This window comes from Clostridium tertium (assembly GCF_017873245.1).
GTDB classification, from domain to species: domain Bacteria; phylum Bacillota; class Clostridia; order Clostridiales; family Clostridiaceae; genus Clostridium; species Clostridium tertium.
This window is the reverse complement of sequence record NZ_JAGGJY010000001.1, coordinates 576714-634384: the sequence shown is the minus strand read 5'-3', so window position 1 is coordinate 634384 and position 57671 is coordinate 576714. Positions and strand designations below refer to the sequence as shown.

50 protein-coding genes, 3 pseudogenes and 1 riboswitch (2 of these 54 cut by a window edge) are annotated in these 57671 nt (G+C 27.5%); of the genes and pseudogenes, 7 read left to right on the top strand and 46 right to left on the bottom strand.

All coding sequences use genetic code 11. From position 1 onward, the window contains the following. The 6 genes in view from cbiQ to hypB are tightly spaced (at most 41 nt apart) and all read right to left on the bottom strand, a layout consistent with a single transcriptional unit that may run on beyond the window. On the bottom strand, positions 1-462 hold the 5' portion of the coding sequence (gene cbiQ, locus J2Z25_RS02970; protein WP_209738218.1) for a cobalt ECF transporter T component CbiQ. It extends 339 nt beyond the left edge of the window; only the first 462 of its 801 coding nucleotides appear in the window; the start codon lies at positions 460-462; its stop codon lies off the left edge, out of view. Then, the gene (locus J2Z25_RS02965; protein WP_209738216.1) at positions 459-1460 is read right to left on the bottom strand and encodes an energy-coupling factor ABC transporter permease; all 1002 of its coding nucleotides are present in this window, start codon (positions 1458-1460) and stop codon (positions 459-461) included. The genes cbiQ and J2Z25_RS02965 overlap by 4 nt, the downstream gene beginning before the upstream one ends. A 29-nt stretch (positions 1461-1489) precedes the next feature. Continuing rightward, complete coding sequence (locus tag J2Z25_RS02960; protein WP_209738214.1) at positions 1490-2470, bottom strand: DUF5692 family protein; 981 nt, start codon at positions 2468-2470, stop codon at positions 1490-1492. 30 nt (positions 2471-2500) lie between these two features. Next, positions 2501-2842, bottom strand: a complete 342-nt coding sequence (locus tag J2Z25_RS02955; protein WP_209738213.1) for a hydrogenase maturation nickel metallochaperone HypA/HybF — start codon at positions 2840-2842, stop codon at positions 2501-2503. A 41-nt stretch (positions 2843-2883) separates the two neighbouring features. Beyond that, entirely contained in the window at positions 2884-5562 is a 2679-nt protein-coding gene (locus tag J2Z25_RS02950; RefSeq protein ID WP_209738211.1) for an FAD-dependent oxidoreductase, read from the bottom strand. A gap of 24 nt (positions 5563-5586) precedes the next feature. Next, positions 5587-6258 carry a hydrogenase nickel incorporation protein HypB gene (gene hypB, locus J2Z25_RS02945; RefSeq protein ID WP_209738209.1) on the bottom strand — a complete coding sequence of 224 codons (672 nt, stop codon included), beginning with the start codon at positions 6256-6258 and terminating at the stop codon, positions 5587-5589. A 325-nt stretch (positions 6259-6583) separates the two neighbouring features. On the opposite strand from hypB, the gene J2Z25_RS02940 reads away from it, so the two are divergent. Continuing rightward, the gene (locus tag J2Z25_RS02940) at positions 6584-7291 is read left to right on the top strand and encodes a FadR/GntR family transcriptional regulator (RefSeq protein ID WP_245173033.1); all 708 of its coding nucleotides are present in this window, start codon (positions 6584-6586) and stop codon (positions 7289-7291) included. A gap of 97 nt (positions 7292-7388) precedes the next feature. Here the strand turns inward: J2Z25_RS02940 and recA are convergent, their stop codons facing one another. The 6 genes from recA to J2Z25_RS02910 form a co-directional block, all read right to left on the bottom strand. Further along, a complete protein-coding gene (recA, locus tag J2Z25_RS02935; protein ID WP_209738207.1) occupies positions 7389-8552 on the bottom strand; it encodes a recombinase RecA in 1164 nt (387 codons plus the stop codon). A gap of 29 nt (positions 8553-8581) precedes the next feature. Further along, positions 8582-9073: a CarD family transcriptional regulator gene (locus J2Z25_RS02930; protein WP_209738205.1), complete on the bottom strand. Its 492-nt coding sequence runs from the start codon at positions 9071-9073 to the stop codon at positions 8582-8584. 339 nt (positions 9074-9412) lie between these two features. After that, positions 9413-9685 (bottom strand): hypothetical protein, encoded by a 273-nt coding sequence (locus J2Z25_RS02925; protein WP_209738203.1) that lies wholly within the window; start codon positions 9683-9685, stop codon positions 9413-9415. Positions 9686-9709: 24 nt separating this feature from the next. Beyond that, a complete protein-coding gene (locus J2Z25_RS02920; protein WP_209738201.1) occupies positions 9710-10933 on the bottom strand; it encodes a radical SAM/SPASM domain-containing protein in 1224 nt (407 codons plus the stop codon). Continuing rightward, the gene (locus tag J2Z25_RS02915) at positions 10923-11795 is read right to left on the bottom strand and encodes a class I SAM-dependent methyltransferase (RefSeq protein ID WP_209738199.1); all 873 of its coding nucleotides are present in this window, start codon (positions 11793-11795) and stop codon (positions 10923-10925) included. The genes J2Z25_RS02920 and J2Z25_RS02915 overlap by 11 nt, the downstream gene beginning before the upstream one ends. A 12-nt stretch (positions 11796-11807) precedes the next feature. Beyond that, on the bottom strand, positions 11808-12386 hold the full coding sequence (locus tag J2Z25_RS02910; RefSeq protein WP_008678709.1) for a class I SAM-dependent methyltransferase: 579 nt from the start codon (positions 12384-12386) through the stop codon (positions 11808-11810). A 386-nt stretch (positions 12387-12772) separates the two neighbouring features. Here J2Z25_RS02910 and J2Z25_RS02905 point away from each other — a divergent pair, with 386 nt between their 5' ends. After that, complete coding sequence (locus J2Z25_RS02905) at positions 12773-13003, top strand: hypothetical protein (protein ID WP_008678708.1); 231 nt, start codon at positions 12773-12775, stop codon at positions 13001-13003. Beyond that, positions 12996-13343: a DUF2085 domain-containing protein gene (locus J2Z25_RS02900; RefSeq protein WP_008678706.1), complete on the top strand. Its 348-nt coding sequence runs from the start codon at positions 12996-12998 to the stop codon at positions 13341-13343. The genes J2Z25_RS02905 and J2Z25_RS02900 overlap by 8 nt, the downstream gene beginning before the upstream one ends. A gap of 370 nt (positions 13344-13713) precedes the next feature. Here the strand turns inward: J2Z25_RS02900 and J2Z25_RS02895 are convergent, their stop codons facing one another. From J2Z25_RS02895 to J2Z25_RS02820, 16 genes and pseudogenes are all read right to left on the bottom strand, one after another. Beyond that, the gene (locus J2Z25_RS02895; RefSeq protein WP_209738197.1) at positions 13714-14283 is read right to left on the bottom strand and encodes a dihydrofolate reductase family protein; all 570 of its coding nucleotides are present in this window, start codon (positions 14281-14283) and stop codon (positions 13714-13716) included. 51 nt (positions 14284-14334) lie between these two features. After that, positions 14335-14928: a hypothetical protein gene (locus J2Z25_RS02890; protein WP_209738196.1), complete on the bottom strand. Its 594-nt coding sequence runs from the start codon at positions 14926-14928 to the stop codon at positions 14335-14337. 191 nt (positions 14929-15119) lie between these two features. Beyond that, a complete protein-coding gene (locus J2Z25_RS02885; protein ID WP_097033432.1) occupies positions 15120-15314 on the bottom strand; it encodes a hypothetical protein in 195 nt (64 codons plus the stop codon). Positions 15315-15375: 61 nt separating this feature from the next. After that, positions 15376-16446, bottom strand: coding sequence for an ABC transporter permease (locus tag J2Z25_RS02880; protein WP_209738194.1), 1071 nt, complete (start codon positions 16444-16446; stop codon positions 15376-15378). Continuing rightward, positions 16437-17531: an ABC transporter permease gene (locus tag J2Z25_RS02875; protein WP_209738192.1), complete on the bottom strand. Its 1095-nt coding sequence runs from the start codon at positions 17529-17531 to the stop codon at positions 16437-16439. The genes J2Z25_RS02880 and J2Z25_RS02875 overlap by 10 nt, the downstream gene beginning before the upstream one ends. Positions 17532-17542: 11 nt before the next feature. Continuing rightward, entirely contained in the window at positions 17543-18478 is a 936-nt protein-coding gene (locus J2Z25_RS02870; RefSeq protein ID WP_209738190.1) for an ABC transporter ATP-binding protein, read from the bottom strand. A gap of 86 nt (positions 18479-18564) precedes the next feature. After that, complete coding sequence (locus J2Z25_RS02865; protein WP_209738188.1) at positions 18565-19209, bottom strand: response regulator transcription factor; 645 nt, start codon at positions 19207-19209, stop codon at positions 18565-18567. Position 19210: 1 nt separating this feature from the next. Beyond that, positions 19211-20362, bottom strand: coding sequence for a sensor histidine kinase (locus tag J2Z25_RS02860; RefSeq protein ID WP_209738186.1), 1152 nt, complete (start codon positions 20360-20362; stop codon positions 19211-19213). 335 nt (positions 20363-20697) lie between these two features. Further along, a complete protein-coding gene (locus J2Z25_RS02855) occupies positions 20698-21630 on the bottom strand; it encodes a DMT family transporter (RefSeq protein ID WP_209738184.1) in 933 nt (310 codons plus the stop codon). Between the two features lie 431 nt (positions 21631-22061). Then, the gene (locus tag J2Z25_RS02850) at positions 22062-22259 is read right to left on the bottom strand and encodes a DUF4177 domain-containing protein (protein WP_209738182.1); all 198 of its coding nucleotides are present in this window, start codon (positions 22257-22259) and stop codon (positions 22062-22064) included. A 44-nt stretch (positions 22260-22303) separates the two neighbouring features. Beyond that, entirely contained in the window at positions 22304-23359 is a 1056-nt protein-coding gene (gene arsB / locus J2Z25_RS02845; protein ID WP_209738180.1) for an ACR3 family arsenite efflux transporter, read from the bottom strand. 9 nt (positions 23360-23368) lie between these two features. Beyond that, positions 23369-23773, bottom strand: coding sequence for an arsenate reductase ArsC (locus tag J2Z25_RS02840; RefSeq protein WP_209738262.1), 405 nt, complete (start codon positions 23771-23773; stop codon positions 23369-23371). Positions 23774-23884: 111 nt separating this feature from the next. Then, positions 23885-24118 (bottom strand): annotated as a pseudogene (locus J2Z25_RS18535) (ArsR/SmtB family transcription factor); the annotation flags it as partial. Positions 24119-25065: 947 nt separating this feature from the next. Next, positions 25066-26127 (bottom strand): annotated as a pseudogene (locus J2Z25_RS02830) (anaerobic sulfatase maturase); the annotation flags it as partial. A 240-nt stretch (positions 26128-26367) separates the two neighbouring features. Then, positions 26368-27738 carry an MFS transporter gene (locus J2Z25_RS02825; RefSeq protein ID WP_209738176.1) on the bottom strand — a complete coding sequence of 457 codons (1371 nt, stop codon included), beginning with the start codon at positions 27736-27738 and terminating at the stop codon, positions 26368-26370. A gap of 12 nt (positions 27739-27750) precedes the next feature. Further along, complete coding sequence (locus J2Z25_RS02820) at positions 27751-29238, bottom strand: sulfatase-like hydrolase/transferase (RefSeq protein ID WP_209738174.1); 1488 nt, start codon at positions 29236-29238, stop codon at positions 27751-27753. A 157-nt stretch (positions 29239-29395) separates the two neighbouring features. Between J2Z25_RS02820 and J2Z25_RS02815 the strand changes: the two genes are divergently transcribed. Together J2Z25_RS02815 and J2Z25_RS02810 are read left to right on the top strand one after the other, a co-directional pair. After that, a complete protein-coding gene (locus J2Z25_RS02815) occupies positions 29396-30265 on the top strand; it encodes an AraC family transcriptional regulator (RefSeq protein ID WP_209738172.1) in 870 nt (289 codons plus the stop codon). Positions 30266-30414: 149 nt separating this feature from the next. After that, on the top strand, positions 30415-31173 hold the full coding sequence (locus J2Z25_RS02810) for a sulfite exporter TauE/SafE family protein (RefSeq protein ID WP_245173032.1): 759 nt from the start codon (positions 30415-30417) through the stop codon (positions 31171-31173). Positions 31174-31530: 357 nt separating this feature from the next. On the opposite strand, the gene J2Z25_RS02805 is transcribed toward J2Z25_RS02810, so the two are convergent. After that, positions 31531-34548, bottom strand: a complete 3018-nt coding sequence (locus J2Z25_RS02805) for a glycoside hydrolase family 2 TIM barrel-domain containing protein (RefSeq protein WP_342451332.1) — start codon at positions 34546-34548, stop codon at positions 31531-31533. A 180-nt stretch (positions 34549-34728) separates the two neighbouring features. On the opposite strand from J2Z25_RS02805, the gene J2Z25_RS02800 reads away from it, so the two are divergent. Further along, on the top strand, positions 34729-35568 hold the full coding sequence (locus J2Z25_RS02800) for an AraC family transcriptional regulator (RefSeq protein ID WP_209738168.1): 840 nt from the start codon (positions 34729-34731) through the stop codon (positions 35566-35568). 413 nt (positions 35569-35981) lie between these two features. Here J2Z25_RS02800 and J2Z25_RS02795 read toward each other — a convergent pair whose 3' ends face one another. The 15 genes from J2Z25_RS02795 to J2Z25_RS18525 all read right to left on the bottom strand — a co-directional run bounded on the left by J2Z25_RS02795 (position 35982) and on the right by J2Z25_RS18525 (position 53394). Continuing rightward, entirely contained in the window at positions 35982-37454 is a 1473-nt protein-coding gene (locus J2Z25_RS02795; RefSeq protein WP_209738166.1) for a glycoside hydrolase family 1 protein, read from the bottom strand. Between the two features lie 12 nt (positions 37455-37466). Then, complete coding sequence (locus tag J2Z25_RS02790; RefSeq protein ID WP_209738165.1) at positions 37467-39296, bottom strand: glucose PTS transporter subunit IIA; 1830 nt, start codon at positions 39294-39296, stop codon at positions 37467-37469. A 168-nt stretch (positions 39297-39464) separates the two neighbouring features. After that, positions 39465-40310 (bottom strand): BglG family transcription antiterminator LicT, encoded by an 846-nt coding sequence (licT, locus tag J2Z25_RS02785; protein WP_209738163.1) that lies wholly within the window; start codon positions 40308-40310, stop codon positions 39465-39467. Between the two features lie 165 nt (positions 40311-40475). After that, positions 40476-40601 (bottom strand): hypothetical protein, encoded by a 126-nt coding sequence (locus tag J2Z25_RS18735; protein ID WP_280915460.1) that lies wholly within the window; start codon positions 40599-40601, stop codon positions 40476-40478. A 154-nt stretch (positions 40602-40755) separates the two neighbouring features. Continuing rightward, entirely contained in the window at positions 40756-42303 is a 1548-nt protein-coding gene (locus tag J2Z25_RS02780; protein WP_209738161.1) for a carbohydrate-binding protein, read from the bottom strand. A gap of 289 nt (positions 42304-42592) precedes the next feature. Further along, a complete protein-coding gene (locus tag J2Z25_RS02775; protein WP_242825271.1) occupies positions 42593-44251 on the bottom strand; it encodes a SulP family inorganic anion transporter in 1659 nt (552 codons plus the stop codon). A 219-nt stretch (positions 44252-44470) separates the two neighbouring features. After that, positions 44471-46237 carry a methyl-accepting chemotaxis protein gene (locus tag J2Z25_RS02770; protein WP_209738159.1) on the bottom strand — a complete coding sequence of 589 codons (1767 nt, stop codon included), beginning with the start codon at positions 46235-46237 and terminating at the stop codon, positions 44471-44473. A 540-nt stretch (positions 46238-46777) separates the two neighbouring features. Beyond that, positions 46778-47752: a UV DNA damage repair endonuclease UvsE gene (gene uvsE, locus J2Z25_RS02765; protein WP_209738157.1), complete on the bottom strand. Its 975-nt coding sequence runs from the start codon at positions 47750-47752 to the stop codon at positions 46778-46780. Between the two features lie 141 nt (positions 47753-47893). Next, complete coding sequence (locus tag J2Z25_RS02760) at positions 47894-48517, bottom strand: plasmid pRiA4b ORF-3 family protein (protein WP_209738155.1); 624 nt, start codon at positions 48515-48517, stop codon at positions 47894-47896. 211 nt (positions 48518-48728) lie between these two features. After that, entirely contained in the window at positions 48729-49718 is a 990-nt protein-coding gene (gene add / locus J2Z25_RS02755; protein ID WP_209738154.1) for an adenosine deaminase, read from the bottom strand. A gap of 302 nt (positions 49719-50020) precedes the next feature. Then, a riboswitch (purine riboswitch) is annotated at positions 50021-50120 on the bottom strand. Between the two features lie 122 nt (positions 50121-50242). Then, the gene (locus tag J2Z25_RS02750; protein ID WP_209738152.1) at positions 50243-51373 is read right to left on the bottom strand and encodes a DEAD/DEAH box helicase; all 1131 of its coding nucleotides are present in this window, start codon (positions 51371-51373) and stop codon (positions 50243-50245) included. A 272-nt stretch (positions 51374-51645) separates the two neighbouring features. Next, the gene (locus tag J2Z25_RS02745) at positions 51646-51822 is read right to left on the bottom strand and encodes an aldo/keto reductase (RefSeq protein WP_342451335.1); all 177 of its coding nucleotides are present in this window, start codon (positions 51820-51822) and stop codon (positions 51646-51648) included. 178 nt (positions 51823-52000) lie between these two features. Then, a complete protein-coding gene (locus J2Z25_RS02735) occupies positions 52001-52765 on the bottom strand; it encodes a MerR family transcriptional regulator (RefSeq protein WP_097033449.1) in 765 nt (254 codons plus the stop codon). 96 nt (positions 52766-52861) lie between these two features. Then, a complete protein-coding gene (locus J2Z25_RS18530) occupies positions 52862-53215 on the bottom strand; it encodes a GIY-YIG nuclease family protein (protein ID WP_235840825.1) in 354 nt (117 codons plus the stop codon). A 50-nt stretch (positions 53216-53265) separates the two neighbouring features. Next, positions 53266-53394 carry a DUF2087 domain-containing protein gene (locus J2Z25_RS18525; RefSeq protein ID WP_235840830.1) on the bottom strand — a complete coding sequence of 43 codons (129 nt, stop codon included), beginning with the start codon at positions 53392-53394 and terminating at the stop codon, positions 53266-53268. Positions 53395-54206: 812 nt separating this feature from the next. Here J2Z25_RS18525 and J2Z25_RS02725 point away from each other — a divergent pair. Beyond that, positions 54207-55058, top strand: coding sequence for a Cof-type HAD-IIB family hydrolase (locus J2Z25_RS02725; protein WP_097033450.1), 852 nt, complete (start codon positions 54207-54209; stop codon positions 55056-55058). A 244-nt stretch (positions 55059-55302) separates the two neighbouring features. On the opposite strand, the pseudogene J2Z25_RS18875 reads toward J2Z25_RS02725, so the two are convergent. Both J2Z25_RS18875 and helD read right to left on the bottom strand, forming a co-directional pair. Next, positions 55303-55413: pseudogene (locus J2Z25_RS18875) on the bottom strand (CatA-like O-acetyltransferase); the annotation flags it as partial. 120 nt (positions 55414-55533) lie between these two features. Continuing rightward, positions 55534-57671 carry the 3' portion of an RNA polymerase recycling motor HelD gene (gene helD / locus J2Z25_RS02720; RefSeq protein WP_209738150.1) on the bottom strand. 106 nt of this gene lie beyond the right edge of the window, so only the last 2138 of its 2244 coding nucleotides appear in the window; its start codon lies off the right edge, out of view; the stop codon is at positions 55534-55536.

Below are 57671 nucleotides of genomic sequence, written 5' to 3'. Positions count from 1 at the left end.
TATCTTTGGTATATGAATTTTATCCATTGCATAGCAGATTTTTTCAATATTTGTTGTAGCAATTAATAAATAAGATGATAAAATAGTTAATATTCCCTTTAATATCAAGGTAATCATGGAGATTATCCCTCCTGAAATGTTAATACCATTTATACTAATTAGTATTTCATTATCATAAAGTGGATTGAATATCCCCATAAGTAATACAAATGATAATACTATCTTCAATTTCTTTAAGCTATCTTTTAAAGAAATATCACAAGTTATTAAAAGAAATATTGGATAAATGATCATTCCTATAACTCCACCTAGGTTATATTTATCCATAGATACAACTAAAGAAATATAAATAACTGTTAAAATAAATTTAATTAATGGATTAATCTTATTTATAAAGTAATCTCTATTTGCTAAGTCCTCTACATCTTGGATTTCATAAAATGCTTTATTTAACTTATTCAACTTATAAAATCTTTTCTAAAAAATTTAAATAGATAACATCCACCTACAGAGATAAATGCAACTACTACTCCACCAAAAATTCCTGATAAAGATGTACCTATAGCTATTTCTGAATCCTTAAAATTGTAATCAGGTAACACTGAAGTAGTTTCCTGTACTTTTTCAAACTTATTGTATACCTCACCTGATACTTCTAATTCAGTAGAATTTGTAATCTTTTCAATAGACCATTCTAATCCATCTGGATATTCAGAGGCTACAAGTGAAACTCCTCCAGCTATTAAAAGTGTAAGCAATGAGAATATAATCATTACCTTTCTAAATGAAATTCTTCCTATTTTTTTGTTTAAGGATTTATCTATGCTCCATAGTAATTCAGGTCTTGATTCATATATAAAACATAGTACAGCTGCAGTAATAAGACCTTCTATAAGTCCGATTGCTAAGTGTATTGGTTGCAAAACTGAAATAAAAGTTAAGAATGGTAAATCACTAATTCCTGATCCTAATGTTTCAATTGCAACAGAGAAAGCACCTATTTGTAATGTAAGTATAGACCCAATTATTGATGCTACAATAATTTTACTTTTGGAAGCTCCGTTCTTCATAATAGGCTTCCATATTAACAAAAATCCAATGAAACATCCATAAAATGCTATATTCCATATATTACAACCTAATGCCAATATCCCACCATCAGCAAACATTAAGCATTGTATAGCTAAAATCCCAATCATTGTAATAAATCCTGCAAATGGTCCTAATATGGCAGATAATAAAATACCTCCACATAGATGTCCAGAAGAGCCTGTTCCTGGAATCGTAAAATTAATCATTTGGGCTGCAAATACAAATGCTCCCATAACTCCCATTACAGGAATTTTTTTAGGCTCATTTTCCATTCGTATCTTTTTTATTGAATAACCTGCTGCTATTGCAGAACATCCGTACATTAATCCAGCTACAGTAGGATTAACAAGTGCATCAGCCATATGCATAAATAAACTTCCTCCTTTAAAATTAATAATTATTCTGCTAGTACATTTACTTCCTTATATTTCTTTAAGTCTATATAAAGCTCATTCTTATATGGATTACGTTTTGTTTTTTTAGATTTATAAATCATATATATAGCAACACCAATATTAGAAAGGAGTGCTAATAAACTGAAAATAAATAAATAGTTTTCATTATAGGTAGATGAAACAGCAAATTTACCTTTATCAATAAAGGCTGGAAATGTCTGTGCAAACATACACCATAATGCTAATGTTTGCGCACGGTGTTGAAGCCATGCACCTTTTCCTATAGTAAAAGCACATACTGTTGGTGCAAGTAATAGTGCAAAACCACAATACCATGAATGTCCTGGTAAAGCATTATAAGTATAAGCAAAATTCCATAAATCATAAGCTATTATCCAAAACCAAAGCATATCAGGCCATAACATATCCTGACTTTTATCTTTATTAGTTTTTTTACGGATGCATATACCTAGCCATCCTGTAATTGTAATAATATTTAAAATTCCTGCAATTGCATTCATATAATTCCAAGGGCCACCTAATACATACATACTTCCATCTTCAAGAATTCCTCCTCCAGCATATTGAAGTCCAACTTGAATATCACGTGTAACTGCTTCTAAAATATTAATTGCAAGAATTAGTGGCGGAAAACATAATGCTATTTTATTATCTGCCAATCTCCATTCTTTCCCTGTTCTTTTATTTTTCCCATGTAAATGTCTTATACACCAAAATCCAATACATCCTGCTACTGCTGAATACACCTTAGCCAAATGAAACCAATCTGTATAAGTAGTGTCTTTCAATACTGTAAACCATAGCATAGAAAGTCCAATTGGTAATACTACAAAACATAAAAAACCGCCAAATTTAGAACGCCTTGAAAATTCATTTAATAAAAATAAAATTAAAAATACTGCAACCCAAACACCCCATACTGAAAAGAAGGATGCTCCTCCTTCATAGTTAAAACTAAACATATTCTTTCCCCCTATTATAATTATTCATTTTTAATAACAAATAATTTCTTTTATATAAAACTCTTTTCCGCTTAATATTTCACAATTTTTACTTTTGCACTTAGGACATATTCCTTTATCAAGAATTATATTAAATACATTATTACAACTCTTACATAAAGCATTAGCTGGTAATATTTCAATTTCTAATTTTGAATCTTCTAATATAGTACCTTCAATTGAAGCAGGATATAAACTTTTCATATATTTAGGAATCATTGAAGAGAGTTCTCCAATTTGCAAAACTAATGTATCTATTTTTTTAACATTATTGATTTTTGCAAATTTTTCTACGCTCTTAACAACTTCAATTAAAACCCCTATTTCATGCATATAAACTCTCCTCCATTTAAAACTAGTAACATATAATATTATTAGTTTGTCTTAAATATATTTATAGCTTTTTTAATAGCTATTTTCCCCTTACGTTTAAGAACTTGCTTAATAATTACTGGTTTTAAATTTTCATATGCTACCCCTTCTCCATCATATTTTCTAACAAGTGATATAGCATCAAACTTACATTTTGTTACACATGCTCCACAGCCTACACATAAAAATTCATCTACAACAGTAGCACCACAGCTAAGACAACGTTCTGTTTCTTTCTTTATTTGATCTTCTGTAAAAGTTCCTCGTAAATCCTTGAATGTTTCTTTTGATTCTTTTCCATCACCATGGCTTGCCTTTTGTCTTGGAAATTTATTATATCCCTTAAGTTCAATATTTTGTTTATCTAGCGAGTAATATTCTTTTCTATCTCTTCCTATAATTAAACTTTGACCTTGATTAACATAACGGTGTATTGAAATAGCTCCTTCCTTACCTGCTGCAATGGCATCAATAGCAAATCTTGGTCCTGTAAATGCATCTCCACCAACAAATACATCTGATTCTCCTGTTTGATAGGTAAAAGGATCTGCCTTAATTGTATTATTAGAATTAATTTCTATATTGCTATCTGAAATTAAATTTCCTAAGTCAATTGACTGCCCTACAGAAAGCAGCACTGTATCTGCTTTTACAAATAATATATCGTTTTCATCATAAATTGGATTGAATCTCTTATTTTCATCAAAAACTGATATACATTTTTTAAATTCTACCCCAGTAACTTTTCCATTTTCAGTAACAATAGCCTTTGGCCCCCAAGAATTATTTATATTGATTCCTTCTGATAAAGTTTCTTCAATTTCCTCATTAAGAGCTGGCATTTCATCTCTTGTTTCAAGACAAAATATATCAACTTTTTCTGATCCTATTCTTTCAGCAGTTCTTGCAACATCTATTGCAACATTCCCCCCACCTATAACAACTACATTTCCATTTAGTTTTAAATCTTCACCTAAGTTAACGCTGCGTAAGAAATCTACTCCAGTCATTACTCCTTTAGCATTTTCTCCTTCAACACCTATTTTTCTACCTGACTGAGCTCCAACTGCAATATAGAAAGCTTCATACCCTTGATTTCTCAATTCTTTTAAATTTATGTCTTTTCCAACTTCAATTCCATTCTTAAACTCAACACCTAATTCTTTTAATATATCAATTTCTGCATTAACTACATCTTTTTCTAATCTAAATGATGGAATACCAAGTGTTAACATACCACCAAGTACTTTTTGTTTTTCAAATACTGTTACCTTATAACCTTCAACAGCTAAGAAAAATGCACAAGAAAGACCAGCAGGCCCTGCTCCTACTACAGCTATTTTCTTATTATAGTCATGCTTAATTTTAGGTACATAACGATTTTCTTTATTTAAGTCTTGATCTGCAATAAATTTTTTAATTTCATCTATAGCTATTGGATCATCAATATCTCCTCTTGTGCACACTGATTCACATTTCCTTGGGCATATACGTCCACATACTGCTGGAAATGGATTTTCATGCTTTATTAATTCAAGAGCTTCTTTATATCTTCCTTGAGAAGCTAGTTTTATATATCCTTGAATAGCAATATGAGCAGGACACTCTGTTTTACAAGGGCTTGTTCCACTTTCTACAACATTTTTTCTATTAATTCTATAATCTGGATTCCATTTATCTTCTCCCCACTCTGTATCTCGTGGAGTCTCAATTTTTTTAACAGGAAGTGGTTTTGTTGAGCATAATTTTGGGCCTAATTGTAGTGCATTAACTGGACAATTTACAACACATTCTCCGCATGCAACACATTTTTCTTTGTTTACACTTGAAACATAATTAGAACGTACCATATCAACATTTTTAAACATTCCAGCAGTTCTTAATGAAAGACAAGAACAACCACAACAATTACAAATTGCATGAGTCTTTCCTGAGCCATCAAGATTTGGTATTTGATGCATTAAACCATTTTCTTCAGCTCTTTTAATTATTTCAAAAGCTTCTTCTCTAGTAATTTGTTTTCCCCTACCTGTACGGATATAATATTCTGCAGCATGTCCCATTTGAATACACATATCTTCTGCTAAATGACCACATCCTTCTCCCATTACTTTTCTCGCTGTACGACATGAGCAATCTGAAACTGTAAAAATATCGTTTTCATTAAGATATTTAGAAACTTCCTCATAAGAAGCTTTTCTAGTTTCTCCATCAATAGCTTGCTCTATAGGTATAACACGCATTAAACCTACTCCAACTGGAAAAGCACCTGTAGTCTTTGGTCCTCTTACTCTTCCATATGCTTCAAAAGCTTCTGCAATTTGAGGGTATTTATTAACGTTTTCTTTGTTGTTAACCATCATCTCCATAATTCCTGGAACCCATGTGTCATACCAATAGGTATCAACCCCATTAATAGTATTTACAAAACAAACACCTGCAACGGCTAAATCCCACAATAACCTTGATGTTTCATCTACAGATTTACCACATAAAGGAGCAAGTTCTTCAGCAGTAGCTTTTTTACGTATCTTCATACAAAGTGCTACTTCTGCCATTTCCTCTGTAACAACAGGTTCTAAAATTAAATATTCCGGATCTTCTGGCCTTATTTCATTTTTTGACCCACGTTTTTTCCCACTAATATGATTAGCAAGATCCAACACCTTTTCTTTTACCATTTCTATCCTCCTAGTCTAATAATATTAATTTTCATTCCATTCTTTAATTTCTTTTCTAAGCCACTCTGCAAATTTATCAATACCTTCACCTGTTCTTGCAGATATAGGAATAATTTCAATATTTGGATTTAACTTTTTTACACGTTCAATACAAGCTTCCAAGTTGAAATCAAAATAATTAATAACATCCATTTTATTAATTAATAACACGTCAGCAATTGAAAACATTAAAGGATATTTTAGTGGTTTATCATCTCCTTCAGGAACACTTAAAATCATGGCATTTTTTGATGCTCCAGTATCAAATTCTGCTGGACATACCAGATTACCTACATTCTCTAAAATAGCAAAATCAATATCTTCTGTTTCTAAACCTTCTAAGCCTTGTTTTGTCATATCTGCATCAAGATGACACATTCCCCCTGTATGTAATTGAATAACTTTTGCTCCAGTTTTAGAAATAGTATGAGCATCAACATCTGAATCAATATCTGCTTCCATAACTCCTATTTTCACTTCATTTTTTAATATATTAATTGTTTTTGTAAGAGTTGATGTTTTACCTGAACCTGGTGATGACATTAAATTTAGTAAAAATACTTTCTTTTTTTTTAGTTCTTCTCTTAATAAATTAGCTTGATGATCATTGTCTTCAAAAACACTTTGTTTAATTTCGAGAATTCTAAAATTCTCCATATACTTATCCTCCTTCATTATAAAGAATATTTAATTTGAATTTTTTATTGCATCCTTAAACCCTTTTTATTCTTAATATTACTTTTATAAAATACTCTTTATTTAATAAAAATTTTTAGATTATTTAAATCTGGTATGACCAGATTGATAATCTTGATAAAATTTTAACATGATTATCAATGCAAAGTCAATATATTCCTTTAATACTAATATATGTTTGAACCAATCTTAAAATATTTACTTTTTATTCATTTTAGGATAATATTGAAATAGAATTATAATTGGTATTTGGTTGAACCAGATTCAGCTTAGAGAGGTGTATTTTATGATAGAATTTTCAAAATTGAATTCTCCAACATTAAAGGATTTATTTATTAAAGAACTAGAAACTATGATTTTATCTGGAAAACTTCAAATTGGTGAAAAGCTTCCTTCAGAAAGAGAACTTGCTAAGTCTATGCAAGTAAGTAGAGCTGTTGTTAACTCTGGAATTGCTGAGTTATCTAGGAAAGGATTTTTAAATATAAAACCAAGAATTGGTGCTTTTGTCGCTGATTATCGTAGAAATGGAACTATGGAAACACTAATTTCTATTATGAAATATAATGGTGGAAGATTAAGAGATGCAGAAATACGTTCTATTCTTGAACTTCGTATAGCATTAGATACATTAGCAGTAGAACTATGTATTCCAATAATTAAAGAAGATGAAATTAAGATATTAAAAGGATATGTTAATAAAATGAAAGAAACTGATTCTGTTGAAACTGCATCTAATTTAGCATTTCAATTCCAACATGAATTGGCTTTTCTTTCTGGAAATACTCTTTTACCATTAATTTTCCATTCATTTAAGGCACCTATTTTATCATTATGGGAACGTTTTTGTATATTATATGGTATAGATTCCTTAATAAATAATACATCTATTTTGTGTGATTACATAGAAAAAAAGGAGACTAAAAAAGCTATAGAATGTTTAACTACAAATATTAATGATACTATAAATGGTAAGAGACAAATATATTATTAATTATAAAATTTAGTATATTAAGATCAACAACTTAAAAGGGAGTCGCGAGACGCGACATCCTTTGCTTTCATAAATACTTTCACAATTAACTTTCTAGTTATAAGTTTATTTCTTTAACTATTGCTTCTTCATTTTTATAATCTTCAACAGCTAGTTCTTCTATTATTTTATTAGAATTATTATTTAGCACTTCTTTTAATTTCCCTTTTTTATTAGTTTTATCTTCTTTCTTAACTTCACCTTCTTGTACTTTTGTATCCTTTACTAATGGTAAGTTATGTTTTTCTCTTATTGCATTTTCTACTTCAAAGGCTAAATCTTTATTTTCTTTTAAATATGCTTTTGAGTTTTCTCTACCTTGTCCTAATCTTATATCATTATATGAAAACCATGTACCACTTTTGTTTATTATATCTTCATTAACAGCTATATCTAAAAGGTTTCCTTCTTTTGAGATACCTTCATTGTACATAATATCAAATTCTGCTTGTTTAAATGGTGGCGCAACTTTGTTTTTTATTACTTTTATTCTAGCCCTGCTTCCTAAAATGTTTTCTCCTACTTTTATAGTATCAATTTTTCTTATATCTAATCTTACAGATGCATAGAATTTAAGAGCTCGTCCACCTGTTGTTGTTTCAGGATTTCCAAACATAATACCAATTTTTTCTCTTAATTGATTTATAAATATTACAACGCATTGTGACTTATTTATTGCTGCTGTAAGCTTTCTTAATGCTTGGGACATTAATCTTGCTTGCAGACCTATATGTGAATCTCCCATTTCTCCTTCTATTTCAGCCCTAGGAACAAGTGCAGCGACAGAGTCAACAACTAACACGTCTACAGCATTTGATCTTACAAGGGCTTCTGTTATTTCTAAAGCTTGCTCTCCAGTATCTGGTTGGCTGACTATTAAGTCTTCAGTACTTACTCCTAAATTTTTAGCATAGGCTGGATCTAAAGCATGTTCAGCATCAATAAACGCTGCTACTCCTCCTAACTTTTGTGCTTCTGCTATTATATGAAGAGCAATTGTAGTTTTACCTGAACTTTCAGGTCCGTACACTTCTATTATTCTACCACGTGGAACTCCACCAACACCTAAGGCTATATCTAATGCTAGACATCCTGTTGATATTGTTTCTATATCCATTATTGGATTTGACCCAAGTTTAATAACTGAACCCTTTCCAAATTGTTTTTCTATTTGTTTCATAACTGAATCTATTGCTAAAAGTTTTTCATCATTAATATTCAAAAAATTTTCACCTCTATTTTAATTATTATTTATTTTACATACCTATTTACTGTTTTGGCTATTTCTTCAGAAGTAGTATCTAAAGAAAATGCTAGTTCAGAAAAAAGAATACTTTGTATATCTAATAGCATCTTTTTATCTTTTTCATGAAATTTCTTTCCATTATTCTCTAAATCAATCTTTGTTCTTATTAAAGTATTAGCTATTTTTACTATTTCTCTACGATTCCATTGCTTTATGACTTCATTATATACTTCGCTTCTTTCTCTATCTATTTCTATCCAATTTATACCCGGATTTTTAAATAATTCTAAAGTTTCCTGAGCTTCTTCTTTTGTAAGAAGCTCTAACATGGCTACCTTATCATTATCTACTGGAGTGCTTATACTTAAATTCGTCTCATTTATAGGATGTAAAATGTAATATTGTTTTTTAATATGTGAAATTGTTTTTTCACATATATCATCTACTTTACAAATACCATGAACTGAATAAAGAATTAAATCACCTTTCTTAAACATTAAAATTGCCTCCTTGTTAAAAAGAAGTTTAGTAAACGTTTACCTATGCACATTTAAAAACTTCTGTAATTTATTATTAATTGTTATTCATTTTATAAAATAAAACTATTGAACTCTACTATTATTGTAGCACAAAAAAATTAATGTATGTAAGCAGAACTTTTTATAAAAATTTTGCTTACATTCATACTTACCTATATACTTATAACCTTTATTAAGTAAACTTATCTTGCCAATGAAATTATTAAAAAGATATTATTACATATATTACTTAATTATTTAAATACAATAAAATCACATATAATGTACAAGATAAAAAATACGATGACATATGATTTATCAAAATAAAAAAACTAAGTTGATTTTCTTTCCTCTTTTAATATTTATCTCCTTTGAAACTTTATAATTATTTAATAACAAAGGTAAACTAAGTATAGCTCCCCCTAATAATATGGCTATAATAAAACAAATTAATTCATTAAATCCAAAATTAGAAAGAAACCATGCAAACATTAATGAAATTGTATATCCTGGAATTATTGCAACAGCTATTAACAAATACATATACCAATATTTTAAGTGTACCTTTAAATGACTTTTTATAAAATACATATCTTACCTCAATTCTAATGATAATTAGGATATATCACCCTTTAGTAATTTATAATATCTAGGTAACTCATTATCGCTACATTTATCACATTTCTTTGCATAGCAATAGGTTTTAGCTTTGCCTAATTTACCATGCATTTTATCCCATATATCTTTTATATCTTCAGTTAGTACATTTCCAAAGGATTGAGGAACAAAGTCACAAGGCATGAAGTTTCCCTCATTGTCTATATAAGAATGTTGCACCCCTGCTCCACATCCAAATTGATCTTTTGATTCAACATATGGAAATACTGATGTTTTAGGATATTCTTTATCCCTATTAAATTTTATATGAATCTTTATTAATTCTTCTTTATCTTCTTTAGAGAATATTTCATCTGATTTTACTAAAAGAGACCCACATGGTATAGGTTCTAGTATTCTAACTTCATCTACTCCTAAAGTTTTTAAAAACTTACCTAACTTATATATTTCACCACTTTTTAGCATTTCCTTCGTACATACAGTTTGAGCCATAGTATAAAGGCCAGCTTCTTTACAATTTTTTATTGCTAAAATTGAATTTTCATAAGCTCCACTATATCCTCTCTTTTTATCATGATTTTCCTTATATAAGCTGTCTATACTTATTCCTACTCCAAAAAGACCAGCTTTTTTTAATTCTTTTGCTTTATTAAGATTTAGTGAATAGCCATTTGTAAATAAATATGAAATACTTCTATTATCAATACTACTTATTATTTCTTCTAAATCATTTCTAAGAAGAGGCTCTCCCCCTGTAAATCCAATGATTCCAACTCCTAAATCTTGAAGTGCTTTTATTATTTTCTTTATTTCATATGTTGTCATTTCTTTTGATTTATCATTTTTATCTTTAATAAATCTTTTTGCACTGCAATGCCAACAATTATAGATGCATCTCCCTGTAATAGCTATATATGTAGAAATTGGAGCAAGTCTTTTTCCAATAGTATGATTATAAAAGAATTCAGCATTTTCTCCAGGAACTGCATCTACAATACTTTTATAAGCTATGCTATTTAAAGGTGGCAAAAATGAATTAACTACAAAGTTGTTATTATGAACTGCTATCCTATCGTTTTTTATAACATTCATCCCACACTTTATAACATTTATAGGCTTATAATCCTTACTTTGTTTAAATCTCTTATGTATATAAAAAAAATTACGTCGTACATCTTTATTTAACATTGCTTTCATAATTGGTATTGTATTACTTATCATTTTTAAAAATCCCCCAAACATATTTATGAGTAATTGTTTTTATTCCTTTATCATTAAATAACTTAATCATTGAACTTTTAACCTCTTCATCTTCCATATTTACCATGGCATCAAATCCAGCTAAAGCTCCTGTAGATGTTACAAAAGATACTAATGATTTTGTATTATCAAAAGTAAATATATGAGATCCACTTTTTACTTCTATTTTAGAAAAACTTTCTTTTTCAAACCATCTTGTAAAAGTCTTATGATGAATTGGATTAGGAAGTTCTTTCATTATTTTATTTATTTTCTTATAGTTTCTTAAAACAAGTTTTGAATATATTTTTCTAACCTCTGGTAATGTACCTTTTAAATTAACTATTACGGCAAAGTATCCATCCTTTTTTAAAACTCTAGAAACCTCACTTATAATTTCATGGGGATTTTGATATTTAATTGCCCAAGAACATATAACAAGATCAAAACTATTGTCTTTTGAGCTTTTTAAAAAAGATAACATATCGCTTTTTAAAAAGTTAGCATTTAAGTTTAAATTCTTTTTAGCTTCATTTAGCATCCCTTCTGATATATCTATTAAGATAAAATTTGAGTTGTTTATTTTAGAATTTATAAAATTACTATTAAAGCCTGTCCCACAAGCAAGATCAAGGATTTTAGGAGATGAGTTAGCCTTATTATCAATATATCTTATAATAAGTTTATCTAACATCTCTTTATTATATTGATGCATTTCCTTTAAGAAGTATTCATTATAATTTTTACTTACTCTTGTATATGAATTTGCTATATCATTTAAACTAGTATACCTTTTAGAAAAAAATAATTTTATAATTTTAAATAGCCCTTTTAAAGTATTCATAAAATAACCCCTTTAGTTTGATTTTTCTGCCCAATATATATACTCATAGCTTGATATTTCAATTATTTCACCATTATTAAAATACTTTGAAGCTAATTTTTTCATTTCATTTTTAGATAGCATTTTAACTTTTTCAAAACAACTTCTTTCAAAAATATATATAAGTTTAGTTATTATATTAGTTTTATCAAATTCATAAATTAAAATTTTACCTTTATTATTTAGTAATCTTTTACACTCTTTTAATGTTTCTTCTTTATCTTCTATATGATGAAATGAATCCCTCATTATAATTAAATCAAATAATTCATCATTTAAACCTACATTAGTTAAATATCCATTGAGTATATTGACTTTATTATTTTTTTCCTTAGCTATATTAGTCATTTTAATCTCTGGGTCAAGAATAGTTACATTTGCACCTAAATTTATTAAAGTATCTGCAAGAGTTCCTGTTCCCCCACCAATATCTAAAATCTCTAAATTATTAATATCTTTTAGTACCTTTACTATTTCTTTATTTTTATCTAAATTAAATATTTTCATAAACTTATCATATTGCTTACTATAATATTTAAATAAGTAACTCATATAGACTTCCTCACAAGCTTTCTGTTAATTTTTACTAATTATATAATAACATGTAAACATTACGAATTTTGTATATATTTCTTAAATTTTTCTAAAATATGTATTTTTATTAAGTCTAATAGTTTAAATTAAGTATTATAGTAAATTTAAATAAAGTTGATATAATTTTATCTTATATACCAAATGAATTTAAAAAGAGAATCTAGAATATGATATTATAAAGATAAATAATATTAATTTGAAATTATTTAATTTCATCTTATTCTAATACTTCTATTAAATATCTTATATTCGTAAAAATAATTTTATAATACACCCATATAATGGTATAATTTTATATATAAGTAAAAATATAATTGATAATATAATTACATGGAGGATTGTAAATGGATATCAATAATTCAAAGGAAAATGTTGAATGCCCATTTTGTAAAAGTAAAAATATAAAAATCATAATAGAAAAGAAGAATGAGGACTTTGATATAACAAGTGGAGTTATAGGAACCATATGTCTTGGCCCTATTGGATTGCTGTGTGGTCTATGCTGTGCTGAAGGTGAAAAAGAAAAAACAACATGCATTTGCAATGATTGTGGAAAGAGATTTATAGATGAATAAAAAAGATAAGATTTGGTTATTTTTTATGAAGCTTTTTTCTAAAACTTGTCATCAAAAATCTGAAAGAAGCTTTTTCTTTTATAATTATCAGTTTCCTATGTGTGCAAGATGTACAGGTTTGTTAATAGGATATCTTTTAGGTATACTAGCTTTATTTTTTAATCTTAAAATCTCCATTAGTTTAAGTTTAATTTTTGCAGCAATTATGTTTATTGATTGGTTTATTCAACATAAAAAAATATATCCTTCTAATAATACAAGACGAGTTATCACTGGATTTCTTTGTGGTTTTGGTATAATAAGTACACTAGTTAATTTTTATGCAATACTAGTTAATTGATAACTATATATTTCTTTCAATAAAAAATCACCTATCATGATCTTATTTTATAAAAATTTACTGATTTTAGATAGCTTAAATTTAGACTTATATTCTAAATTTTATAAAAATCGAAAATTTAATTCATATTATTATGTAACTAAAACTTCATTTATTAGTTTAAAATGATAAATATAAGTGGCGAATATAAATAGCTTATAGAACATATCCATTTATACTCATATTTATATTCACCTTTATATTCGTAATAAAAATACTTGCTTTATTTTACTTAATAATTTTCTTTTATAATTTTTTTATTATTTAAATTATCACCTTTAATATAAATTCTATCTAACATTAGGACATTTGCTTTTTCCTTCGTAAAAAATTAATTGCCATTCCAATGATAGATTAGTTGTACAACACCAGAAGAAAACGTTCTGGCATTAACCATTTTTAAATTCAATCTTTGTTTTACATCAGTAAACAACGGTTTTCCTTCTCCTAAAATAACAGGGTGAATAGATAATCTAAATTCATCAATAAGCCCTAAATTTATAAAAGTTGTAATAAGACTTGCTCCCCCATATAGCCAAATATCTTTACCAGGCTTATTCTTCAATTTATTTACTTCTTCAAGAATATTTTCATTTATGAATATTGCTTGATTATCACTAGCTATTTGAGTCCTAGAAAACACATATTTTTCTTTACTATTAATCAATTCCCAAATTTCTTTTTCATTATCGGAATCTTCGTCTTGGGGTATATATTGTCCCCATAAATCATAACTTTTTCTTCCATATAAAATAGTATCAATTTCATTCAAAAAATTAGTGAACCCCATATCAGTGTCCATAATGCACCAATCGACCTCACCATTTTTTCCTTCAATAAAACCATCTAAAGTAGTTGCTAAATCTAATATTATTCTTCTCTGTTTTATATTATTTGACATAACTCTTACTCCTTCTTATATTTTTCCGCTCTAGAGATTATCTTTTTTATTTCAATTTTCTTTAATCATTGATATATACTTACTTATAGTTTCTGTTATTTTTCTATCGTGAATTCTATTTATAACATCTATATTCATAGTTTTAGATGCACTTTTAAAACAAGGAATATGTTCTATATCTGATTGGAATATAAGTTTAAATATAAATATATGTATTTCTTTTATTTCCTCAGTATTTAAATCTCTACATTCTTGAATAATTGATGTTACTACTTCATCAATATATTTTGATATTTTCTTATTATTTTCTAAAATTTCTTCCTCTGTATATTTAGTTTTCCTATCATCCCTAAGTTCTTCGCACTTTACCATCTTCTCATGAAAATGAAAATTTGCCATAAACTTAGATTTAATCTCTTCTAATACTTTTTTCTCTCCTATATCCACTACTATCTTTTGTAGAGAAGGAATATTATTAATATAAGCATAAAAAACATCTTTAACATGATTTTCATGTAATCTTACTATATCCTCATGACTTAAGTTTTCAGTATATTTATGAGCCTTTTCAAAAAGCACTTCCATTTTTTCTTCAATACTTTTCTTTATCTTACTAATATCCTTTTTTCTTTTGATATCACACATAAAAAATCCCCCACCTTTTACAATTCTATTTACAATAATATACTATAAGTAGAAATTCTTCAAATATTATCATTAAGAAAGAAATAGAAGATTATATTTAGCTATATATCTTAGCCATATGTAGGTTATGTTCTATTAATGGTAAGGATACATTAGCTTAAAAGTGGTGAAATATTAAATTTCACCACTTTTTATTTGTATAAATTATCTTCAATTATTTTATTTGCAATAAGACCTATATTAACTTCTCTAATATCCATATATACATCAATAATTCTATCAGTAAGAGTAACTTCAACATATTCTACTTGCTTTCCATCTTCATCTTTGTAAGTTATTATGTCATAAGTTATTATTTCATCTTTAAGTTGTTTCTTAGAAATCATTTAGTTTTCCTCCATAAGATTTATTGACTATATTTTAGCAAATAATTTATAAGATGTCTATTTACTCCTTAGCATAATCTCTAAGTCTAAAGCTTCCTGCTGTAAAGAATACTGCTGACATTAATATTATAACTACAATCGGCACTACTATTTTACCTTCATTTATAATTTGTACCATCCATGAAAAAGGTGAAATTATACTTAAACTATTTATTATTTGAGGTACATTATCAAATTCTTGAAGTCCGCTTCCTAGCATTGCAACACCAAATGATAGTAAGCCAAAAACTACAATAGCTAGACTTGATATTGTTTGATTTTTAAGCCATCTTGTAGCAGCTATAATTAATGATGTTGTAACTAAGCTACTTAGCATAATAACTAGTATTCCTTCACCTAAATTATAATTTTCTATTTTAAATATATTAATTGATAAAATTAATGTTGTTGAGCTTATTACACTTTGAAGAATAAATGCTGATAAATATAAGGAACCTAAAATAACTTTATCTGAATTTCCAGTTGATATTGTTCTTCTTAAAACCTTTTGAGCTTTAAGTTTAATTATATCATCAGTTAATATAGATCCACCTATCATCATAAAATAGCATATCATTAATACAGTAAGAACATAATCAGCTTTATTTACTTCAAAATTATCCACTATTATAGTTTTAACAGTGTTGGTACTAAGCCCATCGTTTATGCCTTCTTTAAGCAACTTATTAATATGATCAGCTATAATATTATCTGCAACAACAGCACCCATACCAGCTTCATTTATATAAGTTTTTATCTTAGGAACTTCTCCATTGTCTATTTTTTCTTCAAAATCCTTGTCTATTACATATATAGCTCCAAGCTTTTTATCTCTTAAATCATTATATTTATCTTCAGCTTCGCTATCTAACTCTTCTATTGAATATTTTTCAGATAAATCACTTATTAAATCTTTTGAATATTTACCAGAAGATTTATCTAATATCCCTATCTTTCCTAAAGATGATTCCTTTGAGCTAGGTCCAACTACTCCAAATAAAACTACCATTGGAAGGAAAAATGTCATCATTAAGATAGCTGGATTTTTTAAACTTCTTCTTAAATTAATTATGGTTAATCTTATTAAACGCATCTTCTTTCCTCCTTAGATAAACTTATTTTTAATATTGCAATTATAAATAGTATTATTGAAATAGAAAGAATTAATATTAAATCCTTATTATTGGCGCTAAAGCTTCCATTTAAATTATATAAAGTAAATAACTTTGAAATATAATGTGTTGGTGATAAAACTTTTAATGCATTTCCTTCTCCAGTGAACATTTCCATTCCTATTATAGGAAGTGTAAATATTAATGCTCCTACAACCTTACCATACTTAGCTCCAAAAAAGGTGTAAACAAATTTACTTAATGATACTACTAACATAGACGAAGTTAAAATTAATATCAATAAAGGAAAAATACCTCCAGTAAAGCTTATTCCTGAAATTCTAAAGAAAAATACATATCCTGAAATAATAACAGTTGAATATACAAATAATGCAAAAGAATCATAATAAAAATATTGCTTTCTAGTTACAGGTGTTGATGCAACCCTTTTATCAAGATTTACGCTCACTTCTGCATAATTAGATTGTATAAGACTAAAAATCAACATAATTATTACAAAGGCTATCATTGATGCAGCCATTTTTTCATAACTACTAGATGTTTTTTTAGAATCTATATCTATTTTTTCAATAACAGATTCTCCAGAAACTTTTGCTAAATCTTCATTGGATCCTCCAGATAAACTAACATAAAGACTTTCATGATATTTATCTAAAATAGTTTTTAAGGTATTGGTAGAATTACTATAGCCTTCTTCTAACTTATTTATGATTATTTCACCACTTTTTAAAGATACAATATTATTTTCATATCCTTTTGGAATTGAAACTTCTACATTTGCTTTTTTATCAGTTATTTCAACAAGTTCCTTCATATCATCACTTTCTAAAAAGGATATTAAATTTTTAGACATAATACTATTATCCATATCATTTATTTCAATTTTTAAAGTTGCTAATTTTAATGGACTATCCATAAGTGTTTTTTGAAAAAATCCCATAAAAGCTGCTAATAAAACTGGAAATAGTATATAGTATAAAAGTGTTACAGCTCCATTAGATACCATCCCTTTTAAGGTTGTCTTTGTATAATATATCAATTTCATTTAACTCACCCCTAATCCCTTAACTTCTTTCCTGTTAAGGCTAAAAATACATCCTCTAGTCGTGCATCTTCATAGCTTATCTTTTTTACATTAACTCCATATTGCTCTATTATACTAAGTACATTATGAAGCTTAAAATTTAAATCTATAGTTAATGAAATAATATCATCTTGTTCTTTAACTTTTATTACCCCTATTAATTTTTCTATATTTAGAAGAACTTCTGCTGTAACATCACTAGCTTCTATTATCACCTTGTTATTGGGAAAGACTGAGGATTTTATTTCTTCTTTTGTTCCATAAGATACTTCTTTACCTAAATCTATAATAAATACTCGCCTGCATAGTTCTTCAACTTCTTCCATGTAGTGTGAAGTATATATAACTGTTGTCCCCCATTCTTTACAGATATTTTTTGTAAAAGTAAATATATGATTTCTTGATTGAGGATCAACTCCAACAGTAGGCTCATCCATTATTAACACTTTTGGATGATGCATAATAGCAGCTGCAATATTAAGTCTTCTCTTCATTCCGCCTGAAAATTTTTTAACTTTTTCTTTTTTCTTTTCTTGAAGCCCTGTAACTTCTAAGGCTTCATTTATTCTTTCTTTAAGTTCCTTTCCTTTTAACCCATATAAGGCACCAAAAAATTCTAAATTATCATAAGCATTTAACTCTTCTATTAACGAAATATCTTGCGGTACATAGCCTATACATTCTTTAGCCTTTATTGGCTCTTTTAAAATGTCATACCCACAAATCTTAACAGTTCCACTATCTGGTGATAAAAGACTAGTCATTATATTTATTAAAGTTGATTTTCCTGCTCCATTGGGTCCTATAAATCCAAATATTTCTCCCTTATTAACTTCATAACTTACATTATCTAAAACTAACTTGTCATTGAATCTTTTTGTAACATTTTTCACTTCTATTATACTCATTAAAAATACCCCCTAGCTTTATCTTAATTATATAATAAGACAAAGCTAGGGGGCTTGCTATCACTACAAGTCATTATATAAATGACTTAAGTCACTATTCTGTTTTTAAATGCAAAAATTGCAATTTGTGTTCTATCTCTAAGGTTTAACTTAGCTAAAATATTTGTAATATTATTTTTTATAGTCCCTTCTGATAAATAAAGTTTTTCCGAGATTTCTTTATTAGTTAATCCTTCAGCAATATATTTAATAATTTGTAATTCTTTATCTGAAAAATCATATTTTTTTATTTCTTTATTATTTAAATTATGATTGTTATTGCTAAGAATTTCATTTGCAACATCAGGATGAACAACCATATTTCCCATATAAGCTGTTTTTATTCCTTCATAAATAACCTGATGAGAACTATCCTTTAACAAATATCCAAAAGCTCCATATTTTAATGCATCTTGAATATATTCTTTATCTTTAAATGTAGTTAATATAATAACTTTAATCTTAGTAAATTGCTCCTTAATAAGTCTAGTGCCCATTACTCCATCACAATCCTTCATTCTTATATCCATAAGAACTACATCTATATCTTTATTTTTACACACCTCTAAAGCTTTATATCCATTTTCAGCAGTATCAACCACTTCTATATCATCAAAAGTTGAAAGCATAATTTTTAAGCCTTCTCTAATTAGTTTTTCATCATCTACAATTAATATTTTAATTTTCCCCATCCTAATTCTCCTTTTCTCTAGGAATTACAAGCTTTATAAAAAATCCTTTTCCTATATCTGAACTTACATCAATTATTCCATCTATTTCTTCAGATCTTTCTCTTATATTTTTAAGTCCAAATCCACTTTCTTTTATAATATCAGTTCCTATGCCATTATCTTTAAAAGATATTACAAAATCATTTTCTGTAAAGTTCATAATTACTTTAATCTTAGATGCTTTTCCATGTCTTAAAGCATTTGATAAAACTTCTTGAGTTATTCTATATAAGTGAGTGCTTTGTTTAGTAGAAAGAGTCCAATCACCCTTTGATAAAATAATATTCACTTCTACACCTGACATCTTTTCAAAGTTCTTACACAACTCTTGAATTCTAATTAATCCTCTGTAATTATCATAGTCATCAGATTTAAGTTCACTTACTGCCCTTTTAACATCTTGAAAACTCTCATTTATAAAATCTCTTAAGTTACTTGCCATATCTTTTAGCATGCTTCCTTCTTTATCGGCTATACTTTCCATTGCAGATAGCTGAATCATAGCTGTTGATAAAGAATGTCCAACACTATCATGTATTTCTCTTGATATTCTATTTCTTTCCTTAAGTACTGTTAACTCTTCTATTGAAGTAAGACATTCTTCAAGGTGCTTTTTTGTTTCAATTAAATTTTCCTCAGATACTCTAAGCTTATCATATAACCTTTGAGCTTCTCTTTTTGTATTATGCAATCTAGATATGTAATTTAAAAGAATTATAAAAATAAACATAATAACTAAATTGATAAACCCATCTTCTATATTTTTATTAAATTTACTAGATAGTGATATTAAAGATATTACAATCAAAAAGATATATTTTATTTTTTCAAATTTTAATGTAAAGACATCTATAGTTACTCCTATTAAATAAAATAAAATGCTTCCTCCAAAGTTTAAATAAGCTATTGGTGATATTATTATTTCACCAATCATAGAAAAAATAGTTAATTTATCATTTCTAAAGTAAAATATTCTAAGATTATTGTTTATTATAAACATCAAAATAAATATTAGACTAATAAGGCTTGTATTTTTTTCTTCAATAAAAATTTGAGCTATTAAAATAATAAATGATATATATCGTATCAATAATAGTTCTTTACTTTTCCCCATATTTCTCTCCAAATCTTTTTTATTGTCTCTGTTTCAATTAATTAATTTACATAAATAAAATTATAGTATTAAAAATAGTTATAATACATCTTTAAATAAAACAGCAAAATTGAAACTATATAAGATAATGATACAACATATTTTCATATTGGTGAATATATATAATTTGTAAATATGTTTTGGATATAGACCTTGTATCAAGTGACAATCATGCGGTTATGTATGTGAAAGTTATGAATGTATGCATGGATGAAGAATATTATAATTCCTATAAAAAAATAACTGTAACAAAGCTATAAACTTTATTACAGTTATTTTATTTATAAGCTATATATCTAATTTACACTTTCCTTCTTTTTATATACTAAATAAATTCCAGCACAAACTAATATTAAAGCAATTAGTATCTTTATATCAAATATATTTTCCTTAAGTACTATAGCTGAAAGTATAGTTCCAAAGACAGGAATTAAAAAGTTGAAAACAGAAATCACCCCAACTTTATTGTATTTTAAAAGTTGTGACCATAATGCAAATGCTACTGATGATAATAATGCCATATATAGTAATAATGAAGTAGATTTAATATTAAAGTTTATAAGATTTCCTCCTAATATATATCCTATTATTATTAAAGCTAGTCCCCCTATAGCTAATTGATAACCTGTTATAGTATATGCATCCTTATTTTGACTTATCTTCTTACTGTATATTGATGAAACTGAAAGCATAAAAGCTGCAAGCATTATAAAGCCTTCACCTTTAAAGGAAAAACCACCTTCTAAAACTGAAGATCCTCCAAGGTTTACAATTATAACTCCTGCAAATCCTACTATACATCCTAAAATCTTATTGAAATTCAACTTATCATTTTTATAAATAAAGTGTGCTAATATAATACTAAAAAATGTACCTGTCCCATTTATAATTGAACCTCTTACTCCAGTAGTATATGTCATTCCTAAATAGAAAAATATATATTGAAGAGTTGTTTGTCCAAGTCCTAATATTGTAATTTCCTTCATATCTTTAAAAGTTAAATCAAAGATGCTTTGCTTTATTAATAGCTTTATTATTAATACAATAATTCCTGCCAAGAAAAATCTATATCCGGCAAATATAAGTTTTGCACCTACATCACTACTTGCTATATTAAAGATTTCATATCCTACTTTAATGGCAGGAAAAGCACTTCCCCATAAGAAGGTACAAATTATTGCTATTATAATTATATTTAATCTTTTAGTATAAAATTTTGATTTATCCAAATATCTTCATCCCTTCTTGCAACACTTTATAAATTTCATAGAACTTATTATACACTTATTTATATAAAAAAGTTCGCTATCTTAAAATATATTTATACAAATAAAAAGCAACCTAATATCTTTAACTCAATAATTAAGGTAATCCAAATTATTACTTAAGTAGTTACATTTATTATTCCATACTATCTAGTAATTAATATATTACTTTTATTGATTATAAGCATAAAAATAGAGCAAATATAATACTTTACTCTATTCCTCTATATATTATATAATAAAATTGGCTAGTATATAAAATTTAATTTATGTGTTTTAGCGGACCATTAATTAATTCTATACTGGCTATTTTTATATTTAAAACCATACACTCACCTTTATTACATAATTCTATATTTTATTAAACAAATTAATAATTTTTTATCTTCTTATAATTAGACAATTTCTCTTTTAAATATTACTGAACCATCGTCAGGTTTTGGAATCCATCCTACGCCTTCATGTGGCTTCGTTAAAACTCCAACTAGCTCCCAGCCTAAATTTCCATAATCATTAAGTTCTTTTTGTAATTCCTCTGAATTTCCTAAACCTTTCATTGAACTTATTTCAACAACTTTATATTCCCATTTCATAAAATATACAACCTCCTTTCTATTATTAATAAATGTACTCTCCCCTATTTTTCAATAGGAAACCACTTTCTTGTTTTGTTTGCGATCTTAACTAATGTTAACATCACCGGAACCTCAACTAATACTCCTACAACTGTTGCTAGTGCAGCACCTGATTGTAATCCAAAAAGAGAAATAGCTACTGCAACTGAAAGTTCAAAGAAATTACTTGCTCCTATCATACCTGCTGGTGCTGCAATATTATGAGGTAACTTCCAAAGTTTTGCCCAAATATATGCAAATCCAAATATAAAAAATGTTTGTATTGTAAGGGGAATAGCAATTAATAGTATATGAATTGGATTACTTAATATAGTATCACCTTGGAATGAAAATAATATTATTAAAGTTAAAAGTAATCCTACTATTGTTACGTTATCGAACTTCTTTAAAAATATATTTTCAAAATAATCAGTTCCTTTATTTTTAACTACTATAGTTCGAGTAATATATCCTAGTACTAAAGGAATTACAACAAATAATGCAGTTGATAATATTAGGGTTGCAAATGGTATTGAAACATCGCTAACACCTAATAAAAATGCTACTATAGGTGTAAATGCAATTAAAATGATTAAATCATTTACTGCTACTTGAATTAAGGTATAAGCTGGATCACCTTTAGTCAAGTGACTCCATACAAATACCATTGCTGTACAAGGTGCTGCTCCTAATAAAACCGCACCTGCCAAATATTCCTTAGCTAAATCTGACGCAATAACTCCTTTAAATACTATCAGTAAGAAAAATGCTGCTATTACATACATTGTAAATGGCTTTATTAGCCAGTTTGTAGTACATGTTACAATGAGTCCTTTAGGTTTTTTAGTAGTATTTAAAATACTTGAAAAATCTATTTTTAACATCATTGGATATATCATAAGCCATATTAAGATAGCTACTGGTATTGATACATTGTAATATTCAAACTTGTTCAATGTTTCTGGTATAATAGGCAGTAACTGTCCTATTAAAATACCTATTACAATACAAAATGCAACCCATACTGTTAGATATTTTTCAAATATACCTAATCCATTTCCACCATTTTCTTTCCCCATATTTACCTCCTATATTTTATTTTCATTAATTCTTCTTACTAAATCCCTAACCTTTTCTTCTATAGTTTTGGCAATTTTAATAAATTCTTCATCAGACTTTCCTGTAGGATCTTCTAATCCCCAATCCTCTATATGGTTAGCTGATATAGTAGGACATACAACATTACACCCCATTTTTATTGCAATATCTATATCTGGTATATCAGTAAGTAATTTAGATTTTTGAGTTTCATTCATATCTACATTGTATAAATCCTTAATTATTCTTACTGCATCTTGATTAATTTGTGGCTTAGTTTCAGTACCTGCTGAATAGCTTTCAAAAACATCACTTCCATATAATTTCCCTAATGCCTCCGCCATTTGTGATCTACAAGAGTTATGAACACATATAAATGCTACCTTCTTTTTCATTTTTAGTTTCTCCTTTTTCTTATTATTTTTAAAATTCATTTCCTTTTCTTTACAAACACAATCTTCTGTATCAGTAATAATATTCATTAAATTTAAGATTAATCTGTTAGCATTAGTTATATGTAATTTATAATAATTCCATATTCCTTCTTTTCTAGATAACACTAATCCACATTCAGTTAAAACCTTTATATGATGTGACAATGTAGGTTGAGTAAACTCAAAACTTTCTAACAACTCACAAGCACATTTTTCTCCACAAGATAAAATATCTAATATTTTCAATCTATTAGGCTCTCCTAATGCTTTAAATATTTTAGCATTTTCTTCATAGTTATTATTCATAAATTCACCCCTTATATAGATTTATATCTATTTATAACTATAAATTCCCATGCATAATATGTCAATATACAATAAATTAAAGTAGAATTTTAATAATATATATTGATATATATCTATATATACGGATAAGAATATAATTTGTTACCATTAAAAATAAATAAAAAAAATCTTAACAAAAAATATTGTTAAGATTAATAATCCATAATTATCAATTATTCATTACCCATTATCAATTACTATAATATACTCCCCATCATAGGATAATCACCTTCTCCATTCCCAGAATTTATAGCTTTTATTCCTGAATGAAGAAATGTTAATCTAATCACTGAATAATTTCCACATCCCTCTCCAATAGAATCTATTGTTTTATCTAATGCTCTTTGTCTTTATAATTTTTTACTATAAAATAAAGAACTTTTGAAAAACTCATTATTGCAAAGTTTTGCAACTTATATCTACGACAAATAGACTTACACATTCCATATAAAAAAGATGTAAAAAGCCTATTGCTAATTTCATAGATTAACAATGCATGCTTTTACATCTTTTTTTATAAGTCTTAAAAATATTCGTATTTCCCGAGTTTGATTTAATTTCTTCTCTTAAATTTCTATGCTCATATCGCCTTGCAATAATGCAATTAATTCTATTCTTCCGAATCTATGCTCTAAGCTTATTCATTCATATGCATTATATTAATGATTATATTTCATTTCTCTGTATTAATCAATTTTTCTATTTTCATATATAATATTATATATTTTATATTTATAATTAAGTCATAAACTTAACACCTCTACATATTGATATTCTTAACTTTTCACTAATTATTTCAATACAATTTTGTATTCATTAATTGTGAAAGATATTATCTATGGCTAGCTGTTGATTCTGAAACTAGATTTATTATCGTATTTCAAGCATTGAATTGCTATTTTTTTTATATCTGATAAACATTCATCAAAAAACATTTTATATGCTTCACAAAAATAATTAATCCCTTCTTCCTCGCAAAACTGTTCTCTATGTCTGCGACACCCACCTCTACAAATTCCAAAATAAGCACAATTTTTGCAACTTTCTGCATGATTATAAGATTGTTCAACAAACCTAATTATCCTTCGTTGATGATTAATGTTATCAAAAGTATCAACAAGAAAATTTCCTAGTTTATACGAATCCATAGCATAAAAATCACAAGGATATACACTACCGTCAGCTTCCACTATAGTCTGAAAACTACAACTTCCTCTTTGCTCACATGATTCTATAGGCGCTCCCATAAGTATTCCTATATAATTTTCAAACTGCCTTATATATGGTTGCGTGCCTTGATAAAAATCCTTTTCCCACATCTTAAATAGCTCTATCAAAAACTGTCCGTATACTTTTGGCGTAAGAGAATATTCTTTTTTTCCTTGATCTACTCCTATTGGATCTAGACAAGCTATATACTGCTGCCATATAAATCCTTGCTTTTTATAAAACTCATAGATCTTCTGAATCTCAGGAGCTGTTTTACTGTTAACCACTGTTAAAATATTAAATTCTATATTTGCATCCTTAAGCAAATTGGCTGAATTTATTACATTTTCAAAAGTCCCCTGCCCTGAATAATCTTTCCTATATAAATCATGTGTTGATTTAATCCCATCAATAGATAACCCTATAAGAAACCTATTTTTAGATAAAAAACCACACCACTCCTTATTCAATAAATAACCATTCGTCTGGATTGAATGACTTATCTCTACATTATTTACATTATAACGTTTCTCATATTCTAACCATTTTTCAAAGAAAGAAATTCCTGCTAATGTTGGTTCTCCACCTTGAAATAAATAATTACAATGCCCAGTTGCAAAAGACAACGTTTTTTGTACGACCCGCTCAATTACTTCATAATCCATAATTTCTAAGCATGGAGATTCTCTATTTTGTATTTCATCTGAATAAAAACAATAATCACATCTTATGTTACATAATCCTGATGCTGGCTTAATCATAACCGTAATGTTTGGCATACCTATCTCCTTCACTTTTTTTCTATTTTCTTTATCAATTAATTATTTTCAGATTCCATTATAAAACCATACATAATAATTCTGATTATACAAAGATTACACTAACTAAATGAATATAAGTAATTTTTCAATCTATAGCATACTTGAACTTTTAAAATTAATAAAGGCTAATGAACAAACATCAACCTTTATCATAATACAATTAGTCAATTATATAAAAAACTAGGCCTCAATTTTTGATCTTAAACGTCCATTTGCTTTCTCAACATCTAATCCCATCAACAAAATTGCAATAATAATATTGATGAACATAGGTATCCAAAGATACATAATGTAAAGCATATTAATACATGATTGACTTTGAGTTGCCAAGGAAGCATCAAAGCCACTATATGCAAGTAACCATCCTGCAATCGCTGTTCCAATTCCACCTCCAATTTTCAATCCGAAAGAAGTACATGAATACATAGAACCATCAATTCTCTTACGTGTTTTCAAATATGTGTACTCTGAACATTGTACGATAAGGGCATTTAAACCTCCCTGAAAAGCACTCATACCAAAGGCAGCTAGTCCAGTAAATACCAACATCAATGGCAAGTTACCAATATATCCTGCTACTACAACAAGTGTACGTCCAATAGCCGCAATTACATATCCTGCTGCATTTACTTTATACTGCCCATTCATTTTTGCCATAATCATAGGAGTAATGGATAAACCAATAATAATAGGAATATTAATTGCCCAAGAAAATACTCCAAATAATTTTTCACTTCCCAATACATATGTCATAAAATAAATACCCATGTTAATCATTGCAGAATAAACTTGTCGTAAGACATCAACAACTAAAATAATCAGATAGTATTTATTTGATACTAATAATTTAACAATTTCAATAAAACTATATTGTTTTTCTTTTTTTTCTCCTTTCTGAAGAGTTGTATCATAAAGTTCTTCAGCAGGTAATTCCTTTACTGAAAAAACAGAAATTGTGTTTACAATTAATCCAATAATGGCATAAATAATTGCAATTGTACGCCAACCAGTAGCCCCCCCGCCAAATACCTCTACCGCACTAACTGTAATTGTCTGAATTAAAAGGCTTGTAGCAAACGCAAATATAAATCGTATAGATCCCATTTGCACTCGCTCTTTACTATTTCTAGTTATTAAAGCTGTCAATGTAGAGTATGCAATATTATTTGCCGTATAAAAGACTGCGTGTAATAGGACATATGCAATAAAGAACCATGCATATTTTGCAAACTCTCCTAACTCAACTGGAATTGCAAAAAGAGCAACTAACGTAATTGCACATCCTACAAATGCACCTAACATCCACGGTCTTGCTTTTCCAATCTTACTGTTTGTCTTGTCAATCATAACTCCGAAAAACAAATCAGTTATTCCATCAAATAGTTTTGAAACAGCAATTAAACTACCAATAATACCAGCATTTAACCCAATACTATTTGTCAGATAAATCATAACAAATGATGATACAAAAGCAAAAACCACATTTCCTGCAATGTCTCCCGAACCATAACCAACTTTATTATACCATTTTAAATATCTCTTCTCACCCATTTTATTTTCTCCTTAATTCTTTCTTCTGACTGCATTCTCCATTGGCAATCCTGTATTATAATCTAATTGCCTAGGCTCATACTCTTCATTTTCACGTTGTCTGGTATAACCTTCATTATCCCATATAGGAGTGATATTTTTTCTCCAAGGTCGCATAGACCATTGATATCCCCTATACAAATCACGTGTTTCATTCATATGATTAATGAGAATATCATGTAATTCATTTCGTTCTTTCTCATATGCTTCATCCATTATTAGATTATTTATCTCATAAGGATCCTTATCCAAATCATAGAATTCGTCCGTATCTAATAAATGAATTACCAACTTATATTTTTTGCTAATTGCAGCTCTCATTATCTGTAAACCACCAAATCCGTCATGATCTACTTCGTAGCGAGTAAATTCTGTAAAAACAACATCATTTATTTTCTCTGATGGATTATAGATTTGCTTCAGCATACTATGTCCTTCAAGTAATTTTGGAATAGGTAATCCAAAGTAATCCATTATGGTAGGAGCTAAATCAATATGAGAGGCTGGTTCCTTGCATACGAATTCCTTTATTCCCCCTTTTATAATCAGCGGAATATTAGCAACTTCCTTGTAAGCTGTAGCATTTTTTGAAAATAGCCTATGCGCTCCAAGCATATCTCCATGATCAGAAGTAAATATAACTAAAGCATTTGGTACAAGTTTATTAATCACCTCTAAAACTCGTCCAATTTCATAATCTACAAAAGAATTAGAACCTAAAAATAAAGATAATCCCTTAGAAGGTTTATTAATCTCCTCTTCAGTTGCATTGATATTATTTCCTGCCCATACTTGCTGCATGAAAGGCTTTTTAGATAAATCATCTTGGAAATTTGGACATCTATCAAATTTGAATCCATCATACATTGTATTGTATGGTGCTGGACACAAAGATGGGCCATGTGGTTCATCATAAGAAACAGTTAAAAAGAAATCTTGATCTTTAAATTCATTCAAAAATCTGATTGCTCTATCTGAACATCTGTGAGCATATGTAAAATCTTCAGAAAATCCTTCTTCATATGCTGTTTCTGGATTTCTAGATTTTACTCTTTCTTCTTTTGGTAATTCCTCCAAATAGCATTTCATATCATACCAATAATCTTGATTCCATCCTTCAGGACAAACTCCCAATCCAAAATAATCCCCACCATCTAAATGCCATTTACCAATATAACCACATTCAATACCATTATCTGTTAGCCTCTGACCAAGTGTTTTTACATTAGCACCCATTGCAATACTGTTAGATACCATACCATTGGTATGTGGAAATGTTCCAGTAAAAATCGCACTTCTAGCTGGTCCACATACTGGTTGACACGAATATGCATTTTCATATCTTATACCTTCATATGCTAGCTTATCCAAATATGGAGTTTTCATATCTAAATTACCATAACAACCTAACATATCTTTTCTTGTTGTGTCAGTCATCAAAAAAACTACCTGTCTTTTCAAACTTATTTCTCCTTTCATATTTAACAATATATATTTTTCTTTTTTTGCAATTTTATTATACTTATAGCACATAGATAATCCTATATCAGAAAATGTTTTCAATATGGACAATTCTGCTTTTCTATGTTATTGTATTCAAAAAAAGGAGGGTACGACTATGATTAATATTTCCGGACACTTAAGAAATCAACGAAGAATTATTGGATATAATGATAATAATACTCCATTAATGGTAAATTGTTGTGGTGAACAAATTTTTAAAACTAAAGATTATCATCAAGCTCGCTCCAATGGAAGGCTAGACTATCAAATTATATATGTACACAAAGGATCAGGGCATTATTTATTAGATAATGAATGGAAGTTATTATCTAGTGGTAATATCATCCTATTTAAACCACTGGAACCCCAAGTATATTCTTACTATGCTAAAGAGCAGCCAGAAATATATTGGATTCATTTTACTGGAGAAAAATGTGAAACCCTTATCAATAAATTTGAAATAAAAAATTGTTATATAGGAGAAAATTTAATATTAAAACAATTGTTCCAATCGATTATTACAGAACTTCAGCTAAAAAAAAATCGTTATGAAGATATTGTAGTAAGTAATTTATATTTTATGCTTGCTATGATTTCTAGATTGTCCCAAGCCGACCTTCTATCTATTGGAAATGATTTTTCAATAGATAGACTTGTAATTCAACTTAATCAAAAATATATGGAAGCATGGACTATTTCATCAATGTCTGACTATTGTAAATTGAGCGAAGGCTATTTTTCACATAAATTCAAAAAACAAATGGGCATTTCTCCTATGAGTTATTTAAATGAACTTCGAATAGAAAAATCAAAGGAACTTCTTGAAGAAGGAACTATGAATATTTCAACTATATCCTCTATAGTAGGTTTTCAAGATTCCCTTTATTTCAGTAAGGTTTTTAAAAAATCAACAGGAATGTCACCAAGCAAATTTAAAAAATATTTATTAGAATCACGTACACCTGAATGGTATTCTTCTACATGATTACTTAAAAAAGCAGAATTGTACATATAAGAGTCATTAAAATCTATAGCTTAAAAGCTGTACATTGCTATACTCATAAGTATATTTTAATTAATTAAAATAGAAAGTGAGGTAGCAAAATGGTATATATTATTATTATTTGTGTATGTATGTTATCATCAATCATTGGTTCGATATGTGGAATTGGTGGAGGAGTTATAATAAAGCCAGTACTAGATGCAATTGGAATCATGTCTGTAAAAACAGTTTCCTTTTTATCAGGTTGTGCAGTTTTGTCCATGTCAATAGTTTCATTAAGTAAGAATATTAAAAGCAAGAATGAATTTATATTTAATAAATTACTTGCAACTATCTTAGCATTTGGTAGTGTTATTGGGGGTATAATCGGTAATTCATTATTTCAAGATATCTTAAAATCATTTCCCGACAGCAATAAAATTGGGGCAATCCAGGCAATCATTTTATTAATCATTACATTAGGAACACTAATATATACAATTCATAAATACAAGATTCTCACCCTTAATATTGAAAGTAAACTAATAATATTCCTTATTGGACTAATCTTGGGGATTATGTCTTCTTTCCTTGGAATTGGAGGAGGCCCGATTAATTTGGTAGTACTATTCCATTTCTTCTCAATGAGTACTCGTGAAGCCACAATGTATTCAATATATGTAATTATGTTTTCTCAAATATCGAATCTTACATCCACAATAATAACTTGGAATATTCCCTACTTTGATGTCACTATTTTATTACTAATGATATTCTGTGGAATATTAGGTGGAGTTATTGGTAATGTATTGAGTAGAAAAATGAATAATGAAAAGCTAGACAAATTATTTATTGTTGTGATGTTGTTAATCATATGTATTAATATTTATAATATTTTCAAATATATTTAAATCAGGACCGCCAGTCAAATTAGCGGTCCTAATTATTTTATTCTTTATAATACTAAAGTATTGATCTGTGCGAGTAGCAGAAATAAAAAAACTCCATTGTAGAATTATAGTAGGCTTGCCAACCAAAAATATAATACAAGGAGTTATCCAATATGGATAATAATAGTACTATAATTGTAAATACCACATATTTTTTGCGCCAAAGTATAGCGCCCTATTAGTGGCAGCCATAAAAATATATGTTTTAAAAACTGTTTAGAGTGTGAGTAGCACAGCCGGTAACAGAGAATTATAGGCACAGAATAAACCACCCGTTTGACGGGTGGTCTTGATTATTTATTTCTATATTAAAAAGTATTACTTTTGTTCAAATCTTAAATAAAATGTAAAGTTTATTTCTTTTTCATTTAGTCTATATTTATTGTCTAGTTCCGGTCCGCAGCTATTTGAACCTATTCCACTTTGCTTATAATCAACTATCAGGTAAGTTCCATCATCTTGAATTAACTCATAATTATGATTTTTATTTGTTAACTCTTCAGTTGAAAAATGAGATACATTAAAACTAAAATCATCATGAGACACAACATAAATACTAGAGTCTTTATTATAAATTTTAACTTCCTTACATAAGCTTCTACTTCCATTTTCTTGAGGACGAATATAATCTTCATGCATTTTTGAAACACTTGTATTAAATCTTCCTAAATAGCTAGCATAATGCTTATCTTGATAATTTTCATAAGGCCCTAATCCAAAATAGCTTATACTTTCATAAGATTTATCCAATTTCATTTCAACCCCAAACCTAGGCAAAAAAGGTAAATTAACGTTCTTAATTGCATTAATTTCACATTTTATTAATCCATTTGGTAGTATAAACCATTTAACTATAATATCTAATATCTTTTCACGATATATAGGTATTAGACTTAAATGACTTGTAATTATTATACAATTTGTCATATTTTCTATTGTTGTTTTATATACTTTTGTTTCTACCCTATCAAAACCAGCTTCCATCCACTCAATCTTTATTTTCCTATCATTGTCAGTAGGAGCACGCCATATTTTAAAACTCATATAATCTTTAATAAATCTGCAATTTTGATTTTCTATTAATTTGAATAATGCAGTGCTTTTATCATAAACATAATTAAAATTTCCATTAGTTATATTTATTTCTTTTGATGTCTCATTTATTATGAACTTTTCTTCATCACTATTTACTTTTATAATAGATTTATATGAGTTAAGACTTTTTATATTATTAGGCCATATTACCTGGTCATGTCCTAATATCAAGTCTTCTTTATATAATAGAAAATCTAATTTTACAATGTATTCAAATAATATAGTTACAATTGTATTTGGTATTTCTGGTAAGTCTAAACTATACCATTTTTCTTCTCTTGCCTTTAAAGTATTAAGTAACAATTCTTTTTCAGTAATAATATTACCATCTGAAAAAAGCTTGTACTTAACTTTTAAAAAATTACCTACATCTTTGAAATCCATCATATTTTTTAACTTAACTTTTTTATTAATTTTATCTAACTCTACTACTCTTATAGGCCTATTAATATTTTGATATTCTAAAAGACCTGTATGAGGATTACGATCTGGATATACTAACCCATCAACACAAAAATTTCCATCATGAGTACTTTCTCCAAAATCTCCACCATATCCATACATTACCTTTCCTTCTTTATTTTTTCCTATATGCACAGCATGATCACACCATTCCCAAACATAAGCTCCTGCAAATTCGGGATGCTCTTGAATTAATTCATCATACTCGTTTAAACCACCAGGACCATTCCCCATTGCATGTGCATATTCACATAATATTAACGGTTTATCTATTCCCTTATTAAAATAATCCTTTATTTCATCAATACTAGGATACATACGGCTAATAACATCTATATTGCTAAAATCATTTTCTCTATTTTTATCTGCATAATATGCTCCTTCATAGTGTAATAACCTAGTATTATCTAGTTCCTTAGCCCTTATTAAACCATTCTCAAAATTGCACCCAAATCCTGATTCATTCCCAACTGACCACATGAAAATACAAGATCTATTCCTATAGGGAATAATAGAAGCTTCAATCCTATCTTTAATAACATTTCCATAAATAGGATCATTTGCTATCATATTATAGTTTTCAAGGTATCCTCGTCCATATAATTCAACAACTCCATGTGTTTCAATATCAGCTTCATTGATAACAAGAAATCCATATTCATCACACATCTCATAAAAAATAGGAGATTTTGGATAGTGGGCTGTCCTAATTGAATTAAAGTTATGCCATTTCATTAACATTAAGTCTAAAATTAAATCTTCCTTTGTCATTACATACCCTTTTAAAGGGTGACTATCATGATGATTCACCCCCCTCAACTTAATGCTTACCCCATTTAGCTTTATAATCTTATCTTCAATAGAAATTACTCTCATCCCAACTTTTTCCTTAATAACTTCATAATCTGTCTTAATTAATAAAGTATATAAATTAGGAGTCTCAGGATTCCAAAGTTCAACTTCTTCTATTTTTAGAGTAATACTATCATCTATCATAGATCCAGATATAATAATTTCATTTTTAGAATTTAATAAAAAATAACTAATTTTTGGATTCTCTACCTTATCTATAATTTTAAATGATAAAAATCCTATTTGTTTTTCTAGATCAATATCTGTAGTTATTTTATAATCTATAATCCTTGATTTAGAACGTTCTAAAATATATACGTCTCTAAAAATACCAGACATTCTAAATTTATCTTGATCCTCAAAATAAGTTCCATCACACCATTTTAAGACAAGTACTGCTATTTTATTTTTTCCTTCTAATACTTCTTCTGTTATATCAAACTCTGAAATACTATGAGAGACTTGGCTATATCCAATAAACTTACCATTTAACCATACATAAAAGCATGAGTCTACTCCTTCAAAATTTAGATGATAATCCTTGTCTTTAGAAAAGTCTTCTATTTCAAAATCCCTTGTATATAGCCCACAAGGATTATTCATTGGTACAAATGGTGGGTTAAATCCGATTGGATATTTAACATTTGTATATTGATGAGTATCATATCCATCCACTTGCCAGACAGAAGGAACTCTTATTAAATCAACATTATTATTAGTTAAGTCAATATTAATATCGAAATTTTCCAAATTATCGAAAATTTTAAATTTCCAGATTCCATTTAATGATTTAAATCTCTTTTGCTCTTCTCTGTCTATATTTTTAAGTGATTCATTAATACTTTCAAACGGAACATAATAACTTCTTCTAGGCATCATATTTACATGCAAAAAAGAAATATTTTCATGATATGAATTTAACAACACTTTTATTCCCCTTTCTTAAAAATAGATACATTACAATAACGAATAATAAACATATTTTTCGCTTTCAGAAAGCGTTTACTTAAGTACATTTATATTATAATTAATAATTGTTTACTTTAATATAGAATTATAGTGCTAAAACATGTTATAATGTTTCCAAAAAAATATTAGGAGGATGAAATGCAGATTTTATGGAAGAAATATAAAAATAATAATTTTGAAGCAAATTTAGATGAATGTGGAATTGAACAAAGTACACCAGGAATTGGTTATAATTATGAAGTAGTAAAAAATGCTGTTATACATTACATTTCAAAAGGTAGTGGAGTTTTTAAAATTAATAATAAAATATATACGCTAAAAAAGGGAGACGGGTTCATTCTATTAAAAGGAATGAATGTAGAATATATACCTTCTATTGATGATCCATGGAAATATTATTGGGTAGGATTTAGTGGACAAAACATAAATGAATATCTTAAAAGAACTTCAATCATAGATAGCTGCATTATTAACTTTAATGAAAAATCAAAAATTCCTAATACAATAATTGATATGTGCAATATTTCAAAAAAATATAATCAAACTTCTTCTGATGATATATTATTATTGAGTAAATTACATTTACTTTTATATTATATTTCATCAGAATTTCCTAAATCTTTTAAATACTCTAACAATCTAACTCATACTTATATTCAAGAATCTATTGACTTTATAAATAATAATTATATGAAAGCAATAACAGTACAAGAAGTAGCTAATCATGTAAGTCTAAGCAGAAGTTATTTATATAAGATGTTTATTAAACATCTTGGTCAATCTACTCAAAGTTATTTGATTAATATTAGGATGTATAAGTCTTCACTATTATTAAAAGAAACTAGTTTACCCATATCAGAAGTTGCAAATAAAGTTGGTTATAGTGATCCATTATTATTTTCTAAGGCTTTTTCTAAACATTTTTCTATGTCTGCTTCAAATTATAGAAAAATTCATCAAAAAAATAAAGAATATTAAATTTTATTTTAATTTGGAATCTTTTTAATTACTATGACATCATCATTTACTATTTTTTGTAATTTAAGATATCTCAATTTAATATCGCACTATTAAATTTTTTTAATTAGTTTTCAGTATATAAATAATTATTTTAAGTTCATTATTCACACCTTGAATAAATAATTCGTAAACTTATGTTTCTTTGCAAAAATAAATGTATTATACTACTATCCATATTTGAAGCCTCCTTATATTATAGTCGGCAAACCTACTATAATTCTACAATTAAGTTTTTTTATTTCTATTCGCCGATAGAATATATTTAGAACCACATTTTTAACCTATGATATTCAAAATACAAAAAAGTAGCTGATTATAATTTTATACTCAACTACTTTTTATAAAAAATTATTTATATGCTCTTTCTTATTTTATATATCTAAATCTTCACCATTAGAAGAAATAACCTTTTTATACCAATAAAATGAATCTTTCTTATATCTCTTCATTGTTCCATTACCTTCATTATCAAGATCTACATAAATGAAACCATATCGTTTTTTCATTTCTCCAGTAGAAGCACTAATTAAATCAATACATCCCCAAGGGGTATATGCAATAAGATTAACACCATCTTCTAAAGCCCCATCCATAGCTTTAATATGTTCTCTTAGATATTCAATACGATATTGGTCGTGTACTTGATTATCTTCTGTAAGTTCATCTACTGCTCCTAGACCATTTTCTACAACCATAATAGGCACTTCATAACGATTATAAATTTCATTTAAATAATATCTTAAACCAATAGGGTCCATTCCCCAACCCCATTCTGAATATTGGATATATGGGTTTTTTGATCCAAGGCTAAAATTACCTAACCCATCTTTAGCAACATTTTTATCAGCTGAAGTACAAGTAGTTGAGTAATAAGATAAACTAAAGAAGTCAACTTTTCCATTTTTTAAGTCTTGATAATCTTCTTGTGTACATTCTAAATTAACATTATCTTCTTTCCACAATCTTTTTGCAAACACAGGATATTCTCCACGTACCATAACATCTCCACAGTAATAAAAGCTATCTTGCATCTTCTTTTGATTTTCAAGTACATCTTCTGGAGAACATGTCAATGGATATGAACATGCTCCTGCTATCATACAACCAACTTGATATTCTGGATCAATGGAATGTGCACGTTGAACAGCTCTTGCACTTGCAACAAACTGATTATGTAAACATTGATAGTTTCCTGCTATTTCTTCTTTTGACATATTAGGAATAAACTGCTTAAACATTAAAAGACTATTAATTTCATTAAATGTTAACCAATACTTCACTAATCCCTTATACTCATTAAATAATACTTCAGTATATTTATCAAATAGTGAAATAAGCTTACGATTTTTCCATCCACCTAACTCTTCTTCTAAGTAAAGTGGCGTATCATAATGAGAAATTGTAACTAATGGCTCAATATTATGTTTTTTAAGTTCTTCAAATACATTACGATAAAAATCTAGACCTTTTTTATTAGGCTTATCTTCTATTCCATTTGGAAATATTCTTGACCATGAAATAGACATTCTAAACATTTTAAATCCCATTTCAGCAAACAGAGAAATATCTTCCTTATAATGGTGGTAAAAGTCAATTGCATTGTGATTCGGATAATAATATCCGTCTAAAATAGCACCTTTTGCATCTTTGGGATATGGTGTGAATTGAGGAGCTAATCCAGTATCGCCATTAGGTAAGCGATAAGTTATTCCACGTGGTGTTGTAACTGTTCCAGCAGTTGTAACATCTGTTCTTGCTAGTCCTCTTCCATCCATATTATAAGCACCTTCACATTGATTTGCAGCAGTTGCACCACCCCAATAAAAATTCTTTGGAAAATTCATTTTATATACCTCCTAATGTACTACTGTAAAAAGCTCATCTCCAGCTCTTACATTTTTATTATTTGTTTCTATAATATCTAGATAATTGTCAGTATTAGTAATAATTATAGGTGTTTCTATACTATACCCCTCTTTTATAATCTGTTCTGTATCGAAGGTAACTAATAAATCTCCTTTTTTAACTACATCTCCTTGTTCTACAAAACTTTCAAAATACTTTCCGTCTAATTGAACAGTATTATAACCAATATGAATAAGAATTTCACATCCATTATCCGATACAATGCCAATAGCATGCTTTGTAGGGAATAATGTACGAACTGTTCCATCAAATGGAGAAACTATTTTTCCATCAATAGGTCTTATAAGAACACCTTTTCCTAATGCCTCACATGCAAATGCTTCATCACTTGATTCTTTTAAAGATGCTAAATCTCCATTTGCAGGGGCAAAAACAATTTCTTGTGTCACCTTTTGAATTTTCTTATTTGATTTTTCTTCAACTATATCATCTTTATAAATTAAGTAAGCTAATACAAAAGAAATAGTAAAGGAAACTGCTATAGCTAGTATAAGTGGTAATATTTGTGGCCCATTTGGATTTAATAACCCTAATAAACCTATAACTCCCATACCTGTATATGTGTACATCATTATATTTCCAAAGTAAACAACTACTCCTGATGCTGCTGCACCAATACAAGAAATAATAAACATTTTAATACGAGGTAATGTAACTCCATAAATAGCTGGTTCAGTAACTCCAAATATTCCTGAAATAAATGCTGGTAAAGCAATTGATTTTAACTTTATATCTTTAGTTCTTAAATAAATTGCTAAAACAACACCTATTTGAGCAAAACATGAGAAGAATGTAAATGCCATTAATTGGCTAGGAATTCCTTGCATTAAATCCATGAATGGGAACATAAATAATACTCCATGCACACCAAATAATACAAATACTTGATAGAATCCAGCTAAAATAGTTCCAGCAATTATTGGACTAACTTTAAGTAAGGAATTGATTCCAGTATTAATTCCTACTCCAATTAAATTTGCTATAGGTCCAATTAAAACAAATCCTATAGGAACAACAATTATTAATACAATTACCGGTACAATAAAATTACTAACAAGCTCTGGCACATATTTTTTGAAAAATCTTTCTAAAGGTGCTGCTGCTGCAACCATGAATACAACTGGTAAAAAAGTTCCGGTATAAGTAGCATTAAATACATGTCCAAATAAATTAATATCTACTCCATTAATTGCTGGATAACACATAATTGCTCCAATAAGGAAACCTAAGAAGGAATCCATTTTTAATTTTTTTGCAACATTAAATCCAAGCATTAGTGGTAAGAAGAAGAAGATTGCATCTCCAATTGCAGTAAGAAGAAGATATACTCCATCTTCTGGTGTAATAACGCCTAAAAAAGTTAATAAAGTTGTCAACCCCTTAACAATACCACTAGCACAAATCATATTTAAGCAAGGTCCCATTCCACCCATAACTACACTTAAAACACGATTAAATAAACTTGCTTTTTTTTCTTCAACTTCTCTTAATTCTTTTCCACCGTAAGGTTTCATTCCAATTTTTTCACAAACTTCAGCATATACATGTGGTACATGTTCGCCAATAACAACCATATATTGCCCCATGGCTTTCATAACAGTAATTACACCATCCATATTTTTCAAAATACCATCATTTGCGATACTTTCGTCTTTTAAATTAAAACGCAATCTAGTAATACAATGCTGTAAGCCTATAATATTTTCTTTTCCGCCGACATTTTTAATAATATCATCAGCTAATTTTGAATATTTCCCCATTTTTTTCTTTACCTCCATTTTAACTTATCATTTAAAAACTGAAGGTTTAGCCAACTTAATGTTACCATCCAAACTTAAAATTAAATTTTATAATTTAATATTGCCTTTAATCACATCCTTTCATAATAATACTAATATTAAAATACCTATATAGGTATTTTAACTAAATTAAAGTTTTGTTTTATAAATAACCCGTTCAATGTGAATTGTAAGGTATAACTGTTCTTCAAGAGATAATTCATAGTTATATTTACTTTTTAAATATTCATTAATTTTTCCTACACATTTATACGAAGTATTATATTTTACTTTGACTACATCTAATAATCCATCACTACTTCTATCATCAATTGTTTTGCCCAAGACTAATCTTTGAGCAAAAAATTTAAGATGTGTGATAAAACGATAGTAATACACTGAATTAATATCAAATTCAACTCTAAAATAGTATTTAACAATATTCGATATTTCTTGCATAATGCGAGTTATATCAAGTATTTGCTCCATATTACTTTCATCCATTTCTGCATTAACAATATGTAATGCAATAAATCCCGCTTCGTCATCAGGTAATCTAACACTAAATAATTCTTCAATCATATCTAACGCATTCATACCAATTTCAAATTCGTCCTCATAAAAACGCTTAATATCCCAAAGCATAGCATTTTTAATAGGAATTCCTTCTGAATAACGAGAAAGAGAAGTATATATATGATCACTTAAGGATATTATTAAACTATCGTTCAATTTTTTTCCTAGCTTTGTTTCTGCCAGTTTTATTATTTCATCTGCAATTTTAACATGATCTAGTGGTATATTTAATAGTAACTGTTTAAATTTTTCATTCATACTCTGATCTTTTAAAACAAAAACTTTATTCACATGTTTACTATCAACTTCATCGCCAACTTTCTTTTTAAAAGCGAGACCTTTTCCACAAACAACACACTCTTCCCCATCTTTATCCAAAGTAATTATTACATTATTATTAAGTATTCGATGTATTTTCATATTACTATCCTCCAAAACAAAAAAAGACCAATTCATAAGCAAAATAAGATACAAAGTACCCTTATTACTTATAAATAGGTCTAGCTCGTACTAAACAATTACCATCCTAATTTATATTACTGAAATTATAATAACATAACATTATGATCTTTGCAATCATTTTCTTTAATAATTTTTATTATAAAAGGTTCTTTTTATATCTATTATTACTAAAGCTAAAGTAGAATCATTATGCTTATTAATAAACTGATTTATATCTGTTAATTCTTCACTTAATATAAAATAAATCATATTTATAAAAAATGAAGGAAGAGAATTATAAAAGTTATCCCTAAATTAAACTTAATATAATTTCATAAGATAAAAAAGAAGTAGTTAATTGAAAATTTCCAATTAACTACTTCTTTTTAAATTTATATATTAATTTTTTGTTATTCTAATTATATTACAACTGTTTCCATAAAGTAGGAACTGTTCCTGGTAACCATCCCATATGTGATGTGTGAGCATATATACACTCATAAGTTTTTCCTTGATAAGTTACCCTATCTCCTAATTTGTAGCTAACTCCTGATTGCCACTCTTGTACTGATGGTACTTCAACTTCTTTAACTTCTACTACACAGTTTGCTGAAGTTACAGCTGCACCAGTTGCATCTTTAACTGCTACTGAATAAGTATAGGTTCCATAAGCCTTATTTGTAAAATCCTTTTTAATTGTTTGAGCAGATGTTAATCCTGATGTTAATGAGCCTGTTGCTATAGATTTGCCATTTTCAAATAACTCATATGATGTTGCAGTATTATAAGCTGGAACATCAATAGTTAATGAGTAGCTTTTATTAGCAACTGCTGATGCTTTAACTGATGCCGCTTTTAGTGATGGTTTTTCTGGAACTACTTCAGATAATGAATCAAAAAATGGTCTATAACTCTTAACAAATTCTTTATTGTTTACGTTATCCCAATTTATTGACCAAGCCATTATACCTCTAAGATTTGGATATTTCTCTCCTATCATTTTATAAGAACCACCATAGGATTGTCCTTTTATTAAATAATTTAAAGCTTTAAGCATTTCTGTTGGTGGGATATAGCCTGAATTTGGATTTAATGTTCCTTTTTGTGAAGCTGGAACACCAATTACTACTTGCTCTTGCTTTAATGGAGCAAAGAAGCTATTTTTTGATGCTCTTGTTTGGAATCCTTGTAATAGCATTTCTACCATAGCAACTTGAAAATCTGATGTTCCTTGATTATAGGTAATTCCATCAAGAGCCATATTTCCTCCACAGTTATAATGTTGAACTTGTAAATAATCAAGTTCATTTCTTACTGCATCTATAAGTGGAAGATATGCTCCCCAGTTAGTTGCATAACCAGTATTACCACCTTGAACATATGATAATTCTGGAGCCATACTTATAATGAAATTGTCTCCGTATTTTTTTACTAAGTCCTTAATAATCTTAATAAAATTAACTATTTGAGGTGTAGTAGGATTTTTAAGGTCTGTATCTCCAGGTTGAAGTATCATTCCACTTCCACCTTCAAGATCAATGTCTATTCCATCAAATCCATACTTGTCTATTAACCCTGTAAGTGATGTCATAAACTTTTCCCTTGCTGCATCTGTTGGAACTTGAATTGTACCTTCTGCACCGCCTAATGATAAGACTACTTTCTTACCTTTACTTTGTACATAATCGATATCAGCTATGAATTCCTTTTCATCATAAACTGGATGTAACTCTACAACTGCTCTATCAGTATAGGTCTCTCCAAATGAAACATTTATTACATCCCAAGCTGGATCTACGTCTCTTATTTTAACAATTCCAGCTCCATTATCAAAATTATGCCAATAACCAACAAGTAATCTTCCATTACCAGCTATGTTGGTGTCAGCTTTAAATTTTGAACTTGGCGTAATAGTCATTATTATTAGTGTAACAATAAACAGTGATAAGATTTTTTTGAAATTTTTATACATATTATCCCTTCCCCTTATATATACCTAAAAAATTATTTATCTTCTGTCTATCACTATATAATATTTATTCTTTAGATATAATTTCTAAGATACTATATAAAACCACCTCCAAATTTAAATAAAATAACTAATCGCCCTTACTTATATTTTACACACTTTTTATAATATGTAAATATTATACATAATATATTTTTAGTATATATTATAAAAAAATAATGGACTAACCTAGTTATTTTTCAGTTAGTCCATTTTACTTACTTTTTACTTATTTCATACTATCTAGTTTTAATTATGCTATTAATGTTTCAGCAGTTTTAATAGCTTGATCTGCGCTCCAGAAAATCATATTACTTCCTAATTTTTCTGCAAATCCAGATTTATCAATTAATTCCTTAACTGGTTGTTGCAACCCACATAACATTATCTTACAGTTTCTATTTTCAACTTCCTCAATCATCTCTGATAATGCTTGTAATGCTGATGTATCAATTAAAGGAACTCCTCTCATTGATAGTATTATAACTTTTGCATCTTTAATTGATAAAACTTCATTTTTGAATTTTTCAGCTGTTGCAAAAAATAAGGGACCTGTAAAATAAACAACTTTTATATTATTTAAATTATTACCTTTAAGAACCGCTCTATCTAATCTTTTTTCATCTACTTCACTTATTGATATATCCATATTTGATATCTTAACAATAAATAGAAGGCTAGAAAAAATTACTCCTATTAATATAGCTTGAGTTAAATCTAGTGCTACTGTTGCAAACATGGTTATCAAGAATTTTAATATAGCACCTTTGAATCTTTTAGAAAATATATACTTTATGTTTTCCCATTCATTCATTCTCCAAGCAGTTACCATTAATACACCTGCAAGAGCTGCTAGTGGAATATTAGACATAATAGGAGCTAATAAGAACATAGATAACATTAAAAATACGGCATGGAACATACTTACCAATCTAGTTCTAGCACCTGATTTAATAGCAACACTCGTTCTTGCAATAGCTGCTGTTGCTGGAACACCTCCAAAGAAAGGAATTATAAAATTACCAATTCCTTGTGCAATTAGTTCCCTATTTGCATCAAAAGTATCTCCTTTCATTTTCTTTCCAACTTCACCACATAATAAACTTTCAATCATAGCTAATGCAGCTATACTAATTGCTGGTACTAATACACTTTTTAAAATGTCAAGATTAAATGAACTGATGCTAAGTCTATCATCTAAAATCAATTTTTGCGGTATATCTCCAATTATATCTACTGGTAATTTAAATATCATATTTATTGATAAGGCTATTATTAATCCAATTAAAGATGATGGTATTATATTATTAAGTTTTTTTGGCCATATAAGCATGATAACAACAACTAATATTCCTATTGAAAGAGCATACCAATTTGGGTTTAATGGTGTACTAAAGAAATTTAATACCTTTATAGCTGCTGATTCAGATGATTTAGTTGATACACCAAAAAAATTATCTAATTGTCCTATTGCTATTATTAATGCAATACCTGATGTAAATCCAGTAACTACTGGTGTTGGTATATATGATACTACTTTTCCTAATTTCAATATTCCTGCTAAAATCAGAATTAATCCAGCTAATGCTCCAGCTATCCATACCCCTTCTAATCCATACTTTTGAAACAAAGCAACTAAAATTGCACTCATAGCTCCTGTTGGGCCTGATATCTGAAATGATCCTCCAGATAAAGCACCAATTACTACCCCTGCTAATATAGCAGTTATCAAACCTGCTGCTGCTGTTGCTCCAGAGCTTACCCCAAAAGCCAATGCTAATGGCAATGCTACAGCTGTAACTGTTATACCTGCCATTAAATCTTGTTTAAAATTTAACAAATCATATCCTTTGAATTCATTCTTAATGTCCTTAATATAACTTTTAAGCATTATATTCATTCCCTTCTTCATACTTTATTCATATGTTTGTCCATAGGTATTTTAACTCTAGTTAGAAAATAATACAAGTTATGTTAAATTATAATATCGTTTACTATTTAAATATATTAAAAATCCAGTAAAATTTTATTATTTTACTGGATTATTTTTTATTAACTTAAAATATATTATATTTAATTTTTTATTTTATAATGATTTTATTAAACTTAAAATAATTATAAAACTAATTATTTATATATTAAACTTTTTAACCACTTCATTTAATTTTTGAGCAAGCTCTGCTTGATTTTGAGCTGTTTGTGAAACTTGTTCAATTGCTTTTGTAGTTTCTTTCATACTTTTTCTAATATCTTCTGCCTTTTCGCTAGATTCTTGTGAGGATGCTGCCATATTTTGTACAGCATCACTAACTTGTCCGACTGTTGCTGTTATCTCTTCAGACATAGCAGCAATTTCATTAGACATCTGGCTTACAAATTCTGAGTCATCATGATACTTCTTACCTGTTTCACCATAAGCATCTAACTGTAAATTTACATTAGTGTTAACAAATTCTAGTATATCATTGCCAGCTTCAATACTACTTTTAAATGCATACTGTACTTTTAAAATTGTTTCTTGAATACTTTTTACAGCATCAGCTGACTGTTCTGCTAATTTTCTTACCTCATCTGCAACAACTGCAAACCCTTTTCCTTGTTCTCCTGCTCTTGCTGCTTCAATAGCTGCATTTAATGCAAGTAAATTAGTTTGTTCAGCTATACTTCCTATAGTATCTGCCATAACTTTTATACTTTCAACAACCCTACCATCTTCAATTGCCTTTTCCATTTTTTCTTTCTTTTGGGTATATACTTGTCTTGTTTCATATATAGCTTTTTTACTGCTCTCTTTTACTTCTATAGCTCTTTTCTTTGCAGCATTTGATATATTACTTCCATCCATAGATTTAGAAGATAATATATTTATACTTGCATCAACTTCTTCAATTGATGCGCTTATTTCTTCTGTTACAGCTCCAGATTCCTGTATTCCTGAAACAATAGTATCAACAGCTTCATCAATTATAACAACTTTAGAAAACAGTTCTTCTACTGTTGCTGAAAGTTCTTCTGAGGAAGCTCCTATATTTTCAGAATCTTCAATGATCAACTTTACTAAGTTACTTACATTTTCCTGTGCTTTATTTAATGCATTTGCAGTCTCTCCAAATTCATCTTTACTTTTAACATTAATTGAATGACTAAAGTCATAAGAAGATAATCTAAGTGCAAAATCCTTTATTCTAATAAGTGGATTTGTTATTTGATTGCTTAAAATGAAAGCTAAGATTATAGCTATTATTAATGATCCTATAAGTAAAAATATGTTAATAACTATTCCATTTACTAAGTCTTGCTTTACTATTTCTTCTCTAATATCTATTACTTCAGTTATATCATCTATGTAATTTCCAGTTCCTATTACCCAATTAAATGGCTTATACAGCTTACTATAGCTTCTTTTAGGAGATGATTCTGTTTCACCAGCTTTAGGGAACCAATATTCAGTATATCCTCCTTCATCTTTTTTACCATTTTCAATTATGTCTTTTATCATATAGTTTCCGTTAGAATCTTTATCATTAAGTCTATTTTTCCCTTCAGTATCATTTCCTAAATATACAACATTTACTCCTTCAATAGTATCTGCCCAGAAGTATCCCTCTTTCCCAAACTTTAAATTCCTTAACAAATCTGCACTTTGCTTTTTAGCTTCATCATCTGTCAGTTCTCCAGTTTTAGTTTTTTCGTTAATTGTATCTATCATGGAAATAGCAATTTCTACTTGCTCCTTAATTCTAGAATCATAATCATCATTTAAATTTTCAATTTGATTATCTAATAATTTATTATTAGTTTGAATACTTTTAAAAGTCATAGTAATAGTTATGATAATAGCAGTTACTAGAGATATAACCATTGTAACAATAATCAATTTGTGCTTAACCTTTTTCATAAATAGGCCTCCTTTTATGTAAATACTCGATTTATAGTTTCATTTAAAATGAATATTTAATAGTAACCTATACTAACCCAAATAACACTCTAAATAAAATCAAAGAAAAATATTATTATTCTAAAAATGTATATATTTTAATACTATTATTCTATATGTTTCAGATATTTTTGATTTTCTCTTATATAAATATTCGTATGATAAAGATTAAACTGTACTATAAAATATATTTTATTTATATATTTTTACAAAGATTGTAAAACTTAAATTTATAATTCTGCATTAGTAAAAAAATCACATTATTTTTCTATGTAAATATTAAAATAACTATATAAAAATAATGAAGTAATTATTTTTACATAGTTATTTTAATTCTAAAAATTTATTTAGCTTTTTATCTTCCATATCATGTTGCATAACTCTGCATATAAAGTGTATTAATAATATTGTAAAAAAATTAAAGATATTAAAATATACCCACTCCCATATATTAAATATGTGATTTACGATATAAGTTTTTTATATTGAAGCTTTATATACCTATATATTTAAAGTAGTTTCATCAATCCATTTGTATTCTGGCTTAATTTCTCTTATATCATTAACTAGTTTAAATAAAGCAACATCTTTTTCTTTACATTCTAACATTATATCTACATCAATATTAAAAATTTTTAAAATTTCTAGAAATTCTACAAATTTATATGGATTTATAAAATCTGAATGTTTCTTATCAACTTTATCAGTTAAAGTTGTATCTCTAGGAGATGAAAAATGCATCTTAGGTGGTAAATCTTCATTATTCCAAGTATTTAGTATATCACCTAAAATATTCACTATATCATCGCCTTCATTATTACAATTATGGTGATGAATATCTAAAACCATAGGTATATTTAGTATTTTACATAAATTTAGAGTTTCTGTAGCCGTATATGTTTTATCATCATTTTCTATAATTAATTTCGTTTTTAGATTTATGGGGAATTTATTAAAGTTTTTAATAAATCTCTCTATTGCAGCTTCTTTACCTCCTGTTGCTCCACCTACATGAATAACCATTTTTCCTTGCTTATAATTCATATCCTCAAACCATTCAACTTGTCTCATTAAATTTATTAATGTATTTTCAACAACTTTAGGATTATTGCTATTTATAACATTAAACTCATCTGGGTGAGTATCAACTCTCATATTAGACTCTCTTATAAGCTTTCCAACATATTCAAAATCCTTTTTTAATATTTCTCTATGCCCCCAATATCCAACTTCAGGATGAGTTACTAAAGGTATTAAAGCTGATGTTATTCTATAAAAATGTATATTATTTTTTATATTATATTTTAATAATTCTTGTAATGCATTTAAATTTGATAAAGCCACTGTTTTTAGTTTTTCTAACCTTTTTTCTTCTGATGAAATTTTATTATAATTCGTAAAAGTAACAGTGCTAGAGCTTGTTATCTTTTTTCCTAATACATTTGAAATAGCAACATATCCGAGTCTTACTATCATAAATATTCTCCTTTTAAATTATTTAACATTAGTATTCCCTGATATAAATTTTTAATATATAAAAATACACTAAGAAGTAAACTTAGTGCATTTAATTAATTAATTAATTAATTAATTAATTAATATAAAATTAGATTTAATTTAAATATTATTTATTTCTTTCATAAGGATATTAACACTTTCAATATCAAAAACTTCTTTATAATTTTGTTTACTTGCCCATAAGGCTACATTTTCATAGTCAGGATGGTTTTTATCATTGATTACTTCTAAAAATTCTATATATTCTTCTATTCCCCCAATATCTTCAGGTGGACAATTTCCTTCTGCTTCAACGCATTTAGGATAATCATCCACATAATCTTCAATTATTTCTTCTAAAATTATATCATGCTTCCAGTAATCACCAAAGTCATATACATACTCAATTTTATTACTTTTAATTAAATAATCATCTATATTAACTTCATTACTAATCACTGGCCTAATTTTAAGCTTATTCTTTATAAATCCCTGAGGATCATTTTTTTCATTTAATTTTAATTTAGAATAAAATTCATATTCGGAAATGGCTTCTTTATCACAAGTGATTCTTAAATTATTTTCCTTAATATTAAAATCATATAAATAACTGTTGCTCCATCCCATGGACTGCTGAATTATATTATGTAATTTTTCAAAGCTAATATTAGAAGGAACTATAACCCTCCTATATATCAATGGTTCACTATCTCTTAGTTCTATTTTTATCTTATATGCTCTCATAATCTGTATCCTTTTCTTATATTTTTAAAGTATCTTTATATTTACGTCATTTATTCCTTTAATATTTATTATATTGATATTTTAATGATTTCATAGTTGATTATATTTCCAATTACATAACTGAATAGTACTAGTTTTAACTTTAAATCAAATTGAAAATTTTCTTAGTCCAATAATAAATACCCAAGAGGTATTTCCCCTGGGGCATTTATTATATGGCTAGAAGCATTGCCTTTGTTTCATCATCACAAAATGCTGCATTTACACTATTTATATAAATTTTCTTATAATCATCTATATCAACTTTAAAAGTTTCTACTAACTTACTTGTTTCTTGATTTAGGTTTATATTTGAAACAGTTCTGTTATCTGTACTAAGATTAACTTTAATGTTATCTTTATGATATTTGTAAATAGGATGTTCTTCATATGAATTCACAGCTTTTGTATCTAGATTACTCTTTGGGCACATTTCTAATGTTATTCCATTTTCTTTTACTAATTTATAGGCCTCATCATCATTAAATATATATACTCCATGTCCTATTCTTTCCGCTCCTAAAAGGTTTATGGCATCCCTTACATTTTTCCCAAATCCAGTTTCTCCTGCATGTATTGTTATTCTAAATCCCTTTTCTTTAGCAATCTTCATTGCTTCTATATACTCATAAGCAAAATCTTCTCTTTCTGATGCTGCTAAATCTATTGCTACGACACCTTTACCAAGATATTTTTCGCTAGCATTTATAGATTCATACACATGCTCTAAGTCTAATCCTCTAATACAAGAAATTATAACATTTCCCTTTATGTCATATTTATTTTCCGCATCTCTTATTCCATCTATAACACTTTCTATAATTTCCTCCAAGGCTAGTCCCTTTTTTGTATGAAATATTGGTGCAAATCTAACTTCAATGTATTTAACATTATCTTTTACAGCATCTTCTAATAGCTCATAAGATGCCCTTCTTAAATTTTCTTTTGTTTGTAGAACCTCATTTGGTAAATCAAATCTCTTTAAATATTCATCTAAAGAATCACAATCCTCTTCAACAGTTAATAGATTTTTAACGTAATCATAATCATAGCTTTCTAATTGAATATTTTCTTTTTTAGCAAGCTCTATAACTGTCTCAACTCTTAAGCTACCATCTAAATGACAGTGAAGCTCTATTTTCGGTAAGTTATTAATATCCATAAAATTAGTCCTCCTTAAAATTCTTATATATGTAAAAAATAATCTTCTCAATATGCAAACAAACTACTTTAATTTTTTACCTTCTTTTATATATGTATTTTATAAAAACGATTGGAATCTTTATTGGTAAATGGCCTAGTTATAATTGAAATTAAATTCAAAAATCTATTTATATCAATTATTAGATATTAATACTTAAATCAATATCTTAAAATTAACTAAATGTTTTAGAGCAAATCAAGAATATAGTATTAATTTAAATATATTTAGGTATAAAAAAATTCCTGAAAACGAAGAAATCACAAATAAAATGATTTCCTCGTAATCAAGAATTATTGGTTCTTGGTAGAGACCCCTAAACCATATCATTAGGGTTATACGAAGATATTTAATATATCCTTATTTAAATTAATATTAATTCTAGCATATATACATAAATAGTCAATATAAAATTTTGACGTATTATATCATAATATTGTCACTATTTATATATTAAATAACTTACAATAAATTGCAATAATTCATTATTCTACGTTACCTCTATAAAGATCTCTTTCTGAAATATTTATCTTAAAGCTCTTTTCATGCATTTTAATTATTTTTTCTTCTTTATCATCTACTAAAGAAAATACTTCGCCAGTTTCTCCTGCTCTTCCAACTCTACCTGCTCTATGTAAATAATCCTTAGAATCTTCTGGAATATCAAAATTAACAACGTGAGTTACTCCTTTTATATCTAACCCTCTAGCTGCAATATCAGAAGCAATTAAAACATTGATTTTACCTTTTCTAAAGTTTTCTAAAGCTCTTTTTCTATCTTCCATCTTTCCATTTCCACCAATAGCAGCAACTTTAACATTGTTAAATGATAAATATTCAACAGCTGTGTTAGTAGTATAGCTATCATTATTAAATACTAAAACCTTTGGAGATTTTAACGCATTTAAAAGTTTTCTTAAAGTTTCAACTTTCTTTCTGCTATCAGTTTTTATGTAGTTATGATTTATATTTTCATTAACTTTATTACCTTTAACTGAAACTACTTTTATATCTTCTGCTAAAGTTTTAGCTATATCTAAAGTTTTACCATTTAATGTGGCTGAAAACATCATAATTTGAGTGTACTTTGGTGTAACCTTTATTATGTCTTTTACAGTAGGAAGATTATTTTTATCTAAAAGTTTATCTACTTCATCAATTACAATGTTTTTTATTGTGTGAGCAGATACTTTCTTCTTTTTTATTAACTCTAAGATTCTTCCAGCAGAGCCTACTAAAATATGAGGCTTTGCTTTTAAATTCTCTATTTGTCTTTTAATATTTGCGCTTCCAATTAAAGGTGTAGAAGTAATTTCTAGACCTGAAGCTTTTTTCAACTCATTTATAGTATTATTTATTTGAATAGCTAATTCATGAGTTGGCGCTAATATTATACATTGCATTTCTTTTTTATTTATATCTATATTTTCAATTATAGGTAAAAGATATGCTAGGGTTTTTCCTGTACCTGTCTCTGATTGCCCAATTAAATTTGTTTTTTCTAGAGCTAATGGAATAATTTTTTCTTGTATTTCAGTAGGCTCCTTTATTCCCATAGCATTTAATCCACTAATTATTTTTTCATTTATTTTTAGATTTTCAAAACTCTTTTCCATAACTAATACCTCTTTCATTAAACTATATGCTTCTTAACTTTATCAGTAGTTTAGAAGATTGTCAAAATATATTACTATTTATTACTTTTATTCTTAATTAACTTTCAATAATTATATTCTTCATTATATTATTATTTATTATCTTAACCAATATATTAAATTTTGTATTCTAAGATAAATATAAAAAGAGTGTAAAATTTATATAATTTCACACCCTTTTCTTATTTAAATTTCTATTATATTAAGTATCTAAATTAAAATTTACTTTTTTATTAAAAGTCAAAATTATCAGGATCAGCACCAGTTCTTAAATTTCTATTCATTCCATCTATTAATTTCATATCTTCATTTGTTAATTCAAAATCAAATACATTTGCGTTTTCTTTTATTCTAGCTTCATGCACTGATTTAGGGAATACCACAATTCCCTTTTGTAATAACCATCTAATAATAACTTGAGCTGCTGACTTGTTATATTTTTTGCCTATCCTTTGTTAACACTAAAACTTATATTTTTTACAGCTTGAAATTTTCCATAAGATTTACAAAGATTATTGATTTTAATTGCTTCCATATGAATTCCCTCCTTTTTCATATAAAAGAATAACACCAGAATAAAGCCTGGTGTTAAAATGGAGAGTTTGCATTAAATCTATTATTCATAAATCTCAATTGTTTTAATATAACATTTGCATTTTTCTCTGCATTATTCAATGAAGTAAGAAGTTTATCACATGCTGTAACAATATCTTCATTATTATCTGGTGTATTAATCACTTCTTTTATATCAACTTTACTACTATTTGATATAGCATTAATCATACGTAAAATTGATGCAAGTGAATAATTTGCACAACGTAATGTTCGTATTATTTTTAATTTTTTAATATCACTACTTGTATAAACTCGATATCCATTTTCTTTTCTTTTAATAGAAAGTAGCCCATTCATCTCCCAATTTCTTAATGTATCTATTGTAATATTTAGATATTCTGCTGTCTGTTTTCTAGTAAGAAACATATCACTTTCGTTATTTTTTATTCCTAACAAAAGTTGTTTAGAAATTTCAATGGCTTCTTCTGCGTTCCTTCGTTCATTTTTTACTTGATTAATATAATCATTTGTACATATTATTGCTTCTTCAAATTCGCCTTTGGCAGATAACTTAATGATATTAATTATTTTTTTCCTAAGTCCATTTTGTAATACTTCAACTTTTAAAGCTGTTCTTGCAAGATTAAATTGTTCAATGTGATAGTCATTAAATATTCTGTATCCATTGGATAGTCTATTAGCTTTGGGAATTAATTCAAGGTCTTCATATAACCGTACCGTATTAGGATGAATTCCTATTATTTTAGCTACTTCTGATGTTTTGTACGTATTTTCCATATCATTTTCACCTCCATTTTTATAATAACACCTATATAAAGTCTGGTGTTATATTGGAGTGTTTATAGGTTGCATGTTAAATAATTAAAAATATTTTTACTTTTTATATAATTTCAAATTATCCCCTTGACTATCAATCCAAATATTTAGAAGTTCTTTTAAGTCATAAAGAGTTTCTTTTTCTGTAGAACCTTCCTTTTTCTTAAGCTTTTCTACAACTTTAAATTCAAATGCACTTTCTCCATAGTTATCCCAATCTTCTTGTAAACCCTTAATTCTTATTTTTCCCAAATTTAACTTAAACTTTATTGACTCAAACGGCTTATATAAATTTAAGCATATATCTATAAAAGAGTAACCATTAACTGTATTATATATTTGAATTATTCCCATTTCTACTTCTTGCTGTTTATAATTATTTATAAGTTCTTTTCTTTTCATATTTTCCATAGTGATTTCTCCTTCTACCTTACAATACTTTTCTCCATATTTATCTCTCTTCAAATAACCATAGTCCACAAATATCGTCTTATTAATGCATCGTTATCATAAACTTTATTGATTATTGCTTTAACTTCATTTTTTGTATATAACCTATTTGGCTCAAATAAATTAGCAAATCTAGGCAGTAAGACTTTTCTTTTTTCTTCTTAATAAGAAAATATCTAATTTTATGATTTACCGAATTTGATGCGCCTTCATCCACTAACTCCATAATAGCCAAAAATGCTCTCGCTTGCCTTGCTCTTTCCCTTAAAGAAAATCTAATATTCCTTACTGTAGAGTCTGTACAAGCAAGATTACTTGCTATTTCTTTATCACTACATTTGCTAGATAACATATCAAGTAACTCTTTTTTAATTTCAGTTAATCCTGTATGCTTTTTATCTAACATTAATAATCTTTCTACTGGAGATCCATGAGTTAGCATATGATCATTTATAATATCAGTATTTATTCCAATATTCTTTCCACATATTAAGCATATAAACTCACCTTTTTTGTTATCCCATAGATACCCTCTTTTAAAATCTTCTATGGTTTCATTACGAATAATCTCTTTCTTTTTCCCTCACATCTATTAAATTTATAGATATAGTAATATTTATATTTATGTCAAATATACAATTTCACAAACTTTCTAATTAATATCTTTACATTAATATTCATTAAAAATATAGATTATTAGGTATTTTTTAATTACTACAACTTCTCCATTTAACTAATCAACTAGACTATCATATTTATTAAGCTTTATTTGAATTATAAGATTATTTGATACCCTAATCCTTTTTATGAAGCTCGTATAACAAAATAATTTCATTCATTATTTATTAATCAAATTATTTTCGATATAAATTACTCATTATTTAATTAATCAATTCACTTATGAGATTAATATTAGTATAATTAAATAAAAAGAACTATGGAGGAAAGATAAATGAGTAATATAAAAGTAATTATTATGGATGTAGATGGTACATTAACTAATAGTAAAAAAGTAGTAACTGAAAAAACTAAAAATGCTCTAATTAAAGCACAGGAAGAAGGAGCTATATTGGTTTTAGCATCAGGGAGACCTACATCTGGATTGCTAGATCTTGCTAAAGAATTAAAAATGAATGAACATAATGGACTTTTAGTTGCTTTTAACGGATCTAAGGTTATAGATTGTGAAACTAATGAAGTTTTATTTAATGAAACCATGAGTATAGAAGAAGGACAAGCTGTTCTTGAACATATGAAGAAATTTGATGTTAAACCTATGATTGATAAAGATGATTATATGTATGTTAATGATGTTTTCAACAATGAAATAAACTATAAAGGGTCCCCTTTTAACATAATTCAATATGAAGCTCGCGGTGGTAAATTTAAGCTTTGTGAAAAAGATGATTTAGCTGCTTTTGCTAATTATCCATTGAATAAAATTTTAACTGCAGGAGAACCTGAATATCTGAAATCTCATTACAAAGAGATGATGGAACCTTTTAAGGATACTTTAAGCTGCATGTTCACAGCAGATTTCTACTTTGAATTTACTGCTAAAGGAATTGATAAGGCTAAGGCCTTAGATTCTGTCCTAATTCCTAGGGGATATAAAAAAGAGGAAATGATTGCTTTTGGAGATGGTCATAACGATGCTTCCATGGTTAACTATGCTGGCATAGGAGTTGCTATGGCTAATGCTGTAGACGATTTAAAGGCTATAGCAGATGAAATTACTTTATCTAATGAAGAAGATGGGATTGCGCATACACTAAGTAAATATATTAAGGGGATAAATATTTAAATTATAAATAGACTTAAAAAGTAAACTTAATAAATTATTGTATAATATTCATAAAATGATTCTTCATGAAAATTTTTAGTAAATTTAATAAATTAACTAACTTACAAAAAAATAAAAGAGTAATTCAATTATATTTTTAAAAGCTAGTCTTCATTTTATAATTATGTACTTAATATAATAATATCTAAGGGAAGTCATATGACTTCCCTTGTTTCAATTTATAATATATACAATTTAAGTATAACTATTTGGTATTCTCGTTTATATCTAACAATGTTTTACAGTTTAATACTAATTCTTGTACTTCATTAATAAATCTGCTGATATGGTAACCATCACAAAATGCATGATGAACCTATACAGATATAACTATTTTATTATTCTGCTCAAAATATTTACCATCGCAAATTAAATTAAAATGAAAATCTAGGACTGGCTATTTTGAGACAGCCCCTATAAATATTTAATTTATTTATTATTTTTCTTTAAGCAATTTTGTGCATTCACCTAAATAATATATTCGTAAGATATGAAGTGCCCTAGTGAAAGCTGTATAAAGTAGCAATCTTTCCTCTTCACAATCGTAATTTTCATCTCCTGCATTATATATAAGAACTACGTCAAATTCTAACCCTTTAGCAAGAAATGCTGGAATTACTAATGTGTCATTTACATACTCGTCCTCATCATTTAGTAGCGCATTCACATTTACTTTATCTTTAAGAAAATTGTGAACATCCTGTGCTTCTTTTATAGTTTTTGTTATAATTCCAATAGATTTATATCCTTTTTCTTTATAAGTTTTTATATCTTTAAGTAATTGTTCATTTATATTATTTTCATCAGAAAAGCCAAGAACAATTGGTTTATCTCCTCTTCGTGCTACACATTCATAATTAACATTGTTACTTAAAAGCTTTTTAGAAAACTCAGTAATCTCTATTGTAGATCTATAACTTTTTGTCAAATTAATTATACAAGTTTCATCTTTTGGAAATATATCTAATATATTTGTATAACTTCCAAGATTCATAAATGGATTTATAGATTGATTTAAATCCCCTAGTATAGTAATACTTGCATTATTAAAAAGCTTGTATAATATTTCATATTGTAATGGTGTATAATCTTGTGCTTCATCAATAATAACGTATTTAATTTCTGAAATTTTCAAAATATCTCCTAATGATCCTTTTAAATATAAAAGAGCATGCTGATCTTCATAATTAAACTTTTTAGATTTTATCATTTCTAGTGTATAAAATTTAACTTCATTAATGTATTCATCATCATATTCACTTATTATTAAAGTTGAAAATCTCTCTAAATTCTCAAACAACTCTTTATAAATATCAATTATATTAAAATCTGTCATCTTATAGATTTCAGAGCATATACTCTTTATTTCATTTTTCACAACTGATTTACTTTGTTTAAGAATCTCTGTTTCATCATTCTGGCTACTATAATTCTTAATATCTTCAGCCACTTCCCCTACTCTATTTTTCTCATAAGTTTCTAAAAGATATAAAATTCTCTTTCTTAACTTTTCAAGTCTTCTCTTTAATGGAAGGTGACCATAATCCTTAAAATACAACTCTTGTATTTCTTTAGATGATATTATTAAATTCCCTTTAAAAATTATATCCTTAAAATCTCTATTCTTTTTCTCTAAATATATTACGTATTCTTTTAATATATTTAAAAATTGTTTTGAAGATTTAAATTTAATACTCTTAATTCTCTCCTTATAACTATCTTCATTCTTAGAAGAAAGTATATATTCCATCATCTCACAATATTCTTCTTTAATAATTTCATTATCTAAAGCTTTATGCATATACTCTTTAAATGTAGTTTGGCACATATTATCTTCACCAAGCTGTGGTAACACATCTGAAATATAGTCATTGAAAATATTATTTGGAGAAAATATTAATATATTTTGAGGTCCTATTTTTTCCCTATGCCTATATAATAAATAGGCAATTCTATGAAGAGCAACAGAAGTTTTTCCACTTCCTGCAGGGCCCTGTACAATTAAATTTTTATATAATTCATTACGTATTATTTTATTTTGTTCTCTTTGAATAGTTGTTACTATTACTTTCATCTTACTATCGCTACTCTTAGCTAAAATATCCTGCAATATTTCATCATCTATTTTAAGATTACTATCAAACATATACTCAAGTTTACCATCATTAACCTTGTATTGTCTTTTTAGCGTAAGATCACCATTAATTACGCCTTTAGGACATTTATACCCAGCTTTTCCAACTTCATAATCATAAAACATGCTAGATATTGGAGCTCTCCAGTCATATACTAAAAAATCGAAATCATCATTAATTAAATTGGAAATTCCTATATAATATTTTTCAGGTAAGTCTTTTCCTTCTTCAGTAAAATCTATTCTTGCAAAATAAGGAGATAAAAGCATTTTTTCATATTTTTCTTCAAGCTTTCTTGTAAACTCGTGTCTTCTTTTTTGAATTTTCATAGTATTTATAAATTCCATAAAATCTACAATTTGATCTAGTCCATTGGTCACTGAAACAGATCCTACATCTTCCCATAGCTGCTTTTGCGTTTCAATTGCTTCCTTCCTAA

Coding starts and splice junctions, on each gene's coding strand:
- J2Z25_RS02910 (WP_008678709.1), bottom strand. CDS start 12,386: ATGAGTTACTTATTTAAATATTATAGTAAGCAATATGATAAGTTTATG.
- J2Z25_RS02725 (WP_097033450.1), top strand. CDS start 54,207: ATGAGTAATATAAAAGTAATTATTATGGATGTAGATGGTACATTAACT.
- J2Z25_RS02800 (WP_209738168.1), top strand. CDS start 34,729: ATGCAGATTTTATGGAAGAAATATAAAAATAATAATTTTGAAGCAAAT.
- J2Z25_RS02750 (WP_209738152.1), bottom strand. CDS start 51,373: ATGGAAAAGAGTTTTGAAAATCTAAAAATAAATGAAAAAATAATTAGT.
- J2Z25_RS18530 (WP_235840825.1), bottom strand. CDS start 53,215: ATGGAAAATATGAAAAGAAAAGAACTTATAAATAATTATAAACAGCAA.
- arsB (WP_209738180.1), bottom strand. CDS start 23,359: ATGGGGAAAGAAAATGGTGGAAATGGATTAGGTATATTTGAAAAATAT.
- J2Z25_RS02890 (WP_209738196.1), bottom strand. CDS start 14,928: ATGTGTGATATCAAAAGAAAAAAGGATATTAGTAAGATAAAGAAAAGT.
- J2Z25_RS02965 (WP_209738216.1), bottom strand. CDS start 1,460: ATGCATATGGCTGATGCACTTGTTAATCCTACTGTAGCTGGATTAATG.
- J2Z25_RS02775 (WP_242825271.1), bottom strand. CDS start 44,251: ATGAAGAAGGGAATGAATATAATGCTTAAAAGTTATATTAAGGACATT.
- J2Z25_RS02780 (WP_209738161.1), bottom strand. CDS start 42,303: ATGTATAAAAATTTCAAAAAAATCTTATCACTGTTTATTGTTACACTA.
- J2Z25_RS02950 (WP_209738211.1), bottom strand. CDS start 5,562: ATGGTAAAAGAAAAGGTGTTGGATCTTGCTAATCATATTAGTGGGAAA.
- J2Z25_RS02960 (WP_209738214.1), bottom strand. CDS start 2,470: ATGTTTAGTTTTAACTATGAAGGAGGAGCATCCTTCTTTTCAGTATGG.
- J2Z25_RS02860 (WP_209738186.1), bottom strand. CDS start 20,362: ATGGGGAAAAGTAAAGAACTATTATTGATACGATATATATCATTTATT.
- J2Z25_RS02930 (WP_209738205.1), bottom strand. CDS start 9,073: ATGTTTAAGAAAGGTGATTTAATTCTTTATTCAGTTCATGGTATTTGT.
- J2Z25_RS02870 (WP_209738190.1), bottom strand. CDS start 18,478: ATGAGTATAATAGAAGTGAAAAATGTTACAAAAAGATTCAATGACAAG.
- J2Z25_RS02915 (WP_209738199.1), bottom strand. CDS start 11,795: ATGAATACTTTAAAAGGGCTATTTAAAATTATAAAATTATTTTTTTCT.
- J2Z25_RS02880 (WP_209738194.1), bottom strand. CDS start 16,446: ATGCGTTTAATAAGATTAACCATAATTAATTTAAGAAGAAGTTTAAAA.
- J2Z25_RS02865 (WP_209738188.1), bottom strand. CDS start 19,209: ATGGGGAAAATTAAAATATTAATTGTAGATGATGAAAAACTAATTAGA.
- J2Z25_RS02760 (WP_209738155.1), bottom strand. CDS start 48,517: ATGAGAGCATATAAGATAAAAATAGAACTAAGAGATAGTGAACCATTG.
- J2Z25_RS02790 (WP_209738165.1), bottom strand. CDS start 39,296: ATGGGGAAATATTCAAAATTAGCTGATGATATTATTAAAAATGTCGGC.
- J2Z25_RS02735 (WP_097033449.1), bottom strand. CDS start 52,765: ATGGAAAATACGTACAAAACATCAGAAGTAGCTAAAATAATAGGAATT.
- J2Z25_RS02840 (WP_209738262.1), bottom strand. CDS start 23,773: ATGAAAAAGAAGGTAGCATTTATATGTGTTCATAACTCTTGTAGATCA.
- J2Z25_RS02955 (WP_209738213.1), bottom strand. CDS start 2,842: ATGCATGAAATAGGGGTTTTAATTGAAGTTGTTAAGAGCGTAGAAAAA.
- licT (WP_209738163.1), bottom strand. CDS start 40,310: ATGAAAATACATCGAATACTTAATAATAATGTAATAATTACTTTGGAT.
- J2Z25_RS02895 (WP_209738197.1), bottom strand. CDS start 14,283: ATGTCAAATAATATAAAACAGAGAAGAATAATATTAGATTTAGCAACT.
- J2Z25_RS02920 (WP_209738201.1), bottom strand. CDS start 10,933: ATGATAAGTAATACAATACCAATTATGAAAGCAATGTTAAATAAAGAT.
- J2Z25_RS02905 (WP_008678708.1), top strand. CDS start 12,773: ATGGATATCAATAATTCAAAGGAAAATGTTGAATGCCCATTTTGTAAA.
- J2Z25_RS02885 (WP_097033432.1), bottom strand. CDS start 15,314: ATGATTTCTAAGAAACAACTTAAAGATGAAATAATAACTTATGACATA.
- J2Z25_RS02875 (WP_209738192.1), bottom strand. CDS start 17,531: ATGAAATTGATATATTATACAAAGACAACCTTAAAAGGGATGGTATCT.
- J2Z25_RS02940 (WP_245173033.1), top strand. CDS start 6,584: ATGATAGAATTTTCAAAATTGAATTCTCCAACATTAAAGGATTTATTT.
- J2Z25_RS02815 (WP_209738172.1), top strand. CDS start 29,396: ATGATTAATATTTCCGGACACTTAAGAAATCAACGAAGAATTATTGGA.
- add (WP_209738154.1), bottom strand. CDS start 49,718: ATGGATATTAATAACTTACCGAAAATAGAGCTTCACTGTCATTTAGAT.
- J2Z25_RS02850 (WP_209738182.1), bottom strand. CDS start 22,259: ATGAAATGGGAATATAAAGTTGTTGAAATAAGTTCAATGAAAGGTTTA.
- J2Z25_RS02825 (WP_209738176.1), bottom strand. CDS start 27,738: ATGGGTGAGAAGAGATATTTAAAATGGTATAATAAAGTTGGTTATGGT.
- uvsE (WP_209738157.1), bottom strand. CDS start 47,752: ATGATAGTAAGACTCGGATATGTTGCTATTTCAAATGTATTAGGAAAA.
- J2Z25_RS02770 (WP_209738159.1), bottom strand. CDS start 46,237: ATGAAAAAGGTTAAGCACAAATTGATTATTGTTACAATGGTTATATCT.
- J2Z25_RS02810 (WP_245173032.1), top strand. CDS start 30,415: ATGTTATCATCAATCATTGGTTCGATATGTGGAATTGGTGGAGGAGTT.
- J2Z25_RS18735 (WP_280915460.1), bottom strand. CDS start 40,601: ATGATTTATTTTATATTAAGTGAAGAATTAACAGATATAAATCAGTTT.
- J2Z25_RS02925 (WP_209738203.1), bottom strand. CDS start 9,685: ATGTATTTTATAAAAAGTCATTTAAAGGTACACTTAAAATATTGGTAT.
- J2Z25_RS02900 (WP_008678706.1), top strand. CDS start 12,996: ATGAATAAAAAAGATAAGATTTGGTTATTTTTTATGAAGCTTTTTTCT.
- hypB (WP_209738209.1), bottom strand. CDS start 6,258: ATGGAGAATTTTAGAATTCTCGAAATTAAACAAAGTGTTTTTGAAGAC.
- J2Z25_RS02795 (WP_209738166.1), bottom strand. CDS start 37,454: ATGAATTTTCCAAAGAATTTTTATTGGGGTGGTGCAACTGCTGCAAAT.